The organism is Brachybacterium sp. YJGR34, assembly GCF_003347015.1.
Taxonomy (GTDB): domain Bacteria; phylum Actinomycetota; class Actinomycetes; order Actinomycetales; family Dermabacteraceae; genus Brachybacterium.
On sequence record NZ_PNFB01000012.1, the window covers coordinates 57,672 to 104,385 of the forward strand.

At 71.7% G+C, this 46,714-nt stretch carries 38 protein-coding genes and 2 tRNA genes (1 of these 40 running past the window's edge); 17 read left to right on the forward strand and 23 right to left on the reverse strand.

Annotation, left to right across the window (positions count from 1 at the left end):
* From CXH06_RS11525 to CXH06_RS11550, 6 genes are all read right to left on the reverse strand, one after another.
* Window positions 1-631, reverse strand: partial view of an L-threonylcarbamoyladenylate synthase gene (locus CXH06_RS11525; protein ID WP_114855337.1) — the 5' portion only. It extends 290 nt beyond the left edge of the window; the window shows 631 of its 921 coding nt (coding positions 1-631); the start codon lies at window positions 629-631; its stop codon lies off the left edge, out of view.
* Entirely contained in the window at window positions 628-1,542 is a 915-nt protein-coding gene (prmC, locus tag CXH06_RS11530; RefSeq protein WP_114855338.1) for a peptide chain release factor N(5)-glutamine methyltransferase, read from the reverse strand. The genes CXH06_RS11525 and prmC overlap by 4 nt, the downstream gene beginning before the upstream one ends.
* Window positions 1,539-2,675 (reverse strand): peptide chain release factor 1, encoded by a 1,137-nt coding sequence (gene prfA / locus CXH06_RS11535; protein ID WP_114855339.1) that lies wholly within the window; start codon window positions 2,673-2,675, stop codon window positions 1,539-1,541. The genes prmC and prfA overlap by 4 nt, the downstream gene beginning before the upstream one ends.
* A 121-nt stretch (window positions 2,676-2,796) precedes the next feature.
* A complete protein-coding gene (rpmE, locus tag CXH06_RS11540) occupies window positions 2,797-3,012 on the reverse strand; it encodes a 50S ribosomal protein L31 (RefSeq protein WP_114855340.1) in 216 nt (71 codons plus the stop codon).
* A 152-nt stretch (window positions 3,013-3,164) separates the two neighbouring features.
* Complete coding sequence (locus CXH06_RS11545) at window positions 3,165-4,145, reverse strand: LacI family DNA-binding transcriptional regulator (RefSeq protein ID WP_232820324.1); 981 nt, start codon at window positions 4,143-4,145, stop codon at window positions 3,165-3,167.
* Between the two features lie 2 nt (window positions 4,146-4,147).
* Entirely contained in the window at window positions 4,148-6,160 is a 2,013-nt protein-coding gene (locus tag CXH06_RS11550) for an aldo/keto reductase (protein ID WP_114855341.1), read from the reverse strand.
* Between the two features lie 346 nt (window positions 6,161-6,506).
* Between CXH06_RS11550 and CXH06_RS11555 the strand changes: the two genes are divergently transcribed.
* From CXH06_RS11555 to CXH06_RS11565, 3 genes are read left to right on the forward strand one after another with little or no spacing between them, the layout of a single operon-like run.
* Window positions 6,507-7,829 (forward strand): ABC transporter substrate-binding protein, encoded by a 1,323-nt coding sequence (locus tag CXH06_RS11555; protein WP_232820325.1) that lies wholly within the window; start codon window positions 6,507-6,509, stop codon window positions 7,827-7,829.
* Window positions 7,826-8,806, forward strand: coding sequence for a carbohydrate ABC transporter permease (locus tag CXH06_RS11560; RefSeq protein WP_114855343.1), 981 nt, complete (start codon window positions 7,826-7,828; stop codon window positions 8,804-8,806). Before CXH06_RS11555 ends, CXH06_RS11560 begins: the two co-directional genes overlap by 4 nt.
* A complete protein-coding gene (locus CXH06_RS11565; RefSeq protein ID WP_114855344.1) occupies window positions 8,803-9,696 on the forward strand; it encodes a carbohydrate ABC transporter permease in 894 nt (297 codons plus the stop codon). The genes CXH06_RS11560 and CXH06_RS11565 overlap by 4 nt, the downstream gene beginning before the upstream one ends.
* Before the next feature lie 217 nt (window positions 9,697-9,913).
* Here CXH06_RS11565 and CXH06_RS11570 read toward each other — a convergent pair whose 3' ends face one another.
* The 6 genes from CXH06_RS11570 to lysA all read right to left on the reverse strand — a co-directional run bounded on the left by CXH06_RS11570 (window position 9,914) and on the right by lysA (window position 18,171).
* Entirely contained in the window at window positions 9,914-10,744 is an 831-nt protein-coding gene (locus tag CXH06_RS11570) for a hypothetical protein (RefSeq protein ID WP_114855345.1), read from the reverse strand.
* A 151-nt stretch (window positions 10,745-10,895) separates the two neighbouring features.
* Window positions 10,896-12,980, reverse strand: coding sequence for a transcription termination factor Rho (gene rho / locus CXH06_RS11575; protein WP_114855346.1), 2,085 nt, complete (start codon window positions 12,978-12,980; stop codon window positions 10,896-10,898).
* Between the two features lie 325 nt (window positions 12,981-13,305).
* Complete coding sequence (gene thrB, locus CXH06_RS11580) at window positions 13,306-14,220, reverse strand: homoserine kinase (protein ID WP_114855347.1); 915 nt, start codon at window positions 14,218-14,220, stop codon at window positions 13,306-13,308.
* A complete protein-coding gene (gene thrC / locus CXH06_RS11585) occupies window positions 14,217-15,275 on the reverse strand; it encodes a threonine synthase (protein WP_114855348.1) in 1,059 nt (352 codons plus the stop codon). The genes thrB and thrC overlap by 4 nt, the downstream gene beginning before the upstream one ends.
* A gap of 3 nt (window positions 15,276-15,278) precedes the next feature.
* Window positions 15,279-16,637 (reverse strand): homoserine dehydrogenase, encoded by a 1,359-nt coding sequence (locus tag CXH06_RS11590; RefSeq protein WP_114855349.1) that lies wholly within the window; start codon window positions 16,635-16,637, stop codon window positions 15,279-15,281.
* A 121-nt stretch (window positions 16,638-16,758) separates the two neighbouring features.
* Window positions 16,759-18,171, reverse strand: a complete 1,413-nt coding sequence (gene lysA, locus CXH06_RS11595) for a diaminopimelate decarboxylase (protein ID WP_114855350.1) — start codon at window positions 18,169-18,171, stop codon at window positions 16,759-16,761.
* 326 nt (window positions 18,172-18,497) lie between these two features.
* Between lysA and CXH06_RS11600 the strand changes: the two genes are divergently transcribed.
* Window positions 18,498-20,786 carry a bifunctional alpha,alpha-trehalose-phosphate synthase (UDP-forming)/trehalose-phosphatase gene (locus CXH06_RS11600; RefSeq protein WP_114855351.1) on the forward strand — a complete coding sequence of 763 codons (2,289 nt, stop codon included), beginning with the start codon at window positions 18,498-18,500 and terminating at the stop codon, window positions 20,784-20,786.
* Window positions 20,787-20,829: 43 nt separating this feature from the next.
* Here CXH06_RS11600 and CXH06_RS11605 read toward each other — a convergent pair whose 3' ends face one another.
* The 4 genes from CXH06_RS11605 to CXH06_RS11620 all read right to left on the reverse strand — a co-directional run bounded on the left by CXH06_RS11605 (window position 20,830) and on the right by CXH06_RS11620 (window position 24,115).
* Window positions 20,830-21,819, reverse strand: coding sequence for a TIGR00341 family protein (locus CXH06_RS11605; RefSeq protein ID WP_114855352.1), 990 nt, complete (start codon window positions 21,817-21,819; stop codon window positions 20,830-20,832).
* Window positions 21,820-22,108: 289 nt separating this feature from the next.
* Window positions 22,109-22,181, reverse strand: a tRNA-Arg gene (locus CXH06_RS11610).
* A 78-nt stretch (window positions 22,182-22,259) separates the two neighbouring features.
* Window positions 22,260-23,318, reverse strand: coding sequence for a tRNA (adenosine(37)-N6)-threonylcarbamoyltransferase complex transferase subunit TsaD (gene tsaD / locus CXH06_RS11615; protein ID WP_114855353.1), 1,059 nt, complete (start codon window positions 23,316-23,318; stop codon window positions 22,260-22,262).
* Complete coding sequence (locus CXH06_RS11620) at window positions 23,315-24,115, reverse strand: M23 family metallopeptidase (protein ID WP_232820326.1); 801 nt, start codon at window positions 24,113-24,115, stop codon at window positions 23,315-23,317. The genes tsaD and CXH06_RS11620 overlap by 4 nt, the downstream gene beginning before the upstream one ends.
* A gap of 393 nt (window positions 24,116-24,508) precedes the next feature.
* Here CXH06_RS11620 and CXH06_RS11625 point away from each other — a divergent pair, with 393 nt between their 5' ends.
* The 5 genes from CXH06_RS11625 (at window position 24,509) to CXH06_RS18810 (ending at window position 31,367) form a co-directional block, all read left to right on the forward strand.
* Window positions 24,509-25,342: a response regulator transcription factor gene (locus tag CXH06_RS11625; RefSeq protein ID WP_114855355.1), complete on the forward strand. Its 834-nt coding sequence runs from the start codon at window positions 24,509-24,511 to the stop codon at window positions 25,340-25,342.
* A 98-nt stretch (window positions 25,343-25,440) separates the two neighbouring features.
* A complete protein-coding gene (locus CXH06_RS11630; protein ID WP_369832987.1) occupies window positions 25,441-26,475 on the forward strand; it encodes an ATP-binding protein in 1,035 nt (344 codons plus the stop codon).
* Between the two features lie 124 nt (window positions 26,476-26,599).
* Window positions 26,600-30,412: a multifunctional oxoglutarate decarboxylase/oxoglutarate dehydrogenase thiamine pyrophosphate-binding subunit/dihydrolipoyllysine-residue succinyltransferase subunit gene (locus CXH06_RS11635; RefSeq protein ID WP_114855356.1), complete on the forward strand. Its 3,813-nt coding sequence runs from the start codon at window positions 26,600-26,602 to the stop codon at window positions 30,410-30,412.
* 102 nt (window positions 30,413-30,514) lie between these two features.
* Window positions 30,515-31,159, forward strand: coding sequence for a GDSL-type esterase/lipase family protein (locus CXH06_RS11640; RefSeq protein WP_114855357.1), 645 nt, complete (start codon window positions 30,515-30,517; stop codon window positions 31,157-31,159).
* Between the two features lie 133 nt (window positions 31,160-31,292).
* Entirely contained in the window at window positions 31,293-31,367 is a 75-nt protein-coding gene (locus tag CXH06_RS18810; RefSeq protein WP_369832988.1) for a 50S ribosomal protein bL37, read from the forward strand.
* Between the two features lie 96 nt (window positions 31,368-31,463).
* Here the strand turns inward: CXH06_RS18810 and rsrA are convergent, their stop codons facing one another.
* Complete coding sequence (gene rsrA / locus CXH06_RS11650) at window positions 31,464-31,799, reverse strand: mycothiol system anti-sigma-R factor (protein ID WP_114855359.1); 336 nt, start codon at window positions 31,797-31,799, stop codon at window positions 31,464-31,466.
* Entirely contained in the window at window positions 31,796-32,473 is a 678-nt protein-coding gene (locus CXH06_RS11655; protein WP_114855360.1) for a sigma-70 family RNA polymerase sigma factor, read from the reverse strand. Before CXH06_RS11655 ends, rsrA begins: the two co-directional genes overlap by 4 nt.
* Window positions 32,474-32,707: 234 nt before the next feature.
* Here CXH06_RS11655 and CXH06_RS11660 point away from each other — a divergent pair, with 234 nt between their 5' ends.
* The 6 genes from CXH06_RS11660 (at window position 32,708) to CXH06_RS11685 (ending at window position 38,678) form a co-directional block, all read left to right on the forward strand.
* Window positions 32,708-33,274, forward strand: a complete 567-nt coding sequence (locus CXH06_RS11660) for a hypothetical protein (RefSeq protein ID WP_114855361.1) — start codon at window positions 32,708-32,710, stop codon at window positions 33,272-33,274.
* Between the two features lie 5 nt (window positions 33,275-33,279).
* Window positions 33,280-34,605: a 3-phosphoshikimate 1-carboxyvinyltransferase gene (gene aroA, locus CXH06_RS11665; RefSeq protein ID WP_114855362.1), complete on the forward strand. Its 1,326-nt coding sequence runs from the start codon at window positions 33,280-33,282 to the stop codon at window positions 34,603-34,605.
* Entirely contained in the window at window positions 34,602-35,660 is a 1,059-nt protein-coding gene (gene rsgA / locus CXH06_RS11670) for a ribosome small subunit-dependent GTPase A (RefSeq protein WP_114855363.1), read from the forward strand. Before aroA ends, rsgA begins: the two co-directional genes overlap by 4 nt.
* A 108-nt stretch (window positions 35,661-35,768) precedes the next feature.
* Window positions 35,769-36,563: an inositol monophosphatase family protein gene (locus CXH06_RS11675; protein WP_114855364.1), complete on the forward strand. Its 795-nt coding sequence runs from the start codon at window positions 35,769-35,771 to the stop codon at window positions 36,561-36,563.
* Window positions 36,564-36,679: 116 nt separating this feature from the next.
* Complete coding sequence (locus CXH06_RS11680) at window positions 36,680-37,900, forward strand: pyrophosphate--fructose-6-phosphate 1-phosphotransferase (RefSeq protein WP_114855365.1); 1,221 nt, start codon at window positions 36,680-36,682, stop codon at window positions 37,898-37,900.
* Window positions 37,901-37,910: 10 nt separating this feature from the next.
* Window positions 37,911-38,678, forward strand: coding sequence for a C2 family cysteine protease (locus CXH06_RS11685; protein ID WP_114855366.1), 768 nt, complete (start codon window positions 37,911-37,913; stop codon window positions 38,676-38,678).
* Window positions 38,679-38,714: 36 nt separating this feature from the next.
* Here CXH06_RS11685 and CXH06_RS11690 read toward each other — a convergent pair whose 3' ends face one another.
* The 4 genes from CXH06_RS11690 to CXH06_RS11705 all read right to left on the reverse strand — a co-directional run bounded on the left by CXH06_RS11690 (window position 38,715) and on the right by CXH06_RS11705 (window position 43,466).
* Window positions 38,715-39,359 (reverse strand): SGNH/GDSL hydrolase family protein, encoded by a 645-nt coding sequence (locus CXH06_RS11690; protein ID WP_114855367.1) that lies wholly within the window; start codon window positions 39,357-39,359, stop codon window positions 38,715-38,717.
* Between the two features lie 113 nt (window positions 39,360-39,472).
* Window positions 39,473-39,811: an STAS domain-containing protein gene (locus tag CXH06_RS11695; RefSeq protein WP_114855368.1), complete on the reverse strand. Its 339-nt coding sequence runs from the start codon at window positions 39,809-39,811 to the stop codon at window positions 39,473-39,475.
* Between the two features lie 300 nt (window positions 39,812-40,111).
* Window positions 40,112-40,185 (reverse strand) — tRNA-Met (locus CXH06_RS11700).
* A gap of 179 nt (window positions 40,186-40,364) precedes the next feature.
* Window positions 40,365-43,466, reverse strand: a complete 3,102-nt coding sequence (locus tag CXH06_RS11705; RefSeq protein ID WP_114855369.1) for a UPF0182 family protein — start codon at window positions 43,464-43,466, stop codon at window positions 40,365-40,367.
* Between the two features lie 193 nt (window positions 43,467-43,659).
* Between CXH06_RS11705 and CXH06_RS11710 the strand changes: the two genes are divergently transcribed.
* Complete coding sequence (locus CXH06_RS11710) at window positions 43,660-44,208, forward strand: PPA1309 family protein (protein WP_114855370.1); 549 nt, start codon at window positions 43,660-43,662, stop codon at window positions 44,206-44,208.
* 22 nt (window positions 44,209-44,230) lie between these two features.
* Here CXH06_RS11710 and CXH06_RS11715 read toward each other — a convergent pair whose 3' ends face one another.
* The gene (locus tag CXH06_RS11715) at window positions 44,231-44,719 is read right to left on the reverse strand and encodes a single-stranded DNA-binding protein (protein WP_157975712.1); all 489 of its coding nucleotides are present in this window, start codon (window positions 44,717-44,719) and stop codon (window positions 44,231-44,233) included.
* A 266-nt stretch (window positions 44,720-44,985) separates the two neighbouring features.
* Here CXH06_RS11715 and CXH06_RS11720 point away from each other — a divergent pair, with 266 nt between their 5' ends.
* Window positions 44,986-46,500 carry an HNH endonuclease signature motif containing protein gene (locus tag CXH06_RS11720; RefSeq protein WP_114855372.1) on the forward strand — a complete coding sequence of 505 codons (1,515 nt, stop codon included), beginning with the start codon at window positions 44,986-44,988 and terminating at the stop codon, window positions 46,498-46,500.
* Window positions 46,501-46,714: the final 214 nt, after the last annotated feature.

Consider the following 46,714-nt stretch of genomic DNA (forward strand, 5'->3'; position numbering starts at 1 on the left):
AGATGTCCCCCACCACCTCGATGATCCGCTCCGCGGTGATCGCGCCGGCGCGGACGATCTCCGCCGGGGTGACCGTGGTGTCCAGGATGGTCGAGCTCTCGCCGATCGGAGCGGTGCCGCCGTCGAGGTAGACCTCCACGGCATCGCCCAGCTGGGTCGCGGCGTCCAGCACCGAGAGCGCGGCGGGCCGGCCGCTGCGGTTGGCGCTCGAGACGGCCAGGGGCCCGGTGCGGCGCAGGAGGTCCAGGGCGATCTCGTCGTCCGGCATCCGCAGCGCCACGGTCCCCCGGGTCTCCCCCAGGTCCCAGGTCAGCGAGGGCTGTGCGGTGAGGATCAGGGTCAGCGGCCCGGGCCAGAGCTCCTCGACGAGGTCCTCGACGTAGTCGGGCAGCTCCGCGGCCAGCGCCATGAGCACGGCGTGATCGCCGATCAGGACCGGCGGGGGCATGTCGCGGCCGCGACCCTTGGCCTCGAGCAGGTCCTCGACGGCATCGGGCGTGAACGCGTCCGCGCCGATGCCGTAGACGGTGTCCGTCGGCAGGACGATCAGCTTGCCGTCGCGGACGGCGTCGACGGCGGCGGCGAGGGCGTCCTCGCGGGACTCTGGGTTCTGGGTGTCGTGCACGCTCACCGGGTCAGTGTCTCACTTCCTGGGGATGGGTCCCCGTCGCCACGGCGGGCGACGAGGAAGCGGTCGCGTCCGGTCAGATCGCGGACGGTCAGCAGATGGTCGAAGCCGCCGCACGCCACGGCGGCGGTCCGGGCGGCCTCGCCCTGGACATCGGCATGCTCCATGACGAGCACGCCGCCGGGGCGCAGGAGGCGCCGGGACCACGCCAGGACGGCACGGGGCACCTCGAGCCCGTCGGCTCCCCCGCCGAACAGCGCCCGCTCGGGATCGTGCTCGCGCACCTCGGCCTCGCGGGGGATCGCCTCCGGCGGGATGTAGGGAGGATTGGACAGGACGGCGTCCACGGGCCCCGCCGCGGCGAGCTCCGGCAGCTCCTGCGCCCCCGCGGTGAGGTCCGCCCGCAGCACACGGCCGCGGCCCGGACCGGCGTGCTCGAGATTCTCCGCGGCCAGAGCGGCCGCACCGGGGTCCACCTCGACCGCGAGCACCCGCGTGCCGGGCATCTCGTCCAGGACGGCCGCCCCCAGTGCACCCGATCCCGCGCACAGATCGACGATGCTGGACACGGGACCCGCGGCGTGCTCGCGGAGCAGGTCCACGGCCAGCTCCGTCTCCGGGCGCGGGATGAACACCCCAGGGCGCACGGCGAGCATCAGCCGGCGGAAGGGCGCCCGGCCCAGGATCAGCTGGAGGGGCTCTCGGCTCTCACGGCGCCGCGTGAGCTGCTCGAGGTCCTCGGCGAAGTCCACCGGGAGCTCGTCGAGCAGCACCAGCGGGCGCTCGGTGCGTGCGGCATGGGTGATCAGCGCGCGGGCGTCGACGCTGGGCGAGGGCACTCCGGCGCGCCCCAGGCGCTCGGTGGTCCCGGCCAGCGCCCGGCGCAGGCGCGTGCTGACCTCGGAGGCGCTCACGGCGCGCTCCCCTCGGCGGCGCGTCCGGCCTCGGCCAGACGCGCCTCCCGCTCGGCCGTCCGCGAGGAGGCGATGAGATCGCCGAGATCCCCGGCCAGGACCTGGGAGAGATTGCCTGCCTTGTAGCCGGTGCGATGGTCCGCGACCCGGGACTCCGGGAAGTTGTAGGTGCGGATGCGCTCGCTGCGATCGACGGTGCGCACCTGGGAGCGCCGTGCCGCGGAGGACTGCGCCTCCTGCTCCGCCCGGCGGGCATCCAGCAGCCGGGTGCGCAGGATCCGCAGCGCCTGCTCGCGGTTCTGCAGCTGGCTCTTCTGGTCCTGGCAGGAGACCACGATCGACGTGGGCAGATGGGTCACGCGCACCGCGGAGTCGGTGGTGTTCACGCTCTGGCCGCCCGGGCCGCTGGAGCGGAAGACGTCGATGCGCAGGTTCGCCGGGGCCATCGCCTCGGCCAGCACCTCGGACTCGTCGGCCTCGTCGGCCTCGGGGAGCACCAGCACGCCGACGGCGGAGGTGTGGATGCGACCGCCGGACTCGGTGACCGGGACGCGCTGGACCCGGTGCACCCCGGCCTCGTGCTTGAGATGGGCGTAGACGCCGTCGGCCCCCGTGCCCCCGCCGCGCGCGGAGATCGCCACGGTGACGTCCTTGAGGCCGCCGAGCTCGGACTCCGCGGAGGTCAGCACCTCCAGGCGCCAGCCCTGGGACTCCGCGTACGCGCGATACATGCGCAGCATCTCGGCGGCGAACAGCGCGGACTCCTCGCCGCCCGCGCCAGCCTTGATCTCGAGGATCGCGTCCCGGGAGTCGTCGGGGTCGCGCGGGGCCAGCAGATCCTCGAGCTGCGCCCGCTCGGCCTCCAGGCGCTCGGTCAGCTGTGCGGTCTCCGCGGCGAGCTCCTCGTCGCCCTCCCCCAGCGCGGCGAGCTCATGGGCGGTGGCGAGGTCCGCGGCGGTGGCGTCCATCCGGTCGGCGGCGGCGAGCACCGCCTCGAGCTCGGCGTAGCGGCGGCCCGCACGGCGCGCCCTCGCGGGGTCGTCGTGGAAGGTGGGGTCGGCCATCGACTCCTGGAGCCGGGCGTGCTCCCGGCGCAGCGGCGCCAGCCGATCGCCCTCGCCGTGCTCGCTCATGCGTTCCCCCTGTCCTCGGTCCACCGATGCTCCCCGACGCGACGACGCCGGTGCACGCCCTGGGGCGCACACCGGCGTCGGAGACGAGGCTCGTCATGCCGCCTCGGGGACGTCCTCGGATTCAGGCGTCCTTCTTCTTCCCGTAGCGGGCCTGGAAGCGGGCGACGCGGCCGCCGGTGTCCAGGATCTTCTGCTTGCCGGTGTAGAAGGGGTGGCATGCGGAGCAGACCTCGGTGCTGATCGCTCCGTCGGTCTTGGTGCTGCGCGTGGTGAACGAGTTGCCGCAGGTGCAGGTCACCTGGGTCTCGACGTATGCGGGGTGGATGTCAGCCTTCATGTCTCTCCTAGCTCGGGGTCGCTGGGTCGGCGTCCGGGCGGGCGCCGTGAACCAGAACCGACGTCACAGTCTGCCACGCCCGGCGCGCCGGAGGCGAGGGATCCGGATGCGGCGTGTGCAACATCGCGTGCACCGGAGCGGGCACCCGCTCCCTACGCGGAGGCGCGGACCTCGAGGCGGTAGGGCACCACCCGGTGCGCCTCCTGGCCCGTCAGCGGGATCCTGCCCTCGAGCATCCCCGCGACCAGGGCGACGGCCTGGGCGGCGATGGCATCGATGTCGATGCTCAGGGTCGTCAGCTCCGGGGTGACCAGGGAGCCGATCTCGAGTCCGTCCAGTCCCACCACCCGCAGCCGCCCGGGCACCTCGACGCCCATCGTCCGCAGCGCCCGCAGCAGGCGCACCGCGAGCTCGTCGTTGAAGGCCACCAGCGCATCGGCGCCCACCTCGAGCACCTCCTGCAGCGCCTCGACGTGCCCCACGCGGTCATGGGCCTTGTGGATGGGCACCTCGCCGCTCTCGGCGAGCGGGGCCAGGGCGGCGGCGAGGGCCCGCGCACGGGTCCCGGGCTCCGCGTCGCCGGCCAGGTCCATCACCACCGGGCGGTGCACCCCGGCGCGGCGCAGGTGCGCGACGAGGTCCGCGGTGGCCCCGGGGAACACCAGCTCGATGATGCCCATCTCCTGGCACTGCTCCGCCGTGCCGTCGATCCGCACCACCGGCATGCCGGTCGCCCCGCGCAGATCGCCGTGGAGCATCCCGTAGCCGACGATCGCATCGACCCTCCGCGCGAGCTCGCGCGCCACGTCCTCCGGGACCAGGGCGTTGTCCGCCTCCGCGAGCACGACGTTCCAGCCGTAGGGCACGCAGGCGCGCACCACCGCGGCGCCCAGCTCGGCGAAGTACGCGTTGGAGAGGTCCTGGACCACCAGTCCCACCGTGATCGGGCCCTGCTCGACCAGGCCGCGGCCGAAGCGGGAGGGACGGTAGCTAAGCTCCTTCGCCGCCTCGAGCACCCGCGACCGGGTGGCGGGGCTGATCCCGGCCATGTCGTTCATCGCCCGCGAGACGGTCTGCCGGGAGACCCCGGCCCGCTCCGCGACGTCGACGATCGTCGGCCGGCGCCCCGCCATGGTCAGCGGTTCTCCGCGCGCAGGTCCAGCCAGGCCATCTCCGCTGCGGACAGCTCGACGCCGAGACCCAGCGTCGAGGAGCGCATCTCGGCGATGGAGCGCGGACCGAACAGCGGGAAGGTGGGGAACTTCTGGTGGAGCACGAAGGCGAGGGCGATCGCGGTGGCGGGCACCCCGCGCTCCTCTCCGAGGGTGCGGGCGCGGGCGAGGCGCTCGAAGTTGCCGTCGCTGTAGTAGCAGCGCACGAGCTCGGCATCGGAGCGGTCCTCGGGATGGGCACGCCCGGTGAAGAAGCCCCTCGCCTGCGAGGACCACGGCAGCAGGGCGATGCCGCGCTCCTCCAGCCACGCTTTGGACTCGGGATCGGTCGCGTGCTCGCAGCCCTTCCACGGCACGTCGAGCGCCTCGGCCAGGCCGAAGTGGTTGGACAGGATCGTGAAGCCGGTGCGTCCGTTCGCCCGGGCGTAGGCGTTGGCCTCGTCCACGCGGGCCGGGGTCCAGTTCGAGCCGCCGTAGGCACGGATGCGGCCCGCGCGCAGGTGCTCGTCCATGACGTCCACGAACTCCCCGACCGGGATCTCCGGGTTGTCGCGGTGCATCATGTACAGGTCTGCATAATCGGTGCCCTGGCGCTCGAGGGACTCCTCGAGCTGGCGGGTGATCGACTCCGGATCGCAGTGCGGGGTGTGGGCGCCCTTGGTGATCACCACGACGTCCTCGCGCACGCCACGGTTCTGCACCCACTGCCCCAGCAGCTTCTCGCAGTAGCCGCCGCCGTAGATGTAGGCGGTGTCGAAGGTGGTGCCGCCCATCTCGAAGTAGGCGTCGTACATCGCCGAGGCGTGGGCCAGGTTCATCTGGTTGTCGCAGCCCATCACCAGGCGCGAGACCTTCTTGTCGATGCCGGGCAGGCTCCCGTAGGCCATGGCCGGCCCCGTGGTGACACTGCCGGCGACCAGGGGCCGGCCGGTGAGCGTGGGGATGACGGTGTCATCGGCCTCGAAGGGGTAGCGCAGACCGATCTCCTCGCGCCAGCGGTCCAGCGCCCGCGCCTGGCCCAGGGAGTTCTCCGCGGTGAGCTCGGGGACGATGCCGTCCCCGCGCGCGGCATCGGCCAGGGCGTCCGCCTCGAGCGCGTACGGCCAGGCACCGGGGATCTCGATCCGCTGCGGCTGCTCGCCGACCACGTCGAGCTCGATGACCTGCGCCTCGCCGAGGCCCCACGGGTCCGACAGGCGCAGCACGCCGCGGGAGCCGGTGATGGTCGCCGACTGCGGATCGCTCAGGCGCACGCCCGTACGCAGGGAGGCGGTGATGCCGCCCGGCAGCTCGAGGTCGGCGCTGGACCACTCGTCGACGCCGGTCTCCCCGAGGGTGCCCTGAGCACGCAGTGCGGTGGGCTCAGCGAAAGCCCTTCCCTGCACGGCGCCGGCGACGAAGCGGGCGAAGGAGAGCGGGTAGCAGCCCACGTCGAGGATGCCGCCGCCGGCGGTGTCGACGTCGAACAGGCGCCCGCTGCGGCCGCCGGTGTCGAAGGAGAAGGACGCATCGACATGGGTGACCTCGCCGATCGCCCCGCCGGCCACGAGCTCGAGGACCTTCACCGTCTGCGGGTGGAAGCGGTACATGTACGCCTCGAGCAGGACCTTCCCGCTGCGCTGGGCGAGGTCGAGCAGGGCCATGGAGGTGCCGGCGTTCGGGGTCAGCGGCTTCTCGCACAGCACGTGCTTGCCGGCCTCGAGGGCAGCGGCGGCCAGACGCGCATGGCCGGTGTGGACGGTGGAGATGTAGACGCCGTCCACCTCGTCGGAGGCGAGCACCTCCTCGTAGGTGCCCAGGAGGGCGGGGCCGTCGAGCGGGAACTCCTCGGCGAAGGCCCGGGCGCGCTCGGCCGAGGTGCTGCCCACGGCGACCAGGACGCCGTCACGGGAGTGCGGGAGCTGGGTGGCGAAGCGGCGCGCGATGGAGCCGGGGCCCAGGACGGCCCAGCGGAAAGCGGTGGAGGAAGAGCTCATGGAGACGACGGCGTCCTTCGAGATGGGGAGCAGATCGAGCCGTGAACGTTCACGACAGCGACCACGCTATCCCCTCCGGCGGCCGGCGACAACCCGGTGGCGCGACGCGTCCCGCAGGAGGTCGAGGCGCCACCGCCTGCCCCTGGGCCGGCACCCGAGCACGGGCGAGCGAGGGTCCTTCCGCGAGGATCCGCACCGCCACATCCGCTCGGCGGCGCCCGGCGGACTCTCGGCACGGCACATGTCCCTCCGTGGCGGCACTGTTGACCACAGGGACCCTCGGTGACATGATCTGCGTCACCGTGAACGTTCACGGCACGACCGTCACTCAACGAGGAGGATGCGTATGCACGCTGCGCGCGGCCGCCGACACCCCGGGGGATCACCCCCACCGATCCGTCCCTCCCGCCGTTCCCTCATGCTCGGCGCCGGACTGCTGCCGCTGACCCTCGCAGGCTGCGGCTCCGACCCCACGATCTCCGACGACCCCGACGAGCTGGTCATGTGGTACTGGGACCGCTCCGCGAGCCCCGAGCTGCTGGAGCAGGCGACCGAGCAGATCCCCGGCACGGAGAAGCAGCTGCGGGCGGACACGATCGGCACCAACTTCGACACCAAGCTCCGCACCAGCCTGGCCGGGGACGCCTACATCCCCGACATCACCTACATCAACTCCAACAACGCCCTCTACTTCACCAACGAGAACCTCTTCCTGGACCTCGGCGAACTGGGAGCGGACGCGGTCAAGGACGACTACTACGAGTGGAAGTGGAACCTGGGGATGACCCCGAGCGGGCGCTTCTGCTTCTTCCCGTTGGACATCGGCCCCACCGGCTACTTCTTCCGGCAGGACGTCTTCGAGGAGGCGGGGCTGCCGAGCACCCCCGAGGAGGTCTCCTCCGCGATCTCCACCTGGGAGGACTGGATCGCGCTGGGCGTCGAGCTCAAGGGAGGCGCCGATTCCTTCCTCATCAACGACGCGCAGGCCGTCTTCGAGAGCTTCCTGAACTCGAGCCCCGAGCGCTACTTCGACACCGACGACAACGCCCTGTACCTGCAGCCGGACAGCGCGGTGCGCCAGGCCTGGGACACGGCCGTCGCCGCGGTCGAGGCCGGCGTGACCGCCCGGATCCCTCGCGATCGGGCGACCGATCAGAACGCGGCCTGGTCCAGCGGCCGCACCGCCGGTCAGATCGGCGCCGCCTGGTGGACGCAGGTGCTCGAGGAGACCGCGCCGGACACCGCAGGACTGTGGCGCCTGGCCTCGCAGCCGGTGCGCGCCGGGAACAGCGGCGGCTCCTTCGCCGCCCTCCCCCACACCTGCAAGGATCCCGAGGCCGCGCTCGCCTTCATCATGTGGATCAACTCGCCGGAGAACCAGGCCGCCGCCTACCGGGACGTCCAGCTGTTCCCCTCCACCCCCGGCTCCTTCGAGGAGCTCAGCTACGAGGGTGACTTCTACGGGGAGCAGGATCCGCTGGAGTTCTTCTCCTCCGCGGCCGAGACCGTGCCGGAGTCCTTCATCAGCACCTACGAGACCATGATCGGCGGCTCGTTCTCGCTCGAGATCACGAACGTCGAGACCTCCGGCAAGGATCCCGAGGCCGCCTGGGACGACGCGATCGCCCAGTCGGAGCGGGTCCTCATCAAGCGAGGAGTCCTCTCATGAGCACCGCAGCCCCCGCGCGCCCGAGCCCGGTCCGCACCGCCGCGGACCCCAGCGCCAAGCGGAAGCGGAAGATCCGGGAGATCCTGCCGCTGTACCTGGCGATCTCGCCCTTCTACCTGCTGTTCGCCGTCTTCGGACTGTTCCCGATCGTGTTCTCCATCGTCCTGTCGTTCATGGACTGGGACGGCATGGGCGAGATGACCTTCGTGGGCCTGGCCCAGTACCAGTTCCTCATCACCGACGGCCGCTTCTGGAACGCCGTCGCCAACACCTTCATCATCTGGTTCCTCTCGACCATCCCGATGCTGTTCTTCGCGATGGTCATCGCGTTCCTGCTGCACCAGAACATCCGGTTCACGAAGTTCTACCGGGTGGCGTTCTTCCTCCCCAACGTCACCTCGATGGTGGCGATGGCGATCGTCTTCGGCTCGGTCTTCTCCGACACCTTCGGCCTGGTCAACTCCGCGTTCACGGCGCTGGGGCTGGACACGGTGCCGTGGCTCTCCAGCCCCTGGGGCATCAAGGTGACGATCGCCGTCATGGTGATCTGGCGCTTCACCGGCTACAACGCGATCATCTACCTCGCCGGGCTGCAGTCCATCCCGACGGACCTGTACGACGCCGCGAAGGTCGACGGCGCCAACCTGGCGCAGGTCTTCCTCCGGGTGACCGTGCCGATGATGCGGCCGATCATCCTGTTCACGGTCATCACCTCGACCATCGGCGGGCTGAGCCTGTTCACCGAGCCGCAGGTGCTGCTCGGCGACAGCGGCGGCGCCGGCGAGGCCGGCATGACGATCGTCCTGTACCAGTACAACCAGGCATTCACCCAGTTCGACTTCGGCTACGGCTCGGCGATCGCCTGGGCGCTGTTCCTGATCGCCGCCGTCTTCGCGATCATCAACTGGCGCCTCGTCTCCGGCCGCGGGGACGATTCCCGGCGCCGTGCCGCTGCGACGAAGGAGACCCGGCGATGAGCACCATGACACCTGTCCCCTCGCGCCCCGCGACCCCGGAGCGGCCGATCCCCAAGCACTACGCCGCCCGCGGCAGGATCGCCACCGTCGTCACGCATCTGTGCGTGATCATCGGCGTGCTGCTGTCGATCTTCCCGTTCTACTGGCTGGTGGTCATGTCCACGCAGACCACGGCGGAGATCTTCGGCTATCCCCCGAAGCTCACCTTCGGCACCAGCTTCGTGGAGAACGTGCAGAGCGTCGTGACGAGCGTGGATCTGCTGGGCTCGCTGCTCAACACGATCATCGTCTCCACCTGCTGCGCGGTGCTCGTGATGTTCTTCGACTCCCTGGCCGCCTTCGCCTTCGCGAAGTTCGACTTCCCCGGCAAGAAGGCGCTGTTCATCCTGCTCATCGCCACGATGCTGGTGCCCGGGAGCCTCTCCCTGGTGCCGAGCTTCATCCTCATGTCGGAGTTGGGCTGGGTGGGCACCCTGCAGGCGCTCATCGTCCCGGGCGCCGCGAACGCGTTCGGCATCTTCCTGCTGCGGCAGATGGCGGCCGGTTCGATCCCGGACGAGCTCGTGGAGTCCGCCCGCATCGACGGGGCCGGGTTCTTCACGACCTACTGGAGGGTGGCGGTGCCGCTGCTCCGCGGCGGTCTCGCCTTCCTGGGCATCTTCACCTTCATCACGGCATGGAACGACTACGTGTGGCCGCTGATCGTGCTGGTGGACCCGGAGCGACAGACCCTGCAGACCGCCCTGCAGAACCTCAACTCGCTGTATCTCACCGACTACGGGATGGTCATGGCCGGTGCGCTCATCAGCGTCCTGCCCCTGATCGGCGTGTTCATCATCGGCTCGCGCCACTTCATCGCGAACATCGCCGCCGGCGCGATCAAGGGCTGATCGACGAACTGCGAGCCTGCGAGCGGGAGGAGATCAGCGAAGCAGACACCGACTGATCGACGAACTGCGAGCCTGCGCGACCCCGGATCGGGCCTGTCAGACGGTGCGGTGAGCCCCTGCTCACCGCGCCGGATGACAGGCCCGATCCCACCGCGGGCACGACGAGGGACCTGCCGCCGCAGCGGAGGGACACCTCCCGGCGACCTGCGGTCGGGGGTTACGGACGCAGCGTGCGACGGAAGAACGCGGCGGCATCGGCCGCGACCTCCTGTTGCAGCGCCGGGTCACCGCCGTCCGGGCCGTCGATGAAGGCGTAGTGCCCGGCGTCCGTCCCGAGTTCGCGGGCGTCGGCGCCGGGGATCCCCGCGGCGTAGCGGAGGGCATTGGACGCGGGCGGGACGGAGGTGTCGCCGCCGCCCCAGCGCACGGCCGTCGGGCGGGCGACCGTGGCGAGGCTGTCGGAGGCGACGAAGACGCCCAGGGGACACAGCAGGTATCCGGCGGCCACGCGGTCGTCCCGGTAGGACGCCGTCGCCGGCTCCGCCCAGGCGGCACGCTCGTCCGCGCTGTGCTCGGCCCGCAGGTGCTCGACGATCCCGGGGAACTCGGGGGTCGGCGGAGCGGGGACCTCGCCCGAGACCAGACCGGTGAACAGCGCCCGGTCCACGCGCGCCCCGAGCAGCGCAGCCACCGTGTAGCCACCGATCGAGAAGCCGGCCGCACCCACCGGGCCCGCCGGGTCGAGGACGTCCAGCACGCGCGAGAGATCCAGGGCACGGTCCCACCAGCGCACGAACGCCTCGGCGACGTACGGCTGGGTGAACGTGTTGCCGTGGTGATCGACCGCCGCCACCGAGCAGCCTGCCGCGACGATGCCGTCGATCACGCGGTGCAGGGACTGCGCGTCCCCTCCCGTCCCGTGCGAGACGAGCACGAACGGCGCCGCCGGATCGTCGGCGCGCCACAGGTGGGTGCGCACGGGTCGGGGACCGTCGCCGGAGTACGCGCGACGAGCGGGATCGGTGAGGTCGAGGGTCTCGGCGCGCACAGGGCTCCTTCGTCGGATCGAGGGTCCCGGCTCACGCTAGCGGACCGGCCGCCGCTGCGCTCGGGAGTCGTGCCGACAGCGGCGAGGGGCCGCCCCACCGTGGTGGAGGGCCCCTCGTCCCGGCGCTGTCCCGGATGTCCGGGCGCCCGAGTCAGTCGCTGCTGCGGCCGCCCGCGCTCGGCGTGTTCTTGGCGACGGTCATGAGGAACTCGGAGTTCGACTGCGTCTTCTTGATCCGCTCCATGAGCATCTCGAGCGCCTGCTGCTGCTCGAGCGAGCCCAGCACGCGGCGGAGCTTCCACATGATCGCGAGCTCCTCCTTGCCCATGAGCGCCTCCTCGCGACGGGTGCCGGAGGCGTTGACGTCCACCGCCGGGAAGATGCGCTTGTCCGCGAGGTGGCGCGAGAGGCGCAGCTCCATGTTGCCGGTGCCCTTGAACTCCTCGAAGATGACCTCGTCCATCTTCGAGCCGGTCTCGACCAGCGCCGAGGCCAGGATCGTCAGGGAGCCGCCGTGCTCGATGTTGCGCGCCGCGCCGAAGAAGCGCTTGGGCGGGTAGAGCGCGGAGGCGTCCACACCGCCGGAGAGGATCCGGCCGGAGGCCGGGGCGGCGAGGTTGTAGGCCCGGGACAGGCGGGTGAGCGAGTCCAGCAGCACGACGACGTCGCGCCCCATCTCCACCAGGCGCTTCGCCCGCTCGATGGCGAGCTCGGCCACGATTGTGTGGTCGGAGGCGGGACGGTCGAAGGTCGAGGCGATGACCTCTCCCTTGACCGTGCGCTGCATGTCGGTGACCTCCTCGGGGCGCTCGTCGACGAGCACGACCATGAGGTGGGCCTCGGGATTGTTCGTGGTGATGGCGTTGGCGATCTGCTGCATGACGATCGTCTTGCCGGCCTTGGGCGGTGCGACGATCAGTCCGCGCTGGCCCTTGCCGATCGGGGAGACCAGGTCGATCACGCGCGGGGCGACGCCCTGGGCCGGCGTCTCCAGGCGAAGACGCTCATCGGGGTAGAGCGGGGTCAGCTTGGAGAAGTCCACTCGGCTCCGAGCCCGGTCGACGGGGAGCCCGTTGACGGTGTCGACCTGCACCAGCGCCGCGTACTTGCCCTGGTTGCCGCCACCCTTGCCGCGGCGGTTCCGGCCACCCCCGCCGCCGTGGTGCGGCTGCTCGACGTGGTGGTCCTCGCCGTCTCGGGGCGCCTTGACCTGTCCGGTGAGGGCGTCGCCCTTGCGCAGACCGTTGCGCTTGACCTGGTTCATGGTCACGTAGACGTCGCTGGGACCGGGCAGGTAGCCGGTGGTGCGCACGTAGGCGTTGTTGTCGCGGATGTCGAGGATGCCGGCGATCTGCATCAGCTCGTCGCCCTCGCGGACCTCCGCCTCGTCCTGCTGGTTGCCCTGGTTGCCCTGGTTCCCCTGGCCGCCCTGGTCGTTCTGTCCGCCGCGGCCGCGGCGCTTGCGGTCGCGGGAGCGGTTGCGGCTGCGGGGGCGGCCGCGGCGGTCGTCGTCGTAGCCGTCGCCGCCCTGGCCGCGGTCCTCCTCGGCCTCGCCGGAGCGGTCCGGGAGCTCGATGTCCTCGAGCCGGCGGCGCTGGCCGCCCTGCTTGCCGCCGTCCTGGCGGCCTCCGTCCTGCCCGCCGCCGCGGCGGCCCTGGCGCTCGCGGCGGTCGCCCCCGGAGCGGTCCTCGCGCTCGCGACGGTCACCGCCGGAACGATCCTCGCGCTCGGTGGACGCCTCGCGCTGCTCCTCGCGCCGCCCGGCCTCGGGCTCGCCGGTGTTCTCGCCGCCGCGCCGGCTCCCGCGGGAGCGGTCGCTGCGGTCCTCGGGCAGGTCGATGCCGAGATCCGGGGTCCGGTCCTCGGCCGTGGCGGAGGAGGCGTCGTCGGCGGAGCCGGAGTCCGCGGCGCCGCGCGCCTCGGTGCTCCCGGCCGCCGGGCGACGGCGCCCGGAGCGGGTCGCGGTCCGGGCCTCGCGCTGCGGCGCGTCGGAGTCCTGCGCGGCCGAGGGCGCGGACTCGGCCGATCGCCGGCGGGGCTCCGCGGCGGCGGTGTCAGCGGCGGCCGGGGCGGTCGCCGATGCGGCGGCGGGGGCGGAGCCGCCTCCGCGGATCGCCTCGATCAGCTCGCCCTTGCGCAGGCGACGGGCTCCCTTGATGCCGAGGCCGGCAGCGATGGACTGCAGCTCGGGAAGCTTCTTCGCCGCGAGATCTGCGCCGGAGGTGGTGTCGTTCACCCGGGTTCCTTCCTGTCGAGCCGGACGGACCGGCTCTGTTCTGGTCTGGTGTGCCGCTCGCTCCCGAGGACGGGGTCTCCGGGGGTGCGGCGGCGTCTCCGAGCAGGGGTCGTGACCACGGTGCAGGGCACCGTCGAACGGCCTGCTGGTGTGCTTCGGGATGCGTCGGCGTCGGTACACGGGCCTGCGCGGCATGTCGTGCGCGGAGCGCTGGGACCATGCGGAACGCTGATCAGGGGTCACAGGCGACGAGAAGCTCTGCACGCAGCAGCCCGGAGGATCTGCAGCAGGTTTCTGCGTCGGGTGGTGCCATCTGGACGCAGGCTCAACCTACCACAGGGGCGCTGGGGACCTGTCGCAGCGGCACCTCGGCGATCCGCCATGCGGCGGGCTCGGCGACGATCCGCCGCACCAGCGGCGCGAGCTCCGCGCGCCGCCCGGCCAGCACCAGCACCGAGGGCCCCGCGCCCGAGACCACGGCGGGGTGTCCCTCCTGGCGCAGGACGCGCAGCAGCTCGACGCTCTCGGGCATGCCCGGGGCACGCTGCTCCTGGTGCAGACGGTCCTCGGTCCCCTCCAGCAGCAGCTCCGGGGAGCCGGCGAGGGCGTGGACCAGCAGGGCGGAGCGCGCGGCATTGATCACGGCATCCCCGTGGGGGACGGTCTCGGGCAGCAGTCCCCGGGCACGGTGGGTGGACAGTGTGGCGCGCGGCAGCAGCACCACGGGGCGCAGCACCTCCTCGCCCACCGCGAGCGGGACGGCGCGGGCGCGCTCCCCCTGCATCCACGAGAGCACCACCCCGCCCAGCAGGGCGGGAGCCGCGTTGTCCGGGTGCCCCTCGAACTCCGCGGCGAGCTGGAGCACGTCCGTGTCGTCCAGGGCGCCCGGCTCGGCCAGCATCCCGCGCGCGAGCAGCAGCCCGGCGACGGTCGCGGCCGCGCTCGAGCCCAGGCCGCGCCCGTGGGGGATCCGGTTCACCGCCCGCAGGCGCAGGCCGGTCTGGGGCGCTCCGGCATGGTCGAGCCCGCGGCGCAGCGCCCGCACCACGAGGTGCTCCTCGCCGCCGGGCACCTCGCCGGCGCCCTCGCCCTCGACCTCGATCTCGATCCCGCCCGTGGTGGCCTCGACCCTCAGCTCGTCGCAGAGGTCCAGGGCCAGGCCCAGCGCGTCGAAGCCCGGCCCCAGGTTCGCGGAGGTCGCCGGGACCCGGACGGCGACCCGGGTGTTCTGGATCCTCACAGTCCGATGGCCTCCGCCGCCGCGGCGATGTCCACGGGGACGACGGTGGGGGTCAGGTCGTGCTGTCCCAGCGCCGTGTCGATGTCCTTGAGGCCGTTGCCGGTGACGGTGATCGCGATCCGCGCGCCGGCGGGGACCAGTCCGCGCGCGGACTGCTGCAGCAGTCCGGCCACGCCGGCGGCCGAGGCGGGCTCGACGAAGATCCCCACCTCGCCGGCGAGGAGCTTCTGCGCGTCGAGGATCTGCTGGTCGCTGACGGCCTCGATGAGACCGCCCGAGTCGTCCCGTGCCGCGACGGCGAGGTCCCAGGAGGCGGGAGCGCCGATGCGGATCGCGGTGGCGACGGTCTCGGGGTCGAGGATCGGGCGGCCGGCCACGAAGGGGGCGGCGCCCGCGGCCTGGAAGCCCCACATCTGCGGCAGCCCCGCCGTGATCCCGGCCTCGTGGTACTCGCGGTAGCCCATCCAGTAGGCGGAGATGTTGCCGGCGTTGCCGACGGGCAGGATGTGGATGTCCGGCTGCGTCCCCAGAGCGTCGGCCACCTCGAAGGCGGCCGTCTTCTGCCCCTGGAGGCGGTAGGGGTTGACCGAGTTGACCAGCTCGATGGGGTGCTCGGCGTCGAGCTTGCGGGCGATCTCGAGGCAGTCGTCGAAGTTGCCGTCCACCTGGATCAGCTTCGCGCCGTGCACCACCGCCTGGGCCAGCTTGCCGGCGGCGATCTTCCCCTGCGGCAGCAGCACGGCGCAGGTCAGTCCCGCCGCGGTCGCGTAGGCCGCAGCGGAGGCGCTCGTGTTGCCGGTGGAGGCGCACACCACGGCGGTGGCGCCGTCGTTCTTCGCCCGGCTCATCGCGGAGACCATCCCGCGGTCCTTGAAGGACCCCGTGGGGTTCATGCCCTCGACCTTGATGTGCACCTCGGCGCCGACCGCGCGGGACAGGGCAGGGGCGGGCACCAGCGGGGTGCCTCCCTCCCCCAGGGTCAGCAGGGTGTCGTTCTCGTCGAACGGCAGGTGCTCTCGGTACTCGGCGAGGACGCCGCGCCACTGGTGGGCCATGGATCATTCTCCTTCGATGCGCAGGACGGAATCGATGCTGAGCACCGTGGCGGTGGAGGAGAACACGTCCAGCGACGCGGTCATCGCCGACTCGAGGGCACGGTGGGTGCTGATGCCGATGTGGGCGGTGGTCCGAGCTCCCTCCTCGTCCTGCGGGTCCAGCAGCTCCTGATGGATGGTCGAGATCGAGATGCCGTAGCCGGAGAGGGTGCCGGCGATCTCGGCGAGGACGCCCGGGCGGTCCTCGACGGTCAGGGAGACGTAGAACGCGCTGCGCAGCTCCTCGAGCGGGATGAGGTCGAGCCCGGCGTACCACGACTCGCGCGGACCCACGCCGCCGCGCACGCGGGCACGGGCGGCGGAGACCACGTCGCCGAGCACCGCGGAGGCGGTCGGAGCGCCGCCGGCGCCCTGGCCGTAGAACATGAGCGACCCGGCGGCGTCGGCCTCGATGAAGACGGCGTTGTACGCCTCGGCCACGGAGGCCAGCGGATGAGCATCGGGGATCAGCGCCGGGTAGACGCGGGCGGAGATCCGCTCCTCGTTCTCCTCCGCGACGCGCTCGACGATGGAGAGCAGCTTGATGGTGCGGCCCATGCGGGCGGCCGCGGCGATGTCCTGCGCGGAGACCTGGGTGATGCCCTCGCAGTGCACATCGGACAGTCGCACCCGGCTGTGGAAGGCGAGGGAGGCGAGGATCGAGGCCTTCGCGGCGGCGTCGTGGCCCTCCACGTCGGCCGTCGGGTCGGCCTCGGCGTAGCCGAGCTCCTGCGCCGTGGCGAGGGCGTCCTCGAAGCTCGCCCCGGTGCGGGTCATGGCGTCGAGGATGTAGTTGGTGGTGCCGTTGACGATGCCGAGGACCCGCTGGATGCGGTCGCCGGCCAGCGACTCGCGCACCGGCCGCACCAGGGGGATGGCCCCGGCCACGGCGGCCTCGAAGGACAGGTCCACCCCGTGGGTGTCCGCCGCCTCGTAGAGGGAGGCGCCGTCCTGGGCGAGCAGCGCCTTGTTGGCCGTCACCACGCTGGCCCCGTGCGCCATCGCATCCAGCAGCAGGGTGCGCGCCGGCTCGATCCCACCCATGAGCTCGATGACCAGGTCCGCACCGCGCACCAACGAGGCGGGATCATCGGTCAGCAGGTCGGCGGGGACGTGCTCGCCGCGGTCGCGGGCGGTGTCCCGCACGGCGACGCCGACCACCTCGAGGCGGGCGCCGATGCGGTGGGCGAGGTCCTCGTCCTGCTCGGAGATCAGGCGCAGCACCTCGGCGCCGACGGTGCCGGCGCCGAGCACCGCGACACGGAGGGCGGGCAGTTCCGCGGCGGCCGGGGGCACCGGGCTGCCGGAAGAGGTCTGTGACATGGGTGTGGCGGTCCTTCCACAGGGTCCGACGGGACGTCCGGAGGCGGGCCCTCGCACTGTAGCCGAGGGGGCGCCGCCTCCGTGACAGCCCGTGAACGATTGCGTCGTGCGGGCGGCGGGATCAGGAGACGTCGAGGCCCAGGAGGTCCTCCTCCGTCTCGCGGCGGATCAGGGTCCGGATCTCCCCGTCCCGCACGGCGACCACCGGAGGCCGGGGCACATGGTTGTAGTTGGAGGCCAGCGAGTAGCAGTAGGCACCGGTGACCGGCACCGAGACGAGGTCGCCGCGGTGGACGTCCCCGGGGAGGTACTCGTCCTTAACCACGATGTCGCCGCTCTCGCAGTGCTTGCCCACCACGCGCACCACCTCGGGCAGCGCATCGGAGACGCGTCCGGTGAGCAGGCAGGAGTAGTCGGCGTCGTACAGCGCGGTGCGCACGTTGTCGCTCATGCCGCCGTCCACGGAGACGTAGAGGCGGTGGTGCGGTCCGCCCAGGCGCACGTCCTTGACGGTCCCCACGGTGTAGAGGGTCTGGGTGGAGGGGCCGGCGATCGCGCGGCCGGGTTCGAAGGAGAGGTGCGGGACCTCGAGGGAGAGCTCGTGGCACTGCTTGACGACGATCTCGGCGATGCCCGCCGCGAGCGACTCCGGGGTCGAGGGCGTGTGCTGGGTGTTGTACATGACACCGAACCCGCCGCCGAGGTCGAGCTGGGTGATCGAGCGGCCCAGTTCGTCGCGCACCTGCGCCACCAGCTCGAGCACGCGACGTGCGGCCACGTCGAAGCCGCCGGTGTCGAAGATCTGGGAGCCGATGTGGGAGTGCAGGCCCACCAGGTCGAGGTGGGCGGTGGCGAGCACGCGCCGCACGGCCTCGAGCGCCGCGCCGCCGGTGAGGGAGAGGCCGAACTTCTGATCCTCGTGGGCGGTGGCGATGAACTCGTGGGTATGGGCCTCGACGCCCGTGGTCACCCGCAGCATCACGGGGGCGCGCCGCCCCAGCTCCCCGGCGATCTCGTCGACCAGCGCGATCTCGTCGAGGGAGTCGATGACGATCCGTCCCACCCCGGCCTCGAGCGCTCGGCGGATCTCGCGGGGGGACTTGTTGTTGCCGTGCAGGGCGATGCGCTCGGCGGGGAACCCCGCCCGCAGCGCGACGGCCAGCTCGCCGCCGGTGCACACGTCCAGTCCCAGCCCGTCCTCCTGGACCCAGCGGGCCACGGCGCCGCAGAGGAAGGCCTTGCCCGCGTAGTAGACGGAGGCCCCGGCGTGGGGGCGGAAGGCCTCGGAGAAGGCGTCGCGGAAGGCGGTGGCGCGGAAGCGGAAGTCGACCTCGTCCAGCACGAACGCGGGGGTGCCCACCTCCTCGGCGATGCTCCGCACGTCCACGCCGCCCACCTCGACCGCGCCGTCGGCCCCGCGGCGCGAGGTCTGCGACCACAGCCCGTCGATGAGCGTGTTGACGTCGGTCGGATACGGCAGCCAGGTGGGGGCGGCGTCGTTGCCGTGAAGGGCTCCGGCCTCGTGGGCGCGCATGTCTGCTCCTGGGGGATCCGCACTGCACCGCTCCGGGACGGGACGCCGGGCGGGTCGCGCCATCGGCGCCCTCCGAGCGTAGTCGCGATCGGGGCTCGACCGCACGGTCGTCCGCGGCACGGCACGGGGTCCCGCACGCGGAACGGCCCCTCCGCCGTTCACCGTCGGCCCTGGTCAAGTCCTCGACGGGCACGCAGCCGGCGGGACGCGTGACCGATCGCACTTGGTACTCTCGGGGGTGTCGGCGCGGGAGCCGCACGCCGCCCCGCGGCGCACGACGCACGCTCCCGACCGCCCGCCTGCCCGACCGACGCGAAGGAGCCACCGTGCCCCCCGAAGCAGACCCCGCAGAGCACGCCCCGCAGCACCAGCATCAGCTTGTCGTCGTCGCCAACCGGCTCCCGGTCGACTCCCGGACCCTCCCCGACGGCGGCAACGAGTGGGTCACGAGCCCCGGAGGCCTGGTCACCGCGATGGAATCGGTGATGCGCAACGTCGCCTCGGGCGCCTGGGTGGGCTGGGCGGGCTCCCCCGGCACGCCCCCGGACCCCTTCGAGGCCGACGGCATGAGCCTGTACCCGGTGGCGCTCTCCGCGGAGGAGATCCGGCGCTACTACGAGGGCTACTCCAACGCCACGCTGTGGCCGCTGTATCACGACGTGATCGTCGACCCCGAGTTCCATCGGGCCTGGTGGGACTCCTATCTCGCGGTCAATCGGCGCTTCGGCCGCGCGGCCGCCGCGGTCACCGCCCCGGGCGGCACCATCTGGGTGCACGACTACCAGCTGCAGCTGGTGCCGCGGATGATCCGCGACGAGCGCAGCGACGTGCGGATCGGCTTCTTCAACCACATCCCCTTCCCCGCGGTCGAGCTCTTCTCCCAGCTGCCCAAGCGCAACTCCATCCTGCGCGGCCTGCTGGGCGCGGACGTCGTCGGCTTCCAGCGGGAGTCCGACGCCCTGAACTTCGTGGCCGCCGTGCGGAAGCTGCTGGGCTACCACGTGGACGGGATGACGATCTCGGTGCCCGGCCTCGGGGCCGCACCGATGCGCGAGGTGAGGGCGCAGACCTTCCCGATCTCGATCGACACCACCGCGGTCTCCGCCCTCTCCGAGGATCCGCAGATCCTCGAGCGGGCGGCCCAGCTGCGCCGGGACCTCGGGAATCCGGACAAGATCGTGCTGGGCGTGGACCGCCTGGACTACACCAAGGGCATCCGGCACCGCCTCAAGGCCTGGGGCGAGCTCCTGGACGACGGCTCGATCGATCCGCACGACACGGTGATGATCCAGGTCGCCACCCCGTCGCGCGAGCGCGTCGAGGCGTACAAGCAGCTGAGGGACGAGGTCGAGCTGACCGTCGGCCGCATCAACGGCGAGCATGCACCGATCGGCCGCCCGGCGGTGTCCTATCAGCACCATTCCTTCGACCGCCGCGACATGACCGCGATGTACATGGCGGCCGACGTGGTCCTGGTGACCGCGCTGCGCGACGGCATGAACCTGGTCGCCAAGGAGTACGTCGCCTCCCGGCCGGACCTCCAGGGTGTGCTCGTGCTCAGCGAGTTCGCCGGCGCGGCCGACGAGCTCCGCGCCGCCGTGATGGTCAACCCCCACGACATCGACGAGCTCAAGGCCGCGATCCTGCGCGCCCTCGCAATGCCGCCGGAGGAGCAGGAGGAGGCGATGCGCTCCCTGCGGCACCAGGTGCTCGAGCACGACGTGCAGGCCTGGGCCCGGAGCTTCCTGGACCGCCTCGAGGAGTCCGACCGGCCGGAGGAGCGGGCCACTCCCCCGGCGCGGCTGACCGGGGACGCGCCGAGCGACCCCGAGGAGCTGGACGCCGCCCTGCGTGCCTTCGCCGACGTGCCGCGGCTCCTCATCGCCTCGGACTTCGACGGGGTGCTCGCCCCGATCGTCGCGGACCGCGATGCGGTGCAGCCGGACGACGCCTCCCTCTCCGCCCTCCGGGACCTCTCGGAGCTTCCCGGCGTCGCCGTCGCCCTGGTCTCCGGGCGCGCCCTCGCGGACCTGGACGCCCACACCCGGATGCCCAGCTCCGTGGTGCTGGTGGGCTCCCACGGGGCCGAGGTCGGCGCCCTGCCGCCGTGGATGCAGGCCGAGGTGCTCGACAAGTCCGCACTGGTCATGTCCCGGGAGAAGGAGGAGCTGCTGGCCTCGATCACCACCAACCTGCGGCGGATCGCGCGGGCGCACCCGGGCACCGAGGTGGAGACCAAGCCGACCGCCGCGGTGCTCCACACCCGCAGCGCCAAGGGACGCGGCGCCATCAACGCCACCGAGTCCGCCCTCGAGTACGCGGTGACCCTGCCGGACGTCACCGTGACCCCCGGCAAGGAGGTCGTGGAGTTCGCGGTCATCCACACCTCCAAGGGCGTGGCCGTGGAGGCCCTGGCGCGGGCGAGCGCCGCCGACGCCTGGCTCTACCTCGGCGACGACGTCACCGACGAGTCCGTGTTCGCCCTGCTGGGCGGACCCGACGTGGGCATCAAGGTGGGCGAGGGGGACACCGCCGCGGCGCTGCGCATCGACGGCCCCGGTGCGGTGCGCGGCGTGCTCGAGCGCCTGCTGGCGCTGCGCGGCGAGCAGAGCTGAGCTGCTGCTCGGCCCGGTGATCGACATCGGATGATCGAGGTTCTCAGCGCTCGACGACGATCTCGTTCGCCGGAGTGACCTCGAGTGTCACCTCGAGGAACGACGGCAGATCGTTCTCCTCGAGCTCATGGTGCAGCGACGAGGTGTCTGGGGTGTCGCCGGTGGGCGTCTGGATCGACACGATGACGCCCTTGCCGTGCCACTGCATGCCCGTGACCTTGCTCCCCGGGGTGCTCCCGAGCCAGGCGGACACGGTCTGCCGAGTCTCGGCCGAGAGGTAGATCATCCAGGTGTTGACCGTCAGCGGCACCGCGATCAGGAGCGAGAGCACCGCGATGAGCCGCACCACCTTGCGCGAACTGCGGTCCTCGCCCCTCGCCGTGTGTCGGTGCCCGGCGAGGGTGAACACGACGCTGCCCGCGACGATCATCGCGACGACGTTGCACAGGAAGAGGACGAGCGCGCCCACGGCGTACGACCACTGGCCCACGCCCGCGCACACCCCCACTACGGCCAGCGGCGGGATCAGAGAGATCGAGATTGCCACCCCGGGGAGGATCGACCCCAGGTCCTTTCGGCACATCCCCAGGGCGCCGGCCAGGCCCGTGGCGACAGCGGCCACCATGTCCAGGAGATTCGGCGAGGTGCGCCCCACCACCTGCGAGTTGGTGGTCAGCTCGACGGGGTCGGCGACCGCGAAGGCGAGCAGGATGCCGGTGAGGATCGCCAGGGCGAGGCCCACCAGGAACCACAGGAACGAGGAGCGCAGCATGTCGTACCGGGAGGAGACGATGGCCAGCGCCATCCCCTGGATAGGTGTTGCGAGCGGCGCGATGATCATGGCGCCGATGACGGTGGCGGTCGAATCGTTGAGGATCCCTGCCGTCGCGATGAGGGCGCTGAGGATCAGCATGCTGAGGAAACCGCCCAGTTTGCTGGTCAGGTCTCCGGTGCCGAGATCGAGCGTCTCGCGCAGCTCACCGAAGGGTTTGCGCTGGTGGACCGGGACCAGGCGGTCCACGAGTGTGGTCATAGGGGCGATTCTGGCCCGGGCGGGGCGTCTCGTCAAAGCATTCCTGCCAGCGTCGGCGCTGGTCGGGACGATGACCGGTGGGCGGGTCCGTGAGAACGTGGTCGATCATCGAGAACTGGGCGTCGACAGGGTCCACTGGTGGAACAGCAGCCCGGCACCATCGAGCTGCCGCAGCGAGCTCGCGCCGGGTCACGTCTCGGAGAATCGCACTGGCCCCGAGAGCGGACCCACGCAAGAAGGCCTGAGTCGCGACATCCCCTGTAAAGGACGTCACGACTCAGGCCACCGGTGCCCGCGACAGGATTCGAACCTACGACCTTCTGCTCCGGAGGCAGACGCTCTATCCACTGAGCTACGCGGGCCGACCTCGGAAGTCTAGCAACTCCTCGGCGACGGGGGCGCCTCCGCGGCGGGCCGCGGCGGCAGGTGTGAGAGGGACCTCACCGCAGCAGCGGCAGCTGGGCCCCGTGGAGGACGGCGGAGGGGTCCGCCGCGATCCGCAGCCCGCTGGGCTCCGCCCCGGAGCGGACCAGCAGGTCACCGACCGCGGCGATCATCGCGCCGTTGTCGGTGCACAGCCGCGGCGGGGGGATCCGCAGATCGATGCCCTCGGCATCGCAGCGCCGGCGGGCGACCTCGCGCAGCCGCGCGTTGGCGGCGACGCCGCCGACGATCACCAGGGTGTCCAGTCCCCGCTCGGTGACCGCGCGCACGGACTTGGCCACCAGCACGTCGACCACGGCCTGCTCGAAGGAGGCGGCGATGTCGGACACCGGCACCTCCTCGCCGGCGCGCTCGAGGGCCTCGACCGTGCGGGCCACCGAGGTCTTCAGTCCCGAGAAGGAGAAGGTGAAGGGATCATCGCCCGGGCGCATCATGGCCCGCGGGAAGGAGAACGCGGCGGGGTCCCCGCCGACGGCGGCGCGGGAGATGGCCGGACCGCCGGGATAGCCGAGGCCCAGCAGCCGGGAGACCTTGTCGAAGGCCTCGCCCGCGGCGTCGTCGAGGGTGTCGCCGAGGTGCTCGATGGGATCGCGGACCAGGTCGCCCACGGCGAGGATCGAGGTGTGGCCGCCGGAGACGATCAGGACGATGCTGCGCTCGGGCAGCGGTCCGTGCTCGAGGGTGTCGGCGGCGGCGTGCCCGGCCAGGTGGTGGACGCCGTAGAGCGGGACGTCCAGCGACCAGGCGATCGACTTCGCGGCGGCGAGTCCCACGTGGACGGCGGTGGCCAGTCCGGGGCCGGAGGTGACGGCGACGTGGCTGATGTCCCCCAGCTCCACGCCGGCGTCGGCGAGGGCGATCTGCAGGGTGGGGACGGCGGCCTCGAGATGGGCGCGCGCGGCGATCTCGGGGACCACTCCCCCGAACTCGGCGTGCTGGGACGCGCTCGAGGCGAGACCCTGTCCCAGCAGGGTCCCCTCTGAGACGATGCCGAAGCCCGTCTCGTCGCAGGAGGACTCGACCCCCAGGATGACGGGCGCGGAGGAGGTGGTCACGGCAGGATCGACATCGGGTCGGAGTAGTTGCCGGCCTCGTCCATCTTCGCGAAGTGCAGGTGGCAGCCGGTGGAGCGCCCGGTCGAGCCGACGTAGCCGATGGTGTCGCCCTGCTGGACGGTGGCGCCCACCGAGGTGTTGAAGTCCTGCAGGTGGTAGTAGCCGGTGACCACGCCGTTGCCGTGGTCGACCTTGACGCGGTTGCCGGAGGCGCTGTGGTACTCGACGGCGACGACGGTGCCGGCCTTGGCGGCCTTGACCGGGGTTCCGCAGGAGGCGCCGTAGTCGACCCCGTCATGACCCTTGAAGTAGCCGAGCACCGGGTGCATGCGCCCGCCGTAGCCGGAGGTGATGGGACCCTCGACCGGAGCGATGTAGCCGCCGCTCGACGCAGCGGTGGTGCCCTCGGCGGGCTCCTCCGGCTCGACCGGCTCGGGCTCGGGGACCTCGACCTCGAGGGAGGAGTCCTCCACCGCGGTGACGTCGACGGCGGCGGCCTCGGCCGGAGTGGAGCGCTCCTGGTCGCGGCTCGCGCCGTCTCCCTCTCCGCGGGTCTCCGCGGCGGCCTCGCCGGCCGCGGGGATCGCGACCGGGGAGGTCTTCTGGGCGGCGGGCTCCGCCTGCACCGCGGCGGGGGCGGACTGCGCGAGGGCCTCGCCCCGCTGGGAGGCGCCCTCGTCGATGCCCGCGGCGGCGGCCAGCGGAGCGGCGATCGTAGCGGTCGCCAGGACGCCCAGGACGCCTGCCTTGACAGCGCCGGCGGGGAGTGCTGCATCGCGGTGGGTTCCGCCGACCACGCGATGCCTGCGCACTGTGGGGCGTCCCTGAGCGCGATGATTCGCCACGTTCTGACCTGCTTCCTTGAGCGACTGCGTCTTCGTTTCGATACGTCTGTCCGACCGCGACGCCGGACAGGGGAAGGACGCGTCGCCGAACAACCCGGCCAAACCTACGGGCGGGCCCGATGACGGACCAGCTGGTCAACCGGGTCATTGCCAAGTTTTTGCCGTTGCGCCCCAAAGGTTGCCCGGTCTTGACGGGAGGGGCCTGCCGCAGTGGTCGCAGGTCACCCCTGCAGGGCGGGAGCCGACGTCCGGGTCACATCGAGGGCGCCGCGGAGCGGGGCGCGGACCTGCTGCGCGGTCGCGTCGTACGGCGCTCACGCAGGCCGCCCCGTCTACAGTGGCGCCATGTCGACTCCCGAGCAGACTGCAGGCTCCTCACCGGCACCCGTGCGCGTGGTGGTGGTCGAGGACGAGCTGACGATCACGCGCGCGATCGCGGACCGGCTCGCCGCGGAGGGCTGGGAGGTCTTCACCGCCCTCGACGGGCCCACCGGTGTGCGGACCGTCGCCGAGAAGCGACCGGACGTGGTGGTCCTGGACGTCATGCTCCCCGGCTTCGACGGACTCGAGGTGTGCCGTCGCATCCAGGCCGACGAGCCCGTGCCGGTGCTCATGCTCACCGCGCGCGACGACGAGACGGACATGCTGGTGGGTCTCGGCGTCGGCGCCGACGACTACATGACCAAGCCCTTCTCCATGCGGGAGCTGGTCGCGCGCCTCAAGGCCCTGCTGCGCCGGGTGCGACGGACCGGACCGCCCGCCCCGAGCGAGTCGGAGACCCAGGTCGCCCTCGAGATCGGTGACCTGGTCATCGATCGGGCGGGCCGACGGGTGATGCGCGCGGGCGAGCCCGCCCATCTCACGCCCACCGAGTTCGATCTGCTGCTGTGCCTGGCGGCAGCGCCCGGCACCGTCCTCACCCGAGAACAGCTGCTGGCCGATGTCTGGGACTGGATCGACGCCACGGGCACCCGCACCGTCGACTCCCACGTCAAGGCGCTGCGGCGCAAGCTCGGGGCGGATCTGGTGCGCACGGTCCACGGCGTCGGCTACGCCCTGGAGATCCCCGAGGACCCCGAGGCCCCCGCCGCCGGGCCGTCCGACGCCGGGGCCGCAGGCCTCTCCCCCCAGAATCTGCAGACGATGCCGACGCCGAACGAGCCGACGTCGAACTCGTGACGAGCGAGGACGCCGCCGGCCGCCCCGACCGCACCGGCCCCGCCTCCCCCGCGGAGCACGAGCACGGCGGCCGCCGGCGGGGCCACGAGCTGCTCGAGCTGCGACCGCTGGACCGCTTCCGCTCCTTCAAGGTCAAGCTCGGCGTGCTGGTGGGCGCCAGCGTCACGGTCTCGGCGCTGCTGACCCAGGTGAGCATCCGGGCGGGCATCGAGCCGCTGCTGGCGCTGGCGCTCGTGGTGGCCGCGGCCCTGGTGTTCACCCAGCTGCTCGCCCGCGGGATGACCTCGCCGCTGCGCGAGATGACCGCCGCGGCGCGCGCCATGGCGCGCGGCGAGTACACGGCGCCGGTGCATGCCAGCAGCCGCGACGAGGTGGGGCAGCTGGCCGCGGCCTTCTCGACGATGGCCTCGGAGCTCGAGCAGACCGACCAGATGCGCAGGGACCTGGTCGCGAACGTCTCCCACGAGCTGCGCACCCCGGTCGCGGGGCTGCGGGCCCAGCTGGAGAATCTCGTCGACGGCGTGACCGACCCCGATCCGGCCGCGCTCGAGGTGGCCCTCACCGAGACCGAACGGCTCTCCCAGCTGGTCGATCACCTGCTGGACCTCTCGCGCCTGGACGCCGGCGTGGTCGAGCTCGACCTCGAGCGCGTGGAGCTCACCCCCTTCCTCCACGAGGTGGTCGACGGGGCGGCCCTGGCCTCCGGCGGCCGGGACGTGCGCTGGATCGTCGACGTGGAGCCACCCGACCTGTCGGTCGACGCCGATGCGCCTCGGTTGCATCAGGTGATCCACAACCTGCTCGAGAACGCGGCACGGCACTCCCCCGCCGGCGGGCGGATCACGATCGTCGCCAAGCGCACCGCCTCCGCTCACGGCGTCCGGATCGACGTCCACGACGAGGGTCCCGGCATCGCGCTCGAGGACCGCTCGCGGGTGTTCGAGCGCTTCCAGCGCGGCGGATACGCCGATTCCTCGGGCGGGACCGGCCTGGGCCTGGCGATCGCGCGCTGGGCGGTGGGCCTGCACGGCGGCACGATCGAGGTGCTCGACGACCCCCGCGACGAGCTGGCCCGCGACGGCCGCTCCTCGCTGATCCGAGTGGTCCTGCCGGACCGGGGCACCGCCCCGTGATCTCCCCCACCCCCGCCGGTCATCGTTCGTCGCTGACCTGCTCCTGCGTCCACGCCGCGGGCCCGGTGCCGCTAGGCTGTGGACATCCGTATCTCTCGACTGTGAGAAGGCTGGCGATCTCAGAGTGTCACAGCAGACACAGGGCTCCGGAACCTCGGAGTTCGGTCCGAATCAGTGGCTCGTGGACGCGCTGCGCGAGCAGTGGCGGCAGGATCCCTCGAGCGTCGACCCCAGCTGGGCGGAGCATTTCGCCGCCGACAGCTCGGTGACGCCCGGGACCCCCTCCGACGAGGGGCCCCCGGCGACCCCTGCCCGCGCGGCGACGGCGCCGCCCGCGCAGGACGACGCGCCGGCCCCTCCCGCGCCCCGCGCGCCCGCGGCCGAGCCGCCCTCCCCGACGCCCTCGGCCGATCCCCCGTCCACCCCCACGCCCTCCCCGGCCGCGGCTCCCGCGACCCCTCCACCGCCCGCGAAGGAAGCCCCTGCCGTGAACGACGCCGCCCCGAAGCAGCCGTCCGTCTCCACCACCTCGGACCGCCCGGAGAAGGTCCCCACCACCACCGCGCAGATCCCCGCGGTCGAGCTGGAGGCCCCGGAGCCGGTCAAGCTGCGCGGCCCGGCCGCCGCCGTGGTGCGGAACATGGACGAGTCGCTCGGCGTGCCCACCGCGACCTCGGTGCGCGACGTGCCGGTGAAGCTGCTGTTCGACAACCGCACCGTCATCAACAACCACCTCCGGCGCCATCGCGCGGGCAAGGTGTCCTTCACCCACCTCATCGGCTGGGCGATGGTCGAGGCGATCACCGAGATCACCGACATGAACAACGGCTTCGATGTCGATGAGAAGGGCAAGCCGCTGCTGCTGAAGCGGCAGGACATCAACTTCGGACTGGCGATCGACATGCCGCGCCCGGACGGCTCCCGCGGCCTGGTGGTCCCCAGCATCAAGGCCGCGCAGCGCTTCGACTTCCGCGGCTTCTGGAAGGCCTACGAGGAGGTGGTCCGCAAGGCCCGCGCCGGCAAGCTGACGATGGAGGACTTCGCCCACACCACCGTCTCGCTGACCAATCCCGGCGGCATCGGCACGGTCCACTCGATCCCGCGCCTCATGCAGGGCCAGGGAGTGATCGTCGGCGTCGGCGCGATGGACTACCCCGCGCAGTTCCAGGGAGCGAGCCCCAAGACCCTCGCCGATCTGGCCGTCTCGAAGGTCATGACCCTGACCTCGACCTACGACCACCGCATCATCCAGGGGGCCGCCTCCGGCGAGTTCCTCAAGCGGATGGGCGACAAGCTGCTGGGCAAGGACGGCTTCTACGACCGGGTCTTCGAGTCGCTGCGCCTGCCCTACCAGCCGGTCCGCTGGGTCCCGGACAACCCGTTCCAGCACACCGACTCCGAGCGCCTGGCCCGGGTCATGGACCTCATCCACGCCTTCCGCGTGCGCGGCCACCTGATGGCGGACACCGATCCGCTGCAGTACAAGGTCCGCACGCATCCGGATCTCGACGTCGAGACCTACGGCCTGACCCTGTGGGACCTGGACCGCACCTTCCCGACCCGCGGCCTCGGCGGCAAGGACGAGCTGACGCTGCGGGAGATCCTCGGCGTCCTGCGCGACGCCTACTGCCGCACCATCGGCGTGGAGTACATGCACATCTCCGATCCGGAGGAGCGTGCCTGGATCCAGGCGAAGATGGAGACCCCGCGCCGCCCCTTCGAGAAGGCGGAGCACACGCACATCATGGACCGCCTCAACGCCGCGGAGGCGTTCGAGACCTTCCTGCAGACGAAGTTCGTGGGCCAGAAGCGCTTCTCGCTCGAGGGCGGCGAGTCCGTCATCCCGATGCTCGACGCGGTGCTCCACGGCGCCGCCCACGACGGCCTCGACGAGGTCTGCATCGGCATGTCGCACCGCGGGCGCCTCAACGTGCTCTCGAACCTCGCCGGCAAGAGCTACGGCCAGATCTTCCAGGAGTTCGAGGGGTACTTCGGCGAGCACCCGGGCTCCGGTGACGTCAAGTACCACCTCGGCACCGAGGGCACCTACACCTCGCACGACGGGGAGACCACGAAGGTGTACCTCGCGGCGAACCCCTCGCATCTCGAGGCGGTCAACCCCGTGCTCGAGGGCATCGTGCGCGCCAAGCAGGATCGGCTCGAGCGCCCCGAGGAATTCCCGGTCCTGCCGGTGCTCGTTCACGGCGACGCGGCCTTCGCCGGACAGGGCGTGGTCACCGAGACCCTGAACCTCTCGGAGCTGCGCGGCTACCGCACCGGCGGCACCGTGCACGTCATCATCAACAACCAGATCGGCTTCACGACGCTGCCGGACTCCTCGCGCTCGTCCTTCTACTCGACCGACGTCGCCAAGTCGACGCAGCTGGCGATCTTCCACGTCAACGGCGATGATCCCGAGGCCTGCGTGCGCGTGGCCGAGATCGCCTTCGAGTACCGCCAGAAGTTCCACCGCGACGTGGTCATCGACATGCTCTGCTACCGCCGCCGCGGCCACAACGAGGGGGACGACCCCTCGATGACCCAGCCGGAGATGTACAAGCTCATCGGGGACAAGCCCTCCACGCGCAAGCTCTACATGGAGGCGCTCATCGAGCGCGGCGACCTCACCGAGGAGGAGACCGAGCGGGTGGTCCGCAACTTCCAGGAGCACCTGGACTCGGCCTTCGCCTCCACCCGCGCGGACGCCTCCGAGGCCGATCCGACGGAGAGCGTCCAGGGCCTGGACCTGCCCACCTCGCAGCGCACCGGGAACGGGGCGGAGGCGGTGGAGACCGCGGTCGAGGCCTCGGTCCTGGAGCGGATCGGAGAGGCTCATTCGCAGCCGCCGAGCACCTTCACCGTCCACCCCAAGCTGATGACGGTGCTCCAGCGCCGCCAGCAGATGTCGACGCAGGGCAATGTCGACTGGGCCTACGGCGAGCTGCTCGCCTTCGGCTCCCTGCTGATGCAGGGCCACCGCGTGCGCCTGGCCGGTCAGGACTCCCGCCGCGGCACCTTCGTGCAGCGCCACGGCGTGCTCATCGACCACGAGAACGGCGACGTCTGGACGCCGCTGGCGAACCTCTCCGACGACCAGGCCCGCTTCAACGTCTACGACTCCTCGCTCTCGGAGTTCGCGGCACTGGGCTACGAGTACGGCTACTCCGTGGAGAGCCCCCGGTCGCTGGTGCTCTGGGAGGCGCAGTTCGGCGACTTCGTCAACGGCGCCCAGACCATCATCGACGAGTTCATCTCCGCCTCGGAGCAGAAGTGGGCCCAGAACTCGAGCGTGGTCATGCTCCTTCCCCACGGCTACGAGGGCCAGGGGCCGGATCACTCCTCCGCCCGCATCGAGCGCTTCCTGCAGCTGTGCGCGGAGGACAACATGCGGGTGGCCGCCCCGTCCACGCCGGCCAGCTACTTCCACCTCCTGCGGCGGCAGGCGCTGGCCGAGCCCAAGAAGCCGCTGATCGTCTTCACGCCGAAGTCGATGCTGCGCAACAAGGCCGCCGTGAGCTCCGTCGAGGACTTCACCACCGGCACCTTCGAGCCGGTGCTGCCGGACACGACGGTGGACCCCGCCGGGGTGCGCCAGGTCGTGCTGGCCGCGGGCAAGGTCTACTGGGACCTGGTCGCCCAGCGCGAGAAGCTCGGGGCGTCGCACACCGCGATCGTGCGGGTCGAGCAGCTCTACCCGCTGCCCGCGACGCAGCTGCGCGAAGTCCTGGGCGCCTTCCCGGACGCGCAGCTCACCTGGGTCCAGGAGGAGCCGCAGAACCAGGGCGCGTGGAGCTTCATGGCGATGAACTTCCCGACCGAGGTCGGACGGTCTCTGCGGGTCGTGGCCCGCCCGGCCTCGGCCTCGCCCGCCACCGGGTCGAACTCGACGCACAAGGCCGAGCAGGAGGAGCTGCTCACGCGCGCCCTCGACGTCTGATCGGCGGGAGGGGCCGCGAGCGGCCCCTCCCCTCCCTGCAGACAGCCCGCATCCCGTTCGCCGTTACAGTGGACATCCCCGTCCCAGGTCCAGGAGGTCCCGGTGCAGACCGTGCCCACATCGCCCGCCCCGAATCCGGATTCCCGGATCCGGATCATCGCGCTCGGAGACGAGCTTCTCGCCGGGGTCGGTGATGCCCGTGCCCTCGGCTGGCTGGGGCGCGCCGTGGCCAGCGAGCAGGGCGCGGCCAGCCGCATCGACGTCTTCACCGCCGCACTGCCCGGGGAGACCTCCGCCGAGCTCGCCGAGCGCTGGGACCAGGACGTGCAGCGCCGCTTCTCCGCGCAGGGCCGGTCCACCGGCACCGTCGACCACCGGGTGGTTCTCGCCATGGGCCGCGCGGACGTCGAGTCCGGGCTGTCGCTGGCGCGCTCCCGCCTGAACCTCGCGAAGATCCTCGACGGTCTCGAGCGGCTGCGCCTCCCGGCCTTCGTGGTGGGTCCGCCGCCCAGCCGCGACCGGGCCACCACCGACGCGGTGCGCGAGCTCTCGAGCGCCTTCGAGGACGTCTGCGCGCGGCGCCGCATCCCCTACATCGACTCCGTCGGCGGCCTCGCGGGCCATGAGCAGTGGGAGTCCGACCTGGCGCGTTCCCCCGGTGATCATCCCGGGCAGACGGGCTACGGCCTCATGGCCTGGCTGGTGCTCCACGGAGGCTTCGGCTCCTGGCTGGGCACCTCCGCCTGAGCGCTCCCCTCCCCGGTCCCGCGCCGGAGTGACCTGCCCCTCAGCACGGCGCCGCGAGCGGCGTGGACCGCCGGGCCGGCCGGGCGGCTGTGGCATACTCGCAGCGTTACCCGGGCGAAGGAAGGAGAACGTGATGAGCAAGCGAGGACGCAAGCGCAAGGCTCGCCGTAAGAACGGCGCGAATCACGGCAAGCGCCCCAACAGCTGACCGTGACGCCGCCAGCGGCGGCATGACGAAGGGCCCCTCCCGCGCGGGAGGGGCCCTTCGTCATGCCTGCGCCGCCGAGCGACCTCGGCGGCGCGCTCAGGGCGCGGGGAAGGTGCGGCGCGTGGAGGTGGAGGTGATGCGGACGGTGGTGCCGTCGGCCTCCGTCACCGTGACGCTGCGGCACTGCACGGCGATCCGCTCGCGGAGCTCCGAGGGGGCGCGGTCCGCGCAGCTGCGCCGGACCAGCTCCTTGATGCGGCGCACCTGGTCCCATTCCTCGGCGCACTCGGGGCAGTCGGCCGTGTGGCGCTGCATCCGCTCGACCATCTCGGCGGGCAGCTCGCCGTCGAGCGCCTCCTCGAGGCCGAAGCGCAGATCGCGGCGCGCCTGCTCCTCGGAGTCGTCGCGTCCTGTCCTGTCCTGCGGGCTCATCGTTCCTCCGTCCGATCCGTCGTCCCGGTCGCGGCAGCGGCGTCCTCGCGGAGGAAGCCGCTGCGGTAGGCGTAGTCGGAGAGCTTCTCGCGCAGCTGGCGGCGCCCCCGGTGCAGCCGGGACATCACGGTCCCGATCGGCGTGTCCATGATCTCCGCGATCTCCTTGTAGGCGAAGCCCTCGACATCGGCGAGGTAGACCGCCATCCGGTAGTCCTCCCGGAGCTCGGCCAGGGCGTCCTTGACCGCGGAGTCCGGCAGATGGTCCAGCGCCTCGGCCTCCGCCGAGCGCAGCCCCTCGCTGGTGTGGCTGGCCACGTCCGCCAGCTGCCAGTCCTCGACGGTGTCGGTCCACGCCTCCTTGGGGCGGCGCTGCTGCTTGCGGTACGTCGAGATGAAGTTGTTGGTCATGATCCGGTACAGCCAGGCCCGCATGTTGGTGCCGGGGGTGAACCGGTCCCGAGAACGGAAGGCCTTCATGAAGGTCTCCTGCACCAGATCCTCGGCATCGTGCGGGTTGCGGGTCATCCGCAGCGCGCCGCCGTAGAGCGAGTCCAGATGCGAGAGCGCCTCGCGCTCGAAGTCGAAGTCCGCGTCGACGGGCGCGGCGCCGGTGGTGCCGTCGCCGTCCGGCAGGCCCGCGTCGGGGCTCGTGGAGGGATCTGTCTGGGTCATTGCGCTCCAACCTACGCCAGGAGGCCCGGCAGGGGCAGTCTCCTGCCGCGTCCGCAGCGTCGCCGTCATCGCTCGCTCTCCCTCCGCAGCCGGCGCACGGGGATCCGGGCGCACCATCCGAGGGAACGCCGACCGCACGGGAGTTGTTCCCTGCGCGGTAGTCTGGCCGTCGGTGACCTGCCCGACACGGCGTCACCGGACCTCCTGACACCCGCTCCAGAACGTGAGGACACCATGGCCCTGGTCCGCCGCATCGCCCGCCCCCTGCTCGCCGCCCCCTTCATCGCCCAGGGCGTGCGCTCCGCCGTGCACCCCGAGCGTGACATCGAGGTCTTCCCCGAGGCCTTCGAGAAGGTCGACTCCTCGCTCGCGAAGAGCTCGGCCCCGGGGTTCGTCGACGTGCGCACGGTGCTCCGGGCCACCGGCGTCGTCGCCGCCGGTGCGGGCGTGCTGTACGCCACCAACCGCTACCCGCGCGCCGCCGCGACGACCCTGCTGCTGACCACGTCGGTCGGATGGGCGGGCCGCAAGAAGATCTGGGAGCTGCGCGGCGAGGAGCTGACCGACGAGGTCCGCTCGATCCTCACCGAGGTGGGCCTCCTGGGCGGTGTGCTGCTGGCCGTGGTCGACCACGAGGGCCGTCCGTCCCTCGGATACCGCGCGAGCAAGTTCGTCGAGCGCAGCCAGAAGAAGGCCGCGCAGAAGCAGCGCGAGATCGAGAAGAAGGCCGGGTCGCTGGAGAAGTCCGCGAAGCGTGCGGCCGGATCCGCCACGAAGCAGCTCGCCGCCCGGAACGGCTGAGCGCCGTGACCTCCGAGGTGCTGTGGAACGCGCCGCTGGCCGACGGCCCCGTCGACGCCCTCGTCCGCGTCCCCGGCTCGAAATCGCTCACGGCGCGCTGGATGCTGCTGGCGGCCGCGGCCGATGAGCCCTCGGTGCTGCGCGGCGCGCTCGTCTCCCGCGACACCCGGCTGATGCGCGACGCGCTCGAGCGGCTCGGAGCAGTCCTCGAGGTGCAGGACGGCGCGCTGCACGTCACGCCGCTGCCGCCCGCGGCCGAGCATCCCGCCGAGCCGGTGGAGATCCACACCGGTCTGGCCGGGACCGTCATGCGGTTCGTGCCGATGCTCGCCGCGCTGCATCACGGCGACGTCCGCTTCACCGGCGACGAGGGCGCCCTGGTGCGGCCGATGGGCGCCGTGATCGACGCGCTGCAGCAGCTGGGCGTGGAGGTCACCGAGCACGGCATGCCCGGCCACCTGCCGATCACCGTCCACGGCACGGGGCGTCTGCAGGGCGGGCGCATCGAGATCGACGCCTCGGACTCCAGCCAGTTCGTCTCCAACGTCCTGCTGGTCGGGGCCCGCGCCGCAGCAGATCTCGAGCTGGTGCACGTGGGCGAGACCCTCCCGTCGCTGCCGCACATCGACATGACCCTGGAGACCCTGCGCCAGGCAGGGGTCGAGGCCGATCACCGGCTCGACGACGAGGGACGCCACTGCTGGCGGGTCTCCCGCGGGCCGATCCGCCCGGTCAGCGGCGCCGTCGAACCCGATCTGTCCAACGCCGGGCCCTTCCTCGCCGCCGCCATGGTCACCGAGGGGACCATCGCGATCGACGACTGGCCCGAGCGCACCACCCAGCCCGGGGATGCCTATCGCGATCTGCTGGCCCGGATGGGCGGCGAGGTCTGGCGCGAGGACGAGGCCGTGTGCGTGCGCGGCACCGGCGTCCTGCGGGGCATCGAGGCGGACCTCTCGGCCGTCGGCGAGCTGGCCCCCACGATCGCGGCTCTGTGCGCCCTGGCCGATTCACCCTCGCGCCTGACCGGCATCGCGCACCTGCGCGGCCACGAGACGGATCGACTGAAGGCCCTGGCCACGGAGCTGTCGAAGGTCGGTGCCCGCACCGTCGAGCTCGAGGACGGGATCGAGGTCCATCCCGGTCCGCTGCACGGCGCGGTCTTCGAGACCTACGCGGACCACCGCATGGCCACCGCCGGAGCGATCATCGGGCTGCGCGTGCCGGGCCTGCAGGTGGTGGACGTCGGCACCACCCAGAAGACCCTGCCGGACTTCGTGGGGATGTGGCTGGCCATGCTGCACCCCGAGCCGGCGGTGAACGACGCGTGAGCCGCTCGGCCCGCGACTACGACGAGAGCGACGTGCGCGTGCGCCCCGGTCGGCGGGGCTCGCGGCCGCGGACCAAGGAGCGGCCCAAGCACGAGGACGCCGTCACCGCCCGGGTGATCTCGGTGGACCGCGGTCGCTGGCGCACCGTGGTCGCCCCGGGGACCGAGGACGAGCGCGCCGTCACGGCGATGCGCGCCCGGGAGCTGGGCCGCTCCCCCATCGTCCCCGGCGATCTGGTGGGCCTGGTCGGGGACACCTCGGGCCGGGACGGCAGCCTGGCCCGCATCGTCCGGATCCAGGAGCGCAGCTCCTTCCTGCGCCGCAGCGCCGACGATGACGACTCCACCGAGCGCCCCCTGGTCGCGAACGTGGACCTCATGGTGATGGTCACCGCCGTCGCGGAGCCGGAGCCGCGCGGCGGCATGATCGACCGCTGCCTGGTCGCGGCCTATGTCGCCGGGATCGAGGCCCTGCTGGTCCTGACCAAGGCGGATCTGCGCTCCCCGGAGGAGTTCCTGACCTCCTACGCCCCGCTGGGCCTGGACCATGTGGTGACCCGGCGCGGAGGCGGCGCCGCGACCGAGCATCCCGGGATCCTCGGCCTCGACCAGCTCCGCGAGCGCCTCTCGGGGCGGGTCAGCGTGCTCATCGGACACTCCGGCGTGGGCAAGTCGACCCTGCTCAACGCCCTGGTCCCCGGCACGCACCGCGCCACGGGCGTGGTCAACGACACCACCGGCCGCGGCCGGCACACCTCCTCCTCGGCGCTCGCGATGCGCCTGCCGGAGGACGAGGGGTGGGTGATCGACACGCCGGGCGTGCGGTCCTTCGGGCTGGGGCACGTGGACCCCGAGGAGCTGCTGGACGCCTTCGCGGACCTCGCCGCGCTCGCCGAGCAGTGCCCCCGCGGATGCACCCATCTCGAGGACGCGCCCGACTGCGCGCTCGACGATCTGGTGGCCGACGGGCAGGCGGGCACGGCCGGACCGGCGCGCCTGGTCTCCTACCGTCGTCTGGCGACCGCGCTGCGGAAGAACGACCCCTGGGCGCTGTGACGAGCGCCGGGGCGGCCTCCCGCCCCGGCGGTGCCGGCGGCGCCGCGCGGGGACGCCCGCCCGCGTCGCTGCACCGAGCAGGGGTCCGCGCCCTCTAGGCTGGAGCCCATGTCCAGCCGCTACGCCGATGACCTGCGCCTCGCCCACGTGCTCGCCGATGCCGTGGACCAGCTGACCATGTCCCGCTTCAAGGCGCAGGACCTCGAGGTCACCACCAAGCCCGATCTCACCGAGGTCACCGACGCCGACCGCGCCGCCGAGCAGCTGGTGCGCGCCCAGCTCTCCCGCTCCCGCTCGCGCGACCAGGTGATCGGTGAGGAGTTCGGCTCCACCGGCGCCTCCCCGAGGCAGTGGGTCATCGACCCGATCGACGGCACCAGCAACTTCGTGCGCGGCGTCCCCGTGTGGGGCACGCTGATCGGCCTCATCGAGGACGGCCGCGCCGTGGCCGGCCTGGTCTCCGCCCCGGCGCTGAACCGGCGCTGGTGGGGTGGCGAGGGCTCGGGCGCCTGGACCGGATCGCGGATCAACAACGCGACCAAGCTGCAGGTCTCCTCCGTCCCCACCGTCGAGGAGGCGTCGCTGTCCTACTCCTCGCTGCACGGCTGGGCAGAGCGCGAGCGGCTCCCCCAGATGCTGAACCTCATGCAGCGCTTCTGGCGCACCCGTGCCTACGGCGACTTCTGGTCGTACATGCTGGTGGCCGAGGGGGCGGTCGACGTGGCCTGCGAGCCGGAGCTGAACCTCCACGACATGGTGGCCCTGGCCCCGATCGTCACCGAGGCCGGCGGGCGCTTCTCCTCGCTGGACGGCGAGGACGGCCCCTTCGGCGGCAACGCCGTGGCCACCAACTCCCTGCTCCACGAGGAGATCCTGTCCGCGCTCGCGGCCCGCGAGGACTGAGGGCTCGCGCGGCGCGTCGTCGGCCGTCCACCGCGTGGCCCGCGGCGAGGACGGCGCCGCGGGGGTCGGTAGACTTCAGGGGTCGTGACCCCGAACTGTGAAGGGACCCCCTCTCCATGACCGTCAAGCGCGTCGCCCTGCTCACCGCAGGTGGCTATGCCCCCTGCCTCTCCTCCGCCGTCGGCGGTCTCATCGAGCGCTACACCGAGCTGGTGCCGGATGTCGAGATCATCGCCTACAAGCACGGCTACTGGGGGCTGCTCTCCGGGGAGAAGCTCGTGGTGGACGACGAGGTGCGCGCGAAGGCGGGGCTGCTGCACAACTACGGCGGCTCCCCCATCGGCAACTCCCGCGTCAAGCTCACCAACACCGCCGATCTGGTCGCGCGCGGCCTGATCCAGGAGGGCGAGAACGCCCTCGAGGTCGCCGCGGAGAAGCTCCGGGCCGACGGGGTGGACGTGCTGCACACCATCGGTGGCGACGACACCAACACCACCGCCGCGGACCTCGCGAAGCACCTCCACGACAACGGCCACGACCTGCAGGTGGTGGGTCTGCCCAAGACGATCGACAACGACATCGTGCCGATCCGCCAGTCCCTCGGCGCGAAGAGCGCCGCGGAGCAGACCAGCGTGTTCGCGCAGAACATCATCGCCGAGCACGGCTCGAACCCGCGCATGCTGATCATCCACGAGATCATGGGCCGCGCCTGCGGGTACCTCACCGCCCAGGCCGCCGAGTACTACCAGGACTGGCACGCCCAGCAGGAGTGGCTGCCGGGCATCGGACACCGCGCCGAGCGCTGGGACGTGCACGCCGTCTTCCTCCCCGAGCTCGCTCTCGACATCGACGCCGAGGCCGAGCGCCTGAAGACGGTCATGGACGAGGCCGGCTGCGTGAACATCTTCCTCTCCGAGGGTGCCGGCATCCCCGAGATCGTCGCCGAGATGCAGGCCCGCGGCGAGGAGCCGGAGAAGGATCCCTTCGGCCACGTCAAGATCGACAAGATCAACCCCGGCCAATGGTTCGCCCAGCAGTTCTCCGAGAAGCTCGGCGCCGAGAAGGTCATGGTCCAGAAGTCCGGCTACTTCTCGCGCTCCGCGAAGGCCAATGCCGAGGACCTGCGCCTCATCAAGTCGATGACGGACCTCGCCGTGCAGGTCGCGCTCGAGGGCGGCTCCGGCCTCATCGGTCACGACGAGGAGCAGGGCGACATCCTGCGCGCCGTCGAGTTCGAGCGCGTCGCCGGGCACAAGGCCTTCGACATCTCCCAGCCCTGGTTCCACGAGGTCATGGAGCGCACCGGCCAGACCATCGTCCCGGCCGCGGCGCACTGAGCCCGCTGCCATGACCGCGGGGGCGTCGGCGCGCGGTCGCCGGCGCCCTCGTGTGCGGACCTGGCGCCGCACCCTGCGCGCGCTCACCCGTCCCGGGTGGGCGCGCGACGTGTCGGCGGCCGGACGGCGGGAGGACCGCGGGCCCCTGGCCCCTCCCCGCCTGCTGCGTCCCCAGCAGGGCCGCCTCGGCGACTGTTGGGTGATGGCCCCGATGCTCGCCGTGGCCGAGACCGCCCCGGAGCGTCTCCGCTCCCTGCTCGCCGTCGAGGCCGACGGCACCGTCTCCGTGCACCTGCCCGCGCTCGAGGTGCCGCTGCGCGTGGACCGCCGCTTCCCCGTCGACGAGCACGGGGCGTTCCTGTACGGGCGGCGCAGCGGCGCGAACCCCGGATGGGTGGGCGTGCTCGAGAAGGCGATCGCGGTGCACGTCGCCGGCGACTATCCCTTCCTGCAGCGCGGCATCGCCCGCTTCGGCCTCGAGCTGCTGCTGGGCGAGCGGGTGCGCACACAGCTGCGGATGCCGACGGCCCGGCAGATCCTCGCGTGGCGGGCCGAGGGGCGCGCGATCACCGCCTCGACCCATCCGCTGAGCCCTCTCGTGCCGGGCGCCGCCGGTCCCCTGCCGGCCAGTCATGTCTTCGCGGTGGTGGGCGCCGACGCGCGCAGCGGGCACGTGCATCTGCGCGATCCCGGGCGACCGGAGACCCTGCTGGTGCTCGACGCCCGGCGGCTGCGGCGCGGGATGCTGTCCGTGGACGTCACGGCGCCGCTGCGCTGAGCGGTCGGCCCTGCGCACCGCCGAGGCTGCGCATGCTCAGACGGCGGCCGGCTCCCGGCGGTACTGCTCGAGCCAGGCGTCGGCGATGAGGCGGTGCCCGGCCGCCGTGGGGTGGACGCCGTCCTCGGCGATGCCCTGTGGCGTGTGCCCGGCCGCGAGGGCGCGCTCCAGCACCTGCTCGAGGTCGACGAGGGCGAGGCCCCGCTCGGCGGCGAGGCGACGGATGATCGCGACCTTGCCGTCGAGGTCGCTGTGCAGGCGCACCCGCTCCTCGTCGATGTCGGCGACGAAGGGCACGATGAGCAGCACCCGAGCCCGCGGAGCCTCCTCCTCCAGCCGGTCGAGCATCCAGCGGTAGTCCGCCTCGAAGGACTCATCGGTGACCAGCTCGCCGCGCGTGAACCGGTGCCAGGAGTCGTTGACGCCCACGTAGATCGTGACCACGTCGGGAGACGGCTCCAGGCAGTCCGCCTCGAAGCGCTCGCGCAGATGGGCGGCCTTGTCCCCACCGATCCCGCGGTTGAGCACCGTGGCGGTGGGCTCGTGGGCGGCGACGTGCTCGGAGAGGAGGCGGACGTAGCCATGGCCCAGCTGCTCGGGGTCCTCACGGCGTCCGCAGTCGGTGATGGAGTCGCCGATGAACAGCAGTGTCCGCGGGGCGGGGCGGGAAGGGGTCGTCATGGGCCACATCGTGCCAGAGAGGGCGGAGAGCCCGGACGCTGCTTCCACGGTCCGGGCTCTTCCCTCCGCGCGGGTCGGTCGGCAGGTCGATCGGCCGCTGTTCGCGGCTCCTCTCAGCTCGCGGCGAGCGGGAGCGTGGCGGCGTCGGTCGCGGCGGCGCACGACTCCTTGCCGGAGGGGCCCACGAACCGGACGTCCACGAGATGCTTCCGCGCGAAATCCACGACGGTGGCGTCCACCGTCGCTCGCAGCTGCGCCAAGGCCGTCGGGTCCACGTGCTGCGTGCCCGTCAGATCCACGAGGATCGGAGCGGCCGGGTCCAGCGCCCGTGCTCTGGAGATCTGTGCAGCGAGCACGTTCGCGGTCTCTGAGTTGAGACACCCGGAGACGTACAGATCGATGGTGTCCCGGCCGACGTCTGCTTTCACGAGGACCGAGATCTTGTGGGTCATGATGTCGCTCTCCCTTCACGTCGTCGCAACGAGTCCCTGGAAGTGGCACGGATTCTAGCGCCACGCAATATGGCGCGCAACGTCTCTGACCTGGAGGTTCGACTCAAGTGGTGACGAGTCGCCTCGAACGGATTCACCCGCTGGCCTGAGCACTGCAAGTCGCGGGCGGGGACGGATGGTCTGCCCCGTCGCTGCGCCCTGAATCATTCCCGATCCGTCTCCGTACCTTCGACGCCGGACCGGAGGGCATAGCAGAAGGCCCCTGGTCAGTGTTTCCACTGGCCAGAGGCCTTCTCTTCGTAGCGGGGGCAGGATTTGAACCTACGACCTCCGGGTTATGAGCCCGGCGAGCTACCGAACTGCTCCACCCCGCGGCGACATGGACTACTCTACGACGCTCGGAACCCGGCGTCCACCTGGGACGACCTGAACGTGTGCCATGCCACGTTCATAGCTCGTTCACCTGCCTGGGACGACGATGCCCGACCGCCGCCGGCGTCCAGCCGGCCGCGATCGGGCATCGCTTCGAGCTCAGGGCCCGGTGGGAGTGCGCTCAGCCCTCCCCGCCGTCCGAGGCCTGGGCGTCGGACGGGAGGCCCGTCCCGCCGAGCTCCTCGTTGGCCTGGATCGCGCGGTTGAGCGCGTCGGCGAGCTGCTCCTGGGCCTCGCCGTAGGCGGTCCAGTCGCCCTCCTGCATCGCAGTCTCCGAGTTCGCCACCGCGGTGTCCATGTCCACGAGCGCCTGGTCGAGACGCTCCTGGGCGGATCCGGAGGCCGCGGGCTGCTCGCCCTCGGCCGGAGCCTCCTCCTCGCCCTCGGCAGGCGCTTCCTCACCCTCGGCGGGCTCCTCGACGGTGCCCTCACCGGTCTCCGTGTCGGCGGTGCCGGAAGGGGCATCGGGATCGGAGACCGAGGCGTCGCCGGCGTCGGCACCGGAGTCGCCGCCGAACACCAGGTCGAGGGCCTCGTCGAGCGTCGGCGCGAAGCCGATCTTGTCGCCGAAGGAGACCAGCACCATCTGGAGCAGCGGGTACTGGGTACCGCCGCCGGAGGCGGAGGACTGCAGGAAGACCGGCTGCACGTACAACAGTCCGCCGCCGACGGGCAGGGTCAGCAGGTTGCCGTTGATGACCTCGGAGTTGCCGGACTTCAGCAGGTTCAGCGCCTGGGAGACGTTGGGCTCCGCGTTGAAGGTGGCCTGCACCTGACCCGGACCGTTGACCGGATTCGAGGTCGGCAGCACCAGGAGGGTCATGTCCCCGAAGGACTCCGCCGGGTTCCCGGCGGTGTCCCCAGTCTCGGAGTCCACCGCCAGATACCCGGTGAGCACGTTCTGCCCCTCGGAGGGGATGAAGCTCGAGGAGAGCATGAAGCTCGGGTCGTTCGCCTCGGGCATCTGCATGGTCAGGTACATCGGCGGCTGCGGGGCCTGCTGGCCGGTGCTGCCGTCGGGGTTGGTGGGCGCCGGGACCGTCGGGTCCGGGGGCACCTGCCAGAAGTCCTGCTGGGTGAAGAAGTCGTCCGCATCGGTCACGTGGTAGGTGGCCAGCACCTCACGCTGCGCCTTGAAGTAGTCCGCCGGGTAGCGCAGGTGGCTCATCAGCTCACCGCTGATCTCCGAGGCGGGCTCCAGCGCGTCCGGGAAGACCTCGGCCCAGGACTGCAGGATCGGGTCCTCGGTGTCCCAGGTGTACAGGGTCACCGAGCCGTCGAAGGCGTTGACCGTCGCCTTGACGGAGTTGCGCATGTAGTTGGCCGACCGCTCGCGATTGCTCGCGGTGTCGTTGGGATTGGTCTGGGAATCGTCGACCGTCTGATCGAGATCGATGGACTGCGCATAGGGGTACTCCGTGGTGGTGGTGTAGCCGTCCACCACCCACACCAGCTGCTCGTCGACCACCGCCGGGTACATCTGGGAGTCCAGCGACAGGAACGGGGCGACCTCGCGGACGCGCTCCTGCGGATCGCGGTCGTAGAGGATCTGGGACTCCTCGTTGAGGTAGTCGGAGATCACGATGTTCGGATCACGGAACTTGATCGCGTAGAGCAGCTGTTCGAAGAAGCCGCCGACCGAGGGGCCGCCATCGCCCTGGAAGGTGTTGTAGACCTGATCGCCGCCTTCCTCGTCGTCCGTGCCGCCTCGCTGGTAGTCGAACTCCTCGGGCTCGCTCCCCTCGGGGGCGCCGACGATCGAGTAGTCCGGCGAGTGGCGGCCGAAGTAGACCCGCTCCTCGTAGGAGCCCAGGTCGCCGTCGCCGGGGACACCGGACTGGAGGAAGCTGGGCTCGCCGTCCTCGTTGCGTCGGTTGCCGTAGGCGGCCGCCGTACCGTAGCCGTGGGTGTAGATGATGTGCTGGTCCACCCAGGAGCGGTCCGCGAGACCGAACTTGTCCGGGCGGAGCTCGCGCACGCCGATCACGGTGTCCTGCAGCTCGCCGTCGATCTCGTAGCGATCGACGCTCAGCACCTCGTCGAAGCCCCAGTAGCGCCGGTTCGCCTCACGCTGCTCGAAGGTGGGCGAGACGATGTTGGGATCCATCAGCCGGATCTGCGCCGTGGTCGAGGCATCCTCCCGCAGCGCCCCCGGCTCCGCGTCGGTGGTGGCCGTGTAGGGCACCTCGGTGACGCCGTCGAGATTGAAGGCGGTGCGGGTCGCGCTGATGTTGTTCTGGATGTACTCCTGCTCCAGGGCGCGCTCGTTCGGCTGGACCTGGAACTGCTGGATCGCCCAGGGGTACAGGTTGCCGACCACCAGCGTGGACAGGATCATCAGGCCGGCGCCGATCGCCGGGATGCGCCAGTCCGCGCGGAAGATCCACAGCACGAACAGCGCGGCCACCACGATCGAGGCGATGGCGAGGATGGTCTTCGCCGGCAGGATCGCGTTGACGTCCGCGTAAGAGGCGCCCTCGAACCGCGGATGGGCACTGGTCAGCAGGTCGTAGCGCTGGAACCAGTGGCCGGCGCCGAGGAGCAGCACGTAGATCGCGGCCAGGACGCCCAGGTGGCGCCGTGCCGACCGGGTGACCTCGAGGCCGGACTCCTGGCCCCAGGCGACGCCGCCGTAGATGAAGTGCCCGATGAGCGCTCCGACCACCGAGACCAGGAGCACGAACTGGCCGAAGGCGATCACCATGTCGATCACCGGGAGGGTGAAGACGTAGAAGGAGATGTCATTGCCGAAGATGGCGTCGGTCTCCCCGAAGTCCTGGGGGTGCAGGAACAGCTGCACGTCCTGCCAGCGGCGGGACAGAGCGAGGCCGCCGAAGGCCCCGATGATCACCGGCGCGCCGTAGGTCAGGCCGCGGCGCAGCGGGTCCACCGCGGCGCGGAACTGCTCGAGCGCCTCCTGCTCCCGCGTGACGGGCGGATAGATCGGCCGCTTGGTGTACGAGATCCGCAGGCTGAGGAACAGCGGCACCGCGAAGAGCACGATGCCCAGCAGGAACAGCACGATCTGCGTCCCCCACCGCGTGAACAGCACGTCGGTGTAGTCCAGCTGTTCCATCCACAGGTACTTGGTCCACACCTCCGAGGCGATGACGAGCGCGAGGACGAGCAGGACGACCACGCCCACCGTGATCGCGAGCGGCGAGACCCGGCGTGGGCCATCGGTCTTCGCATCAGGGGCCGGTCGAGGTCGCGGCCGGGGCATATCGCCGAACGGGGCGGAGAAACTCACAGAAAACCTCAGGTGCCTCGGTGTCGGATCCGGTGGCCCCGTCCGCGTCCGCGCAGAGGAGGCCAATCGGGCTCCGGGTACAGTGTGGAGCCGCCGCACACAGCGGTGGCACTCCTATTCTGTCAGCAATCCGCCAGGCCTACCCAGCAAGGGACCTCTCGATCCGATGACGACTCCCGCTCCGGACCCTCTGGACGCCCCCACCGCCGCTCTCGCCGCCGCCGTCCTCGAGGTGGCGCGGCATCTTGAGGACACTCCCCTGGCCGCGCCCCAGCTGTTCGCGCTGGCGCGCAGCGCGGAGCTCCTGGCGGCCTCGCCCGCGCTCGCGGCCATGCTGGGGGCGGAGACCGAGGGGGCGGCGACCGGCGACGACCTGCACCTGACCCCGATCGATCTCGGCGAGGCCTCCGAGTCCGGTGCGGACGTCGCCGTCGATGATCCCCTGGTCGCGCTCGAGACCGTGCAATGGCCGGATCTGGCCGCCGGCGGCGCCGTCGCCTGCGACCTCCCGGCATCGGCCTGGTCCGTCCGCGACGACGATCCCGCGGCGGGACTGCCCACCGGTCAGCCGCTGCGGGTCGTCGTCGCAGCACTGGCCGACGGCACCACGTGGTCCGCCGTGCACCGCGGCGGCGAGGACGGCTACGTCCTCGGCGCCGCGCTGCTGCCGGACATCTCCGCGGCGCTGGTGGAGACGCTGCAGCCCACCGGCTGAACGCCGCTCGGCCGACCAGGACTCAGAAGGCCGGCTCCAGGGAGTCGTCCGCCCGCGCATCGCCGACGATCTCCCCCGACTCCTCGTCGACGGCGTGCTCGACCATCACATCGTCCGTCTGCGGATCCAGATCCGGGAAGTCCTTCTCCTTCAACGGCTTGGTGAAGGTGGCCTTGCCGAACGAGAGGTCGTGTCCGATGGCATCGGCCTGCACGTTCAGGGAGTGGCGCTGCGTGCCATCGTCCCCGATCCACTCCGAGCTGCTGAGACGTCCGGTGACGATGAGCGGCTGTCCCTTGCGCACCGACTCCAGCAGGTTCCGGGACAGACGGCCCCGTGCGTAGATCGAGATGAACTCGGTCTTCCGATCGGCATAGTCCTCCGTGGAGGCGTTGTAGTACGTCGGCGTCACGGCGATGCGCACATATGCCGACGGGCGGCCGTCCTCGCGCGTGCGATCGCTGGGGTCGCCGGTGGCGTTTCCCCGAATCGTCGTCCTGATCTCCCGCATGGCGAAGTCCTTCCTCTCGTGCCGGGGCGGCCCCGGCATCGGCTCCCTGCCGATGTCCCACACCCTCGCCGCGCGCCGCCTCCGCATCCACCGAGGGAGCAGGATTGTGGACTGCCGGCACCTGTGGAGGAACGGCGGGGGCACGGGCCGCACAGACCCGCGCTCCGCACCGTCCTGGGCCTGCGGAGGGCCGGCTAGTTGGATTGTCGGAGCCCTGTGGTGGTCTGGGCGGTGACGATCAGAGCCGACGTCTGCAGGAGGTTGTCATGTCCGCCACCGGCCCGTTCCCGTTCCCGTCGGCCTCGCCGTCCGCTGAGTACTCGTCGGGCGTTCCCGCGGGAACGTCTGCGCCTGGGCCTGTGGGGCGGTTGTCGGAGGAGGAGGCGGTGGCGTTGGGGCAGCGGATCCAGGGGCAGGCGGCGCTGGTCGCGGAGTTGACGTGTGAGTTCTTGCTGTTGGTGGGGGAGTTCGACGCGCGGGAGGCGTCGGGCTGGTACGTCGGGTTGACGTCGACGGCGCATTGGTTGGCGTGGGCGTGTTCGCTGACGCCGGGGACGGCGCGGGAGCAGGTCCGGGTCGCGCGGGCGCTGCGGTCGATGCCTCTGACGGTGGCGGATTTCCGGGCCGGGAGGTTGTCGTATTCGAAGGTGCGGGAGATGAGCCGGGTCGCGGACCGGGTCGAGGAGGAGGCGCTGGTGGAGCTCGCGCGGGACATGACCGCTTCGCAGCTGGCGCGGACGATCTCCAGCTTCCGGGCGCTGGATGGGGCGCGGATCTCCCAGGATGCGGTGCGTCATGCGCGGTGGTCGGTCCGGGAGGACGGGATGGTGGAGGTCCGGGCGCTGCTGCCCGCGGAGACGGGTGCCGAGGTGGTGACCGCGTTGGAGCTGGCGGTGGATCGTGACGGCACGCCGCCGCCCGCCGCGGGGGACATGGATCCGACGCGGCGGGAGGACGCGGAGGAGCGTGCCGCCCGCATCGCCACCACGGCGACGCTGGCGCAGCGGCGTGCGGATGCGTTGACCGATCTCGCGCACGCGTATCTGGTCGCGGAGCCTGATGATCGTTCCGGTGAGGACCGTCACCTGGTGGTCGTCCAGGTCAGCGCCGAGGCGCTTCCCCGGGGCGTTCCCGCGGGAACGCCGGCTGAGCCCGCGGTGCGGGGCGCTTCGTCCGTGCCGGATGGCGCGGTGCGGGGCGTTCCTGCGGGAACGCCGCTCCGCTGTCACGTGGCCGGTGGTGGTGCTCTGGAGCCGGCCACCGTGGAGCGGTTGGCGTGTACGGGGAAGGTGGCGCTGGCGGTCACTGATGCCGGTGGGGAGGTGCTGCATCTGGGGCGGGCGCGTCGTCTGGCGTCGCGGGCGCAGCGCCGGGCTCTGCGGTTGCGGGATGCCAGCTGCGTGTTCCCCGGCTGCCACCGGTCCCGGCATCTCGATGCTCATCACGTCACGCCCTGGTCGCAGGGCGGTGCCACGGATATTGAGGGGTTGGCGCTGCTGTGTCGGCGTCACCATGTGATGGTCCACGAGGGCGGGCTCCGTCTCGTCCCGATCAGCCCGGCGACTCCGCTGGGCAGTCGTTTCGGCGTGTTCGATGCGCAGGGAGTGCCGGTCCAGGCACGCTGGCCCGCCGATCACGAACACCTCACCCTCTCTCGTCCCCGTCCGCCCGAGCCGTCGGGGGACCCGGAGCGGATCGCCGCAGCGACTGGCGGGTACGGCTTCCACCTCGCCGACTGCGTCGACGCCCTCCTGCACAACGTCCTCGACCTCGCCGCCTGAACACCATTCGCGGAGCGCCGTCGTCCGCCCCGGGTGCCGCTGCCCGGCACGACGGGCGCTCGAACAGCCACAGTGCCGCCGGACGCGCGGACGGCCGGCCCCCATCCAGGGGACCGGCCGTCCAGGAACCTGCGCCGCGGATCAGACCTGCGGAACCACCAGCGAGCTGCCGGTCGCGCGCGCGGTCTCGAACCGCGCCTGCACATCCGCCCAG

What these genes read in the sequence shown, in the direction of transcription:
- CXH06_RS11685 (WP_114855366.1), top strand. Translation starts at nt 37,911, where the DNA reads ATGACCGCGGGGGCGTCGGCGCGCGGTCGCCGGCGCCCTCGTGTGCGG.
- CXH06_RS11625 (WP_114855355.1), top strand. Translation starts at nt 24,509, where the DNA reads ATGTCGACTCCCGAGCAGACTGCAGGCTCCTCACCGGCACCCGTGCGC.
- lysA (WP_114855350.1), bottom strand. Translation starts at nt 18,171, where the DNA reads ATGCGCGCCCACGAGGCCGGAGCCCTTCACGGCAACGACGCCGCCCCC.
- CXH06_RS11690 (WP_114855367.1), bottom strand. Translation starts at nt 39,359, where the DNA reads ATGACGACCCCTTCCCGCCCCGCCCCGCGGACACTGCTGTTCATCGGC.
- CXH06_RS11560 (WP_114855343.1), top strand. Translation starts at nt 7,826, where the DNA reads ATGAGCACCGCAGCCCCCGCGCGCCCGAGCCCGGTCCGCACCGCCGCG.
- CXH06_RS11655 (WP_114855360.1), bottom strand. Translation starts at nt 32,473, where the DNA reads ATGACCCAGACAGATCCCTCCACGAGCCCCGACGCGGGCCTGCCGGAC.
- CXH06_RS11695 (WP_114855368.1), bottom strand. Translation starts at nt 39,811, where the DNA reads ATGACCCACAAGATCTCGGTCCTCGTGAAAGCAGACGTCGGCCGGGAC.
- rsrA (WP_114855359.1), bottom strand. Translation starts at nt 31,799, where the DNA reads ATGAGCCCGCAGGACAGGACAGGACGCGACGACTCCGAGGAGCAGGCG.
- CXH06_RS11715 (WP_157975712.1), bottom strand. Translation starts at nt 44,719, where the DNA reads ATGCGGGAGATCAGGACGACGATTCGGGGAAACGCCACCGGCGACCCC.
- CXH06_RS11555 (WP_232820325.1), top strand. Translation starts at nt 6,507, where the DNA reads ATGCACGCTGCGCGCGGCCGCCGACACCCCGGGGGATCACCCCCACCG.
- CXH06_RS11705 (WP_114855369.1), bottom strand. Translation starts at nt 43,466, where the DNA reads ATGCCCCGGCCGCGACCTCGACCGGCCCCTGATGCGAAGACCGATGGC.
- CXH06_RS11605 (WP_114855352.1), bottom strand. Translation starts at nt 21,819, where the DNA reads ATGACCACACTCGTGGACCGCCTGGTCCCGGTCCACCAGCGCAAACCC.
- CXH06_RS11565 (WP_114855344.1), top strand. Translation starts at nt 8,803, where the DNA reads ATGAGCACCATGACACCTGTCCCCTCGCGCCCCGCGACCCCGGAGCGG.
- rpmE (WP_114855340.1), bottom strand. Translation starts at nt 3,012, where the DNA reads ATGAAGGCTGACATCCACCCCGCATACGTCGAGACCCAGGTGACCTGC.
- CXH06_RS11680 (WP_114855365.1), top strand. Translation starts at nt 36,680, where the DNA reads ATGACCGTCAAGCGCGTCGCCCTGCTCACCGCAGGTGGCTATGCCCCC.
- thrC (WP_114855348.1), bottom strand. Translation starts at nt 15,275, where the DNA reads ATGGCCCACCAGTGGCGCGGCGTCCTCGCCGAGTACCGAGAGCACCTG.
- CXH06_RS11720 (WP_114855372.1), top strand. Translation starts at nt 44,986, where the DNA reads ATGTCCGCCACCGGCCCGTTCCCGTTCCCGTCGGCCTCGCCGTCCGCT.
- CXH06_RS11590 (WP_114855349.1), bottom strand. Translation starts at nt 16,637, where the DNA reads ATGTCACAGACCTCTTCCGGCAGCCCGGTGCCCCCGGCCGCCGCGGAA.
- CXH06_RS11550 (WP_114855341.1), bottom strand. Translation starts at nt 6,160, where the DNA reads ATGAGCTCTTCCTCCACCGCTTTCCGCTGGGCCGTCCTGGGCCCCGGC.
- CXH06_RS11710 (WP_114855370.1), top strand. Translation starts at nt 43,660, where the DNA reads ATGACGACTCCCGCTCCGGACCCTCTGGACGCCCCCACCGCCGCTCTC.
- prfA (WP_114855339.1), bottom strand. Translation starts at nt 2,675, where the DNA reads ATGAGCGAGCACGGCGAGGGCGATCGGCTGGCGCCGCTGCGCCGGGAG.
- CXH06_RS11675 (WP_114855364.1), top strand. Translation starts at nt 35,769, where the DNA reads ATGTCCAGCCGCTACGCCGATGACCTGCGCCTCGCCCACGTGCTCGCC.
- CXH06_RS11545 (WP_232820324.1), bottom strand. Translation starts at nt 4,145, where the DNA reads ATGGCGGGGCGCCGGCCGACGATCGTCGACGTCGCGGAGCGGGCCGGG.
- CXH06_RS11660 (WP_114855361.1), top strand. Translation starts at nt 32,708, where the DNA reads ATGGCCCTGGTCCGCCGCATCGCCCGCCCCCTGCTCGCCGCCCCCTTC.